This window comes from Nodularia spumigena CCY9414, from assembly GCF_000340565.2.
Taxonomy (GTDB): Bacteria; Cyanobacteriota; Cyanobacteriia; order Cyanobacteriales; family Nostocaceae; genus Nodularia; species Nodularia spumigena.
The window spans coordinates 1,412,719-1,470,389 of record NZ_CP007203.1 but is presented as its reverse complement, the minus strand read 5'-3'; the positions used below and the strand labels follow the sequence as shown (position 1 = coordinate 1,470,389).

The window sequence follows — 57,671 nt, the reverse complement described above, 5'->3', positions numbered from 1 at the left end:
GGCCATTTCTGTACTCTCTCCAGATTCACAATTACCGCCTGCTGATTATCTTTGGTTAACACAAGAATTTGTGGTTGAAGATATATATACTCAACCAGTGGGGGATGTGATAGATAGCTATTCTTCTGAACAGCATTCGCAACCAATCTCAGATTTATCCCATACCCCACTTATGCAAGGGGTAATTGTTGAACCTTTGCCAATTCCTTTACTACACGTTCCAGATGGTGAACTAATCGGTGGGACTTCTGTCAGGGTGAGGGTAGAACTACCTGCGATATCCCCGCAAATAGTTGTCAAGTTATGGGTGGAAGATTGCCAAACTCGCTGGCTGCTAGATGGCCCCCATGTACTGACAGACTTGCTACCTAATTCCTTGGGGAGTTTATTCGTGATAACTCAATTAAATATTCCCTACGGTTGCTTGGAAATTCGTGTGGAGGCGATCGCTTTTAATCAGCTTACCCAGCAAGAAAGTCACAAAGTCACCGTGGTGCGGACTGTGATTCCTCCAGACTTGCCAAATTTGCAGCTAGATCAATTACTGGGTATTTGATTGACACTCCCCTGCCTAAAGGCGAGGGGATTCTGTAATCTACCTCGTCACTTGCTCTAATAGGCTTTCGCCTAAAAGAGTAGCGGCCACGAGTCCTACAGCGTTACTTTGGACGTGCCCCGTCCTAGCTTGTCCTGCAAGATTCAAAATGTTAATTGCTGCATTTTCATCCCTATGCAAACTACATCCACAATTACAAACATGGGTGCGCGTTGATAGGGATTTTTTAACGATAGCATCACAGTTTGAACATTTTTGTGATGTGTAATGTGGTGCTACAGCAATGGCTAATTTACCAAATTTACCAGCAAAATACTCAATCCATTGCCGAAACAAATACCAGCTAGCGTCAGCAATTGACTTAGCTAAACAATGATTTTTGAGTAAATTACGCACTCGTAAGTCTTCATAGGCTACTAAGTCGTTAGACTTGCACACGTTACGCGCTATTCTCTTAGCGTGTTCATTCCGTTGCCTACTTATTCTCAAATGCTTTCTGGCAAATATAGCTCTAGCTTTTTTACGTCCTGACGAACCTTTTTTCTTTTTGTAAATGCGTCTTTGAGCGTGTTTGATTTTTGACTCAGCCTTTCTCAAAAACTTGGGATTAGCCTCTTGATGTCCGTTTGAGTCTGTGTAAAAGCTCTGAATTCCAACGTCTAAACCAATTTCATTACCTGCCAATGGTTGAATGTCTAAAACCTCAACATCAATACAAAATTGACAGTAATAGCCATCAGCACGGCGTACCAATCTAACACGCTTAATTGATTTAACCGGGTAAGTTTCAATATCCCACTTACCCAGCAATTTCAACTCACCAATACCTTTTTTGTCAGTAATGGTAATACGGCGTTGAGTTTGGTTTAGCTTCCAACCTGATGTTTTATACTCAACCGAGCGATTATCATGCTGAAATCTTGGATACCCTTTTTTACCTGATACTTTCTTTTTACAATTTTCGTAAAACCTTGATATTGCTAACCATGCTCTTTCGGCTGATGATTGCACTGCCATTGAATTTAAGTTAGCCACAAATTTAAATTCGTTGCGTAGTTCCGTTGAATACTTATTGAGCGCAAATCTATCAATTTTCAACTCTCTTGGTGCATCCATCCAATACCTCAAACACTTATTTCTAATGAATTGAGTTGTTTTGATGGCTTCCTCAATAGCTAAGTATTGTAGTTTTTTGGCTTTGACTTTATACTCTAGAACTAGCAACTTGACTCACCCCCTTGCTTTGCTTATATTATATTTAGTATAAGTGAATGTTCTGATTATGTCAACAGGAAAAGGTAAGAAAAGGGTAAAAAATACACCTGTTTTATACAATGAAATAAAGAAGAAAAGAGGCGTTATGCTCACAGATACCGCTTGGTATTCTGTGCAAGAATTAGCCGCAAAAAATGACGTAAGCGCTAGTGAATATTTAGAGGCGATGATTAGAAAATATTGCACCACAGAGGCGTAAACGCCTCCAGGCAGCTTTCATCCCTTGCCTAAAGTACGGAATACGGTGCTACGCACCTGTTCCTCAAGGGTTTTCAGCCTGCCTTCCTTATAAATCACACAGGCGTTGTGTTAATAATTTTGAGAATTTCAAAAATCCGGCGAATTTTGCAGTAAGCTCGGTTTAGAGGATTGTCTAAATTATTAGGAAAGTTAACTATGGCAGCTTCATTTTTGCCTTCTATCTTGGTTCCTCTGACTGGTCTAGTTTTTCCAGCAGTGACAATGGCGTTTTTGCTGTTATACATCGAACGCGACGATATCAGCTAATTAGTTGATAATTTCCCACGTCTTCCAGGCGTGGGATTCGCGTTTAAATTATTTAGTATAAAAGCGCACTTATTATATTCCAACTCATTCCTAGTAGACAAAGGATTCCCACTGCATACGTAATGGTTCGCCAAGGCTGCAAACCGAGAAGATACATCAAGGTATGTAGTATCCGCGCACCTGTAAAAGCAGAAAACAACCAAATTGCAGCCCCAGGCGATGCTTCGGTTAACACATACGCTATTCCCAGACCAATAAATATGGGAATGTTCTCCAAGTCATTCAGCCAAGCTTTAGCCGCTCGTTGGACTTGTGGTAAATCCTCCTTAGCAGGTGGCTGATTGAATACTGCGGAGTCTTCTGGGTTGACAAACTCACGTCTGCTGATCCGATAAAATCCTTGATAAGCTGAAAGCGCAAACATTTTCAGAAATAGTGCTACAACGCACAACGAATACCAGTGAAGAGGGGTTCCCATAGTTCCAAGCATAGAGATTACCTGTTATCTGCTAGTAACAGACTACCTTGCTTGAATGTAGTTACAGACAGACATTGTGCTAATTGTAACTTAGATATCTATTAGCTTAGTACCTGATCACTCAAATTACAAACCGCCTGTCTCTAGGAAACAAGCGGTTTGTTAATGCTAATTTTTAAACAACTGCCCGAAAATCCAGACTAAATTGTTTTCTGATCAAGCTATTCTTACATTGAAGAACCGACTCCAGAATAGGCTCCGTAAAAGAAAATACCTACAACTGTAATTACACCTAAACCTGCGATTGTAGCGACAACCCACAGGGGAATTCTTCCACTTCCAGCAGACACAGCTTTTCTCCTCCCTTAATAACAAATCAACACTGATTTCATGAACAAAGATTTACAACACTTGCTCTGTGTTAGTTAAAGAAGTAACTAGAGAACAGAATTCCTAGAACAAAGACTAAAAGTAGTCCCAGGTATAGTGAAGTCCGGTTTAGTTCAACCGGTTGATTATTCGGATTAGGCGATCTATCCATAATTTTCTCCTAGCGTTGAATAAACTGCATGGCGGCGATCGCGCCTAAAAAGAAGACCGAAGGTACACCCAAAGTATGAATTGCCAGCCATCTCACTGTAAAAATGGGATAGGTAACTGGTTGATTTATGTCATTTCCGCTAGTCATAATCTCAAACTACTTACCGATAAATTGTTCAACTTGCTGTTTAGCGCCAAAACGATCCTTCACAATGGGCAATTCCTGCCGTGTTTGTGTGTAGTATTCGTTAGGACGGGGAGTGCCGAAAGCATCATAAGCCAATCCGGTTTGGACAAAGAGCCACCCAGCAATAAATAATGCGGGAATGGTGATGCTGTGAATTACCCAGTAACGAACGCTGGTAATAATGTCCGAAAACGGACGTTCTCCAGTGGTACCTGACATTTAGATTCCTACCTTCACAAAGATTGTTATTGTCTATTATCCTACAAAGTTTAGAAAGAGTTACAAGTTGCAACGACCTTCTCAGAAATCAGACCGAATACTGAAGCCTATCATCCCACTAACCTGCCTCTGGTGAGGAAGTTTTGGCAATGTTTGGTTGGTATTTTAGCAAAACGCCGCGATCGCCTATCACAAATCCCTGATCAGAGTTGAAGAAAACAACTTTATACAAATTAGCCGCTACTCCTTCCACATCACGGTCTTTTTCCCAAGTTTGACCACCATCAGCGCTTGACAGTAAATTACCGCTACCGCCGCCTATCCAAAGTTCATCAGGAGTGCGATAAGCCAAATCCAATAAACCCCAGCTAGTAGCCAACTCAGGATTTTGTGCTTCTTGCCATTCTTCGGGATTATTAGGCTCGCTAAACTGCACCTGACCCCCACGGGCCAGCAGCCACAACTGCCCATTCTCCGCAAAACCCATATTTTCTAAGCGGCGAGAATTATTGCGGTTATGGGGTTCCCAGCTAGTTTGTCCTGGTTCCCAAGTAGAGTAGAAACTACCTTTAGCCGAAACAGCAACATATTTACCATCAGGCGATCGCTCAATATTACGCACCACACCAACGGCTCCCTCAACCTGGGCTTTCCAGTTGATACCACCGTCTTGAGTTCTATATATCGCTCCCACATCGGTAGCCATTTCCGCCGTATTTTCTCCCAGAGCATAAATAGCAATGGGACTACCGGGTAGTTTTTCGCTTAAAGCAATGCGTGACCAAGAACTACCTTCATCAGTGGTATGCAACAGTAGCGAAGGTTCACCCAAAATCCAGCCTTCTTTGCCAGCAAAACTTACTGAGTCAAAGCGAGACTTCGGATCATCCAATTCCAGTGTTAGCGGTTTCCAAGTATCACCACCATCATTTGTTTCCAAAAGAGTAGCATCGCCACCCACGAGAAAACCATGCTGAGAGTTATCAGTAAAGGCGATATCCAGCAGCTTCGAGTCTGTTGGTACAGAAATTATCGCCCAAGGGTTAGAGACGGTAGAGGGGACTTTGCTACAACCTATACACAAGAAAACTACTATCAACAAGGCAAATATTCTTTGCCAATTTTTCATAATACCCATTGAATGCATCAGTATTTTTTACTTTTTTCTAAATTTTTGATCTTAGTGGCGATCGCAGCCCTCTAAAACTTGCTAAAAAAGATAACGGGTCTTATTGTAAGCCGTAGAGACTGATAAAAAACAAGAAACCAAGAGCCAAAGCCCCAAAAATCAGCAGATTTTTTTGCCCTGGTGTCATTCTGTTAACACCCAACCCATAACCCAGATTTTCTTTAAAACCCGACACAGTACCAACAGGGCCAATATTGGCAAAAGCAATCTTCTTCGCAGTACATACTGGACAACGCCAAGTTATGGGCAGTTCAGCAAACAGAGTACCTGGTTCAATATTATGGCTATCGTCTCCCTTTTCAGGTTCGTAAACATAACCACAGGCACGGCATTCATAACGGTCTAATGCCGGAGTTTCAACAGCTTGTTCCTTAGCTTGTTCGCTCATGGCTAAATCCTCACAGAGGAGAAATATTAAATATACGTTACAAATTATGACATAACTTTGACACTCTTCCATCATCTGCAAAAACGATCAATACCTCATATCGTTCTGTTTCACAGATTTCATCAAAAGCAACCAGATATAATGTAAAAGAAAGTAACAGCCTTATTTACACCATTAGCGGTAGATATTCATTGTGTTTGTCCTTAGCGGTTACGAGTACCTTCTAGGCTTCTTCATCATCTGTAGCCTAGTTCCAGCCCTTGCACTTTCAGCCTCCAAGCTCCTGCGACCCAGTGGTAACAGCCTAGAACGGCGCACTACATACGAATCCGGCATGGAACCCATTGGCGGAGCCTGGATTCAGTTCAATATTCGCTACTATATGTTTGCCCTCGTCTTCGTCGTCTTTGACGTAGAAACCGTATTCTTGTACCCTTGGGCGGTTGCCTTCCACCGTTTGGGGCTTTTGGCATTCATTGAAGCCTTAGTTTTTATTTCAATTCTTGTAGTTGCCCTAGTCTACGCCTGGCGTAAAGGAGCGTTGGAATGGTCTTGAACTCAAAATTAACAAGCCCAGACAAAGAGCAAATCATCAACCCGATTGAACGTCCCGCAATCACACAGGACTTGTCAGAAAACGTCATCCTGACCACAGTTGATGACCTATATAACTGGGCAAGGCTTTCGAGTCTGTGGCCTTTGCTGTTTGGTACAGCTTGCTGCTTCATTGAATTTGCCGCTTTAATCGGCTCCCGGTTTGACTTTGACCGTTTCGGACTCATTCCCCGTTCCAGCCCCCGCCAAGCCGATTTAATTATTACAGCAGGCACAATTACGATGAAGATGGCACCCCAATTGGTGCGTCTTTATGAACAAATGCCCGAACCCAAGTATGTCATCGCTATGGGTGCTTGTACAATTACTGGCGGGATGTTCAGCATGGATTCTCCCACAGCTGTCCGTGGAGTTGATAAACTGATTCCTGTAGATGTTTACTTGCCTGGTTGTCCCCCCCGTCCAGAAGCGATTATTGACGCAATTATTAAATTGCGGAAAAAAATAGCTAACGATTCCATGCAGGAACGAGGACAACTGAAGCAAACCCACCGTTTCTACAGCACAACTCACAATCTCAAGCCCACTGAACAGATTTTAACTGGTAAATATTTGCAGTCAGAAACTCGCTACACACCACCCAAGGAATTGACAGAAGCTATTGGTTTGCCAGTTCCACCCGCACTGCTGACAGCAAAGACTCAAGAGAAGGAGCAAAACCGCCGTGGCTGAAGAAGATTCCAAACCAGTACCAGCAGCAGAAGAGTCTCTAGTTAAAGCCGGTCAAATTTCCCAATGGTTAACGGAAAATGGTTTTGATCATGAGTCTTTGGAACCTGATAAGCTTGGGATAGAAATAATTAAAGTAGAAGCAGATTTTCTGCTGCCTATTTCTACAGCCCTTTATGCTTACGGGTTTAATTACCTTCAGTTTCAATCTGGTATTGACCTTGGACCTGGTGAAGATTTAGTCAGTGTCTATCACTTGATTAAAGTCGGTGATAATGCTGTTAAACCTGAAGAAATACGGGTAAAAGTGTTCTTACCTCGTGAAAATCCCAGCGTGCCTTCAGTTTACTGGATCTGGAAAACCGCAGACTGGCAAGAGCGCGAAACTTATGATATGTTCGGCATTGTCTATGAAGGTCATCCGAATCTGAAGCGGATTTTGATGCCGGAAGATTGGGTGGGTTGGCCTTTGCGGAAGGATTATATCTCGCCTGATTTCTACGAGTTGCAAGATGCTTATTAGCTAGCGCTGAGTTTCAGCAGTGAGAATTTTGTTTAACTCACTTTAGCCCCTTTCCGGTCGCGGAGAGGGGTTATGTTTTTTTAACGCAAAGGGGCGCGGAGGTTCGCGCAAAGGTTCGCGGAGATTGAGAGTTTACTGTTTCGGTGGATGTAAGCATCTTAAGGCTTTTTCAAGCTATTAAGCCCCAAGTAAATCTTTATATTTCTGTTGAAACGTTGTATAACCCAAGATGTTCCACAAATGGTAAAAAATCTTTGTCACTGAATAGAAGTGAGTTTTGGGTTTCGATACAGAAAGTTGCGATAATAACATCAGCCGTCTTCCGAATGGTGATACCACGCTTTCTGAGAAATCTATAGTTATCAACACTTTTGAGAGCAAAATTAACACCCAACATTTCAAAAATTGTCAGAAAAGTTAACAATTTATTTGCTGTTCTATAATCGCTATCTGAGCGAAATCCTTGTAAAACTTCAGTTAAAATAAGATCACCAATTGCAAGCGGTTCTACTCCCAGAAGACCATCTAGTTTATTTGTTTCTGGGGTTTCCCTGCCATTGGAATAGTCTATCCAGACGCTTGAATCTACAAGAATCATTGATTTGTTCTTATTTCTTCAAGGTCGCCTTCCCATTTTAGATTGCCTCTATAAGTTTTAATTTTTTCTTGTTCTTTTAGTTTAATCAGTGTTTTTAACCCAAGTTCTATAACTTCTCGTTGAGTTTTAATTCCAGTTGCTTTAATAGCATCATCTATAAGTTTTTCATCAATAACAATATTGTTAATCATGACAGGGTTACATGGATACTCTGGATAGGATATTTTGATAATCAATTAAACTTGAATTGAGGCGATTTGCAAATGTCAATTAGCTTTTAATTGAATGTTAAAGCGTATTTATTGAGGTTGTCAACTAAATTATTAAAACATTTGTACTCATTTCGGTATGAAGTGTGAGTATTAATTTAGTATTTATGTTCTATGTTAGTTGCAATTACAGCGTTAGCCAGCTAAAAACTTGCTCAACAGTTAGGGATAAATCAATATTGCTGAGAACGGGTAACGAGTCTGCACCTGTGAGCATTTCAACTCGTTGATTTGGGAATATAGTTAAAATGCTGGCTTCTTCTGGAAAAATTAACCAGCATAATTCTGTGCCATTTTGGGAACAGTGTAGCAGGTTACGGAGAACTTTGGCTTGACTTTGGTCTGGGGAAAGGATTTCTATTGCCCAGTCGGGATGAGTTTGAAAGCGGTTGGCTATTCTGCCAGATGCTTCACGGGGAATGCGTTCCCAACGAAATACGGCAATATCAGGAATTATGGCAGCACCGCCAAAAACACAACGCAGTTCGGGAAAAGCAAGGGCAGTTTTTGGAGGTTTGGCTGTCCTGTTAATTGCTTCACAAAGTTCTACCTGTAATAGGCTATGTTCTCCTTGGGGCATGGGTTTTTGGCTAATTTTTTCGTCTATATATTCGGAAGCGGGTTTAGTTTCAGGGAGTTCCAGAAATTCTTCTAAGCTGATTGATTTGACTAGCGTACTCATCGTTTTTCCTTGCCAAATTCTCTTACATTTATTTTACCGTCCTGACACCTGCCCAATATGTTAAAAAACCCCTACAAGAGTTAACTTAAAGGGGGTTTAGCTTAAGCGGGCGGCGGGAATCGAACCCGCATTATTAGCTTGGAAGGCTAAAGTTTTACCACTAAACTACGCCCGCAAAATCAGAGAATATTTAATTAATTTGATGTCTTAATATACAAACCAAACATAAAGTTAGATATATTTTTAGCTTGCACACAGACATAACTAACTATAGCATACAATAATTGTATTGCACAAGATAATTTTCAAACTATTTTAACTCCAGCATTTTTGCTAGTATTGAAAAATGACCAAAAAATCCGATGCTGACTGGCAATCAGGTGATTATGAGCAATTTACCGACCCGACTGATGGCAAAACTAAGTCGGGCGATAGCCCTTGGTCAAACCGTATTACTCATATCTGGAATAAAACTACAAACCGCTTAGTGAAGCTCGTACCTGTAGAGCAAGTAACACAGACCATAGTTCAATGGTTTAGTGTGAGTGAAACTGAGGTAGCAGAGATTTTAGCCACAGTTAGAGCCGAACTCCCAACCACAGAGGCCTTGCTGATTGGTAAGCCCCAAGCTGGCAAAAGTTCTATTGTCCGGGGCTTAACGGGAGTATCTGCGGAAATTGTGGGTCAGGGATTTCGCCCCCACACTCAACATACCCAGCGTTACGCCTATCCATCTAATGAACTACCGTTGCTGATTTTCACAGATACGGTGGGACTGGGAGACGTAAATCAGGATACTCAAGCGGTAATTCAGGATTTGATTAATGATTTACAAGAATCGAGTCGTCGGGCTAGAGTCCTGATTTTGACAGTCAAAATCAATGATTTCGCCACCGAGACATTGCGACAAATTGCGGAAAAACTCCGTCAGCAGTATCCAGAAATTCCCTGTCTACTGGCTGTTACTTGTTTACATGAAGTTTATCCCCCCAGTACAGATGACCATCCTGAGTATCCACCAGACTATGAGGAAGTCAAGCGAGCCTTTGCAGCCATTGAAGAAGCTTTTGCTGGATTATACGATCGCTCTGTCCTGATTGACTTCACTTTAGAAGAAGATGACTATCATCCTCTATTTTATGGCTTAGAAGTATTACGGGATTCCCTCGCAGAAATACTTCCAGAAGCAGAAGCCCGTGCAATTTATCAGTTATTAGACGATGCAGCCAGTAAGCAACTGGGCGATATTTACCGGGATGCTGGTCGGCGTTACATTCTACCATTTTCGATTATGGCAGCGGCCTTGGCGGCTGTGCCATTACCATTCGCTACCATGCCAGTTTTAACTTCCTTGCAAGTCTCAATGGTAGGTCTGCTAGGTAAATTATATGGGCAAACGGTAACGCCATCACAGGCAGGAGGTGTTGTTAGTGCGATCGCAGGTGGTTTTTTAGCCCAAGCTGTTGCACGAGAGTTAATCAAATTTGTGCCTGGTTTCGGTAGCGTCATTGCTGCTTCCTGGGCTGCTGCTTACACATGGGCGCTGGGAGAAGGCGCTTGTGTTTATTTTGGTGACTTGATGGGCGGTAAAAAACCCGACCCACAGAAAATTCAGGCGGTGATGAAAGAGGCTTTTCAGAAAGCACAGGAAATGTTTAAAGGTATTAAAACCTAAAAATCATTAAACAAACACAATTTTTACAACTCTTCCTCTGGTGCGACTCTGCGCCTGGTGCGTGATAAAAACTCATCTCTTGATTCAGCAACCAGCTTCTGTCATCAAAAAACCGCAGATTTATTTTCTGTTGCTTGAACAAACGCCTCAAATTGACCGTTGGGTGTCCATTGGATAGCGCCGTCATCTCTAGTAAAAAATAATTGTGTCTGGTTTTTACTCAATTCAGATAAAGTTTTGGCATCAAGGTTAGCATTATAAGCGATCGCCACCTGTGGTTGAAACATTTGTACTAAATCTCTCAAAGACTGAGGGCTACACCACAACACTTGCGGACGCAGCAAGCTTCCCGCCTTATATAGCTGTTCCACTTCTTGAGGCTTAACATTACCTACCAATAGCCAATTTTGCCCTTGAATTTGAAATTGTAAAACAGGTAACTGTTCATTAATTAACTGAGCCACTACCGAACCAGTATTTACAGTTTGACCAGGTGCTAAAGGCTGATAACTTCCTTGTTGCTTTTGGACTTCTTGTTGAATTGCCTGAATAGCAGTGGTACTTTTTAGATTTGGTGAATATTCATAAAAATTTTTAATCGGTAGAGTTTGCAGCACTTCCAACCAAGCATTGCTATCTTGATATTTAAAATTACTAGCGATCGCCCAATCTATTTGATTAACCCCCTGCTGTTGTAGAAATGGTAAAATTGTGAAACGTCCAGTCCCCTGATCACCACTATTAATCAATGTCACCTTTCCTCGGTCTTGAATGACTACAACTGGTTCCGTACCTGCTGCTAAAACCGTGATTCTAAATAATGTATTTGTATAATACCAAGATGGAATTAGCACCAAACTAATAACCATTAAACCTGCAAACCACCAGCGTTTCTGCCACCAACGTACCAGCCAAACCAAAATAATCAGTGCATATATCCCTAATAACTGCCATGTAGATATACTTCCCACTCTGAGATAATTACCCGGCAAATTACTAAATACTTCGACTAATTTAATCAGCCAATCAGTAGGAAAATATAATACACCAGCCAAAGCGCTGCCACCCGCAGGCCAAACTAATGCGGCGATCGCACTAATAATTCCACCTATACTAATGGTTGCAATCAAAGGAGTACTGATGATATTCAGTAGCACACCATAAGCAGGCATAACCCCAAATACATAAAGTTGCACAGGTAAAGTCCAAATTGTAGCAGCCAAAGGAACAGCAATTAAAGAGGCGATCGCCAGTGGTAGCCAATCTAAGCGTTTCACAAGTGCCGGAACTGTGACAATTAACCCTAGTGTGGCTAAAAAACTCAATTCAAAGCCTAAATCCCAAATCCATAACGGATTAATTAACAATAATATAGTTGCAGCTAATAACAGAGAACCAAATTGTTTAACCTTTCTGTTTAATAGCAAACCAACTAACGCCGCAAAACCCATAATTACGGCACGCAGTACCGAAGGCTGGAACCCGGTTAAACTCAGGAAAATAATTAACGCCAAACAGCCAAAAGTAAATTGTGTTCCCTTAGATGCCCGCCTTGTCAGCTGTAGAATTAAACCCAAGACCAAAGAAACGTGAAATCCTGAAGCAGCCAAAGTATGAGCCAAACCAGCTTTCACAAACAAATCACGGATATCGTAAGGTAAATCAACCGCCCTACTACCCAAAACCATTGCACTAACCAGGGGACCGGCTGGAACACCTAACCAACGAACTTGCGATCGCACAATGCGTTGCCTAACTTGCCACCATCCCCATTTACGTTCATCATACTGATCAAGAACATTAATCTGTCTGCCAGTCAAACCAGCAAATATTCCCTGTTGCTGGAGAAACTTCTGAAAATCGAAAGCACCAGGATTTGATGCAGTTCTCGGCTTGTATAAAACTCCAGTCACCGCAATTTGTTGACCAGGATATAACCCAGTAGCCTGAAGTATTGGTACTGTCACATATAATTTACCTGTCACACCCTTAGAAACATCTACCGGGCCAGTTTCATTTTTAACCTCATCCAGTTGAGTAGCTGCTAACACAAATTGGCCTCGTTGGCTGCGAGTCAAACGGGGATTACTCGCCACCTCCCCACGCACAATCACCAATTGTTGTTGATTACCGTTATTTTCTGAAGCAATAAACGTACTTATATCATTTTCATTTGGTTGTGGCGATCGCCATTGAAAATAGAAAGTTGCTAACAACCCCACCAACCCAGCAACCAGCCATATTCTAGGATGGGGAGCATTTTGCCAAATATTAGAAACACCCTCAGTTTTACCACCAGCATTTTCAGATTTTTGAGCAAATCGCCCTAATCTGCGTCTTCCAAACAAAACTGCTCCCACAACCCCAAAACCCAGAACCCAAAACCCACCCCCAGGAACACCCGTCAACAGCAATCCCAGAATAAACCCAAGACAGATAAACACACCACTTGTCTGAATCATAAGTCACTCATCAAAAAACTTACTTGTTCGTAGTAAGAACTTTAGCCCTTAAAACCCCGAATGCTAAACAATTAAGAGAACTCCACAAACTTCTATTGATGCTTAAGCGGACATAACTTACAGTTGATTGAGAGACTTCCAAATAAAAACAATATCCCCAAATCTCTTGTAGAGCGGGCATATTGCCCGCTAATAACTCATTTGTAGTTCTTCAAAAGTCGTTAAATTCTCCCCTCTCCTTACCAAGGAGAGGGGCTGGGGGTGAGGTTCCGTATTTTATTAAATCCACATTCCTCCTATACATGACCAAACTTAAACTGCTATCCCCTTCAGCAAAGGAAAACCCAACTTTTCCCGTTGCTCAACATATAGATGAGCCACCTTCCGAGCCAAATGACGAATCCTCGCAATGTAACGAGTTCTCTCAGTCACCGAAATCACACCCCTAGCATCCAGCAAATTAAACGTGTGCGAACACTTCATCACATAATCCAGACTCGGTACAACCAAACCACGCTCAGTCAATTGACTAGCTTCCTGCTCATATAAATTAAACAGTGTTAGCAGCAACTCAGGATTTGACCCTTCAAAATTGTAAGTACACTGCTCAATCTCACTTTGCAGAAAAACATCACCATAAGTAATAGTGTCCGTCCAATCAATCTTAGTAATAGCTTCCACCTGCTGGAGATACATCACCAGTCGCTCCAACCCGTAAGTAATTTCAATAGATACAGGACGACAATCAATTCCCCCACACTGTTGGAAATAGGTAAATTGAGTAATTTCCATCCCATCTAACCAGACTTCCCAACCAGTACCCCAAGCGCCCACCGTCGCATCTTCCCAGTTATCTTCCACAAACCGAACATCGTGATCTTCTGGACGAATGCCCAAAACCCTTAAAGAATCTAGATAAATATCTTGAATATTATCCGGTGACGGCTTAATCAGAACTTGGTACTGATAATAGTGTTGAAAACGATTCGGATTTTCGCCGTAACGGCCATCAGTAGGACGACGACATGGTTCAACATAAGCAACAGACCAAGGTTCGGGCCCCAACGCCCTTAAAAATGTATGAGGGTTTTTAGTACCCGCCCCCTTCTCAATATCGTAAGGCTGGGCAATTAAGCAACCACGTTCACCCCAAAACTGATGCAACAAACTAATGACAGACTGAAAATTCACGCTCTACCCTCCCATAAACAGCAAAGTGCATAAACCATTGTTGCCTACAACCTAGCACTGTGGGGAGTTTCAGACACATGAAAAAATAAATTCCAAATAAATTGAAAAAAGAGTTGACAAAGATAGGAGCGCTCGTTATATTAGATAAGTGCCTGAGAGACGAGCGCCAAAGAGCGGCGTTTTGAAGTCACACCGAACCTTGAAAATATTATAGTTTGAAAGCAATTATACAGCAAATATTGCGCGTCAAGTCAATAAAATAACGAGACTAAAGTTAAAAAACAGTAGTCAAGAAAGAGCTAAAACAAACAAACCAAAACGGAGAGTTTGATCCTGGCTCAGGATGAACGCTGGCGGTATGCTTAACACATGCAAGTCGAACGGTGTCTTCGGACATAGTGGCGGACGGGTGAGTAACGCGTGAGAATCTAGCTTCAGGTCGGGGACAACCACGGGAAACTGTGGCTAATACCGGATATGCCGAGAGGTGAAAGGCTTGCTGCCTGAAGATGAGCTCGCGTCTGATTAGCTAGTAGGTGTGGTAAAAGCGCACCTAGGCGACGATCAGTAGCTGGTCTGAGAGGATGATCAGCCACACTGGGACTGAGACACGGCCCAGACTCCTACGGGAGGCAGCAGTGGGGAATTTTCCGCAATGGGCGAAAGCCTGACGGAGCAATACCGCGTGAGGGAGGAAGGCTCTTGGGTTGTAAACCTCTTTTCTCAGGGAAGAAAAAAATGACGGTACCTGAGGAATAAGCATCGGCTAACTCCGTGCCAGCAGCCGCGGTAATACGGAGGATGCAAGCGTTATCCGGAATGATTGGGCGTAAAGGGTCCGCAGGTGGCTATGTAAGTCTGCTGTTAAAGAATCTAGCTCAACTAGATAAAAGCAGTGGAAACTACAAGGCTAGAGTGCGTTCGGGGTAGAGGGAATTCCTGGTGTAGCGGTGAAATGCGTAGATATCAGGAAGAACACCAGTGGCGAAGGCGCTCTACTAGGCCGCAACTGACACTGAGGGACGAAAGCTAGGGGAGCGAATGGGATTAGATACCCCAGTAGTCCTAGCCGTAAACGATGGATACTAGGCGTGGCTCGTATCGACCCGAGCCGTGCCGGAGCTAACGCGTTAAGTATCCCGCCTGGGGAGTACGCACGCAAGTGTGAAACTCAAAGGAATTGACGGGGGCCCGCACAAGCGGTGGAGTATGTGGTTTAATTCGATGCAACGCGAAGAACCTTACCAAGACTTGACATGTCGCGAATCTCTCTGAAAGGAGAGAGTGCCTTCGGGAGCGCGAACACAGGTGGTGCATGGCTGTCGTCAGCTCGTGTCGTGAGATGTTGGGTTAAGTCCCGCAACGAGCGCAACCCTCGTTTTTAGTTGCCAGCATTAAGTTGGGCACTCTAGAGAGACTGCCGGTGACAAACCGGAGGAAGGTGGGGATGACGTCAAGTCAGCATGCCCCTTACGTCTTGGGCTACACACGTACTACAATGCTACGGACAAAGGGCAGCTACACAGCAATGTGATGCAAATCTCACAAAACCGTAGCTCAGTTCAGATCGCAGGCTGCAACTCGCCTGCGTGAAGTCGGAATCGCTAGTAATTGCAGGTCAGCATACTGCAGTGAATTCGTTCCCGGGCCTTGTACACACCGCCCGTCACACCATGGAAGCTGGTCACGCCCGAAGTCGTTACCCCAACTGTTCGCAGAGGGGGATGCCGAAGGCAGGACTGGTGACTGGGGTGAAGTCGTAACAAGGTAGCCGTACCGGAAGGTGTGGCTGGATCACCTCCTTTTAGGGAGACCGAATCCACTCAAACATCGAAAGCAAATCGCAATTAGATACTGAGTTGGTCATTCCTAGGTCGGTCGCGAATATTTGTTGAAGCTCTCAAACTATAGATTTGGTTCGGATAATGGGCTATTAGCTCAGGTGGTTAGAGCGCACCCCTGATAAGGGTGAGGTCCCTGGTTCGAGTCCAGGATGGCCCACCTGAAATCAGTTAACAGTCAACAGTCAACAGTAGTCAGTAAAAAGCTGATAACTGGTAACTGATACCTGATAACTGACTGATGGGGGTTTAGCTCAGTTGGTAGAGCGCCTGCTTTGCAAGCAGGATGTCAGCGGTTCGAGTCCGCTAATCTCCACCTTGTGTAAAAATCGCAAAAAAATCATATCGTTGATTGTCAGATCAGACAAAAAATAGATATAATAACTCTTGTGGTCATTAGCACAGTGTGATAAAATAACAGATCGGAGAATATTCAGCAATTGATTGCTTCATACAATCGAACTGCTGGGTGATAATCCAGCCAGAACCTTGAAAACTGCATAGTAACGCGAAAAAAAGGCAGGCAGACGGATTAGAGTCCTGATTGCTTCTTGACTGAGTGCTGAGTGAAATCAGTGCCTAGAAGGAAGTAAACAGAACGAAAAAAAGTTTGCAGAAACACCAATGTAAATGTGGTCAAGCTAATAAGGGCTTACGGTGGATACCTAGGCACACAGAGGCGAAGAAGGACGTGGTTACCGACGATATACTCCGGGGAGTTGGAAGCAAACATTGAGCCGGAGGTTTCCGAATGGGGCAACCCTAAATACTACCTGTTGAATATATAGACAGGAAAGAGCCAACCCAGCGAACTGAAACATCTTAGTAGCTGGAGGAAGAGAAATCAAAAGAGATTCCCTGAGTAGTGGTGAGCGAAAGGGGAAAAGCCTAAACCAAAAGATTTATCCTTTGGGGTAGTGGGACAGCGATATCGAATCTGGCGGTTAGACGAAGCAGCTAAATACTGCACCAAAGAAGGTGAAAGTCCTGTAGTCGAAAACTCAAGGATAGTAGCTGAATCCCGAGTAGCATGGGGCACGAGGAATCCCATGTGAATCAGCGAGGACCATCTCGTAAGGCTAAATACTACTGTGTGACCGATAGTGAACCAGTACCGCGAGGGAAAGGTGAAAAGAACCCCGGAAGGGGAGTGAAATAGAACATGAAACCGTAAGCTTACAAGCAGTGGGAGGACGATTGAACGTCTGACCGCGTGCCTGTTGAAGAATGAGCCGGCGACTTATAGGCACTGGTAGGTTAAGGCGAGAATGCCGGAGCCAAAGGGAAACCGAGTCTGAAAAGGGCGCTCAATCAGTGTTTATAGACCCGAACCCTGGTGATCTAACCATGGCCAGGATGAAGCTTGGGTAACACCAAGTGGAGGTCCGAACCGACTGATGTTGAAAAATCAGCGGATGAGCTGTGGTTAGGGGTGAAATGCCAATCGAACCAGGAGCTAGCTGGTTCTCCCCGAAATGTGTTTAGGCGCAGCGGTAATGATTAAATCTGGGGGGTAAAGCACTGTTTCGGTGCGGGCTGGGAGACCGGTACCAAATCGAGACAAACTCAGAATACCCAGAGAACACATTGCCAGTGAGACAGTGGGGGATAAGCTTCATTGTCAAGAGGGAAACAGCCCAGACCACCAGCTAAGGTCCCCAAATCATCACTAAGTGATAAAGGAGGTGGGATTGCATAGACAACTAGGAGGTTTGCCTAGAAGCAGCCAACCTTAAAAGAGTGCGTAATAGCTCACTAGTCAAGCGATCCTGCGCCGAAAATGAACGGGGCTAAGTGATGTACCGAAGCTGTGGGATTAATCTAGTATTAATCGGTAGGGGAGCGTTCCGTAATAGGTAGAAGCAGTAGCGGCGAGCAGCTGTGGACGAAACGGAAGTGAGAATGTCGGCTTGAGTAGCGCAAACATTGGTGAGAATCCAATGCCCCGAAACCCTAAGGGTTCCTCCGCCAGGTTCGTCCACGGAGGGTTAGTCGGGTCCTAAGGCGAGGTCGAAGGGCGTAGTCGATGGACACAGGGTGAATAATCCCTGACTACTATGTGGGAGCATTGCGAGGGACGCATGAAAGATAGCCATACCCTGATTGGTTTGGGAGGAGTTTACGAACTCCGCGTGGTGAAGGATAGTGTCAAGAAAAGCTCGTAATGTGATGAAAACATAGTACCCGTACCCGAAACCGACACAGGTAGGGAGGTTGAGAATACCAAGGGGCGCGAGATAACTCTCTCTAAGGAACTCGGCAAAATGGCCCCGTAACTTCGGGAGAAGGGGTGCCCACCTCAGACGTGGGTCGCAGTGAAGAGATCCAGGCGACTGTTTACCAAAAACACAGGTCTCCGCCAACTCGAAAGAGGACGTATGGGGGCTGACGCCTGCCCAGTGCCGGAAGGTTAAGGAAGTTGGTCAGGGGTTCGCCTTGAAGCTGACGACCGAAGCCCCGGTGAACGGCGGCCGTAACTATAACGGTCCTAAGGTAGCGAAATTCCTTGTCGGGTAAGTTCCGACCCGCACGAAAGGCGTAACGATCTGGATGGTGTCTCAGAGAGAGACTCGGCGAAATAGGAATGTCTGTGAAGATACGGACTGCCTGCACCTGGACAGAAAGACCCTATGAAGCTTTACTGTAGCCTGGAATTGTGTTCGGGCTTCGCTTGCGCAGGATAGGTGGGAAGCGAAGAAGTATCCCTTGTGGGGGATATGGAGCTAACGGTGAGATACCACTCTGGCGAAGCTAGAATTCTAACCCATGACCGTAAGCCGGTCAGGGAACAGTTTCAGGTGGGCAGTTTGACTGGGGCGGTCGCCTCCTAAAAAGTAACGGAGGCGCGCAAAGGTTCTCTCAGCACGCTTGGAAACCGTGCGGCGAGTGTAAAGGCAAAAGAGAGCTTGACTGCGAGAGATACAACTCCTAAATCAGACCACATTTGATAAAAAGCACTCCATTCCACAAAATCTGCTTCATCTCCTAATTGACCTGTTTTAAATTGTTGATAAAAATCTGTAGATGATAATTGATACTGTTGTTCAAATGCTTGTAAATCATTTTCTAATTCTTTAATTTGCTGTTGAATATTTTCTCTTTCTTGATTGATAATCTTTCTGAGTGATGAAGCCAAGATATCACTATATCCTCCTTGTTGAGAAAGTGCTTCAAGAGCTTTTAATTGATTGATTATTTCTGCTTGAGTTGTCATTATTACTTCTTACTTTTAGATAATGTTTATATCTTAGGACTTACGCAATAACTCTCTGCAACCCTCTTTCCTTCGTGTCCTTCTCCCTTGGCGCTAGCCTCTCCCTTTGGGCCAAAGGGAGAGGCTAGCGCCAACGCGTTCTTCTCCCTTGGCGCTAGCCTCTCCCTTTGGGAGAAGGGGAGACGCTACGCGAATGTGGTTCGTTTTTTCATGATTTTGCGTAAGTCCTGTATCTAATTGAGGTGGAACTTTATTTTGCGACTCTCAACAAAGGAGAATTTAAAATTATTTTACCCAGAGTTCAGGGATAGTGAAAGTATATGAATATACTTTATAAGTGGCAGTCATGAGTATGGAGAGGACTAAAGTCCTCACTACGAGCCTTTGTGATGGTCTTCTGTGGTCTGTTTCCCAGAATCGGACAGATGCTGATCGCAGCAATTGTGTTTTACCTCTGGAACTGGATCATATCCACCAGGATGGAAGGGATGACAACGCAAAATCCGCCGAGTCGCCATCCAGCCACCGCGCCAGATGCCAAATCGCTCAATAGCTTCAATAGCATACATTGAACAAGTGGGTTGAAAGCGACAAGTCGGGGGAAACAGGGGCGAAATAAACATTCTGTAACCTTTAATCAACCAAATGAATAATAGTTTCATCGCGATCGCCTAAATCTTATAGATTAGTAATAAACGTAAAAAATTCCTATCTTGTAGTTTCTTTGTTATCTCCAGCTATCGATTTCACCTCTACTCCACCTTTGTGGCTACAAATTACCGTAGTTGCAGTTTGGGTGTCACTCATCCTCCTAATCGCTTGGGTGGTATATCGCTTTGCTAAGGGCGAACCAGAAATAGTCAGGAAAATAGTTCACATTGGCACTGGGAATGTAATCATGCTGGCTTGGTGGCTCGATGTTCCCGCCAGTTTAGGCATTACAGCCTCCATTGTCGCCAGTGCCATCACTTTATTATCATACCGATTTCCCCTGCTTCCCGGTATTAATAGCGTGGGTAGGCAAAGTTTAGGAACCTTCTTTTATGCTGTCAGCATGGGCATTTTAGTAGCTTGGTTTTGGCACATAGAACAGCCCCAATATGCAGCCATCGGCATCATGGTAATGGCTTGGGGCGATGGGTTAGCAGCATTGATTGGGCAACGCTTTGGTAAACACAAGTATCAAGTCTTGGGAGCGCAAAAAAGCTGGGAAGGCTCCTTGACAATGGCTTTAGTGAGTTTTATCATCAGTAGTGGAATTTTACTGAGTGTAGAAGGTAACGTCTGGCAAACTTGGGTAGTATCATTGGCGATCGCTTTAGCAGCTACGAGCTTAGAAGCCATTTCATTCTTAGGTATAGATAACTTAACAGTACCTTTAGGCAGTGCAAGCCTAGCATTTGTATTAATTGAAATCTTCTTGCACCATTCCCCATAACCCTAAACTAAGCATTTATCTGTGTTTATCTGTGGATGATTAAATCTTCGCTCAAAAGTCTGCACTTAGAAAATGATAAAAATAATTTGTACATTTCACCACATGAATTTTGAGCAATTACGGTGAAGGGATGGACTCAGCAGATAATTGAAAACTCGATTATTAGATGACCTAGCCGCAAAACCTGGAATATTGTCTAATTATTTTCTCAAAGTATGAGGTTTGCCAAAAAAAAGTTAGACTTTATATCTACTTTCAGGAGTAAATATACAAGATTGATTTCTACCTGTGGATTTATGAATTCCTCACAAACAGTGCTTATAGTTAAGTTCTTAGGTGGTAACAACCTATGTACGTAAGTGAGGCTAACAATCATGTCACATCAAATATTTGCATCAGAATTGCTTGTTACTTTATCTGATGATCAACAAGAGCTTTTAGCTGGCGGTCAAGACTTTGAACTGGCTGGTAGCAATTTTTATAACAGAGTTGCAAACTTACAAGGAACAAGTAATTCCGGTCCAGATGGCAGTAATGCCAACTCTACAGGTGACGTTACCGCCGTCAATACTGCGGCACAAGACTTAATGGGATTAGGTGCGACAGAAGTTCCTGACATTGAGGCTTTGGGTGCTGCACCAGTTCTTAACGGTGGAGGCGGTGCTGGCGGTGGTGGTGGTGCTGCTGAAGGTTAATCAACTCAACCAGCCAAACTGTTGAACCATCCCTACAGTTAACCCAGAAAGTTGATCTTTGACATTAAAGCGTTTCACCTATAGTAATCCGCTTTGATTTTTGATAGCTTGCGTGGCGTAGCCATACTTACTTGCGTAGGTGGTCCGTGGGGAGTTACTTCGACTGCGCTCAGTAACCGGGGGAGTGGTCCGTGGGAAACAGCTTTTTGAGTTGTAAGCGCAAAGCGCAGGCTACGCCAACAGAAATCAAATAGGAGTCCTATATCTCAATCGGAAATGGTGAATTGGGGAGATTAAAGAATCAGCAGTGCCATTGTGAATTCCTGACCCTACCCAAAATATGCAATTGTGATCTCCAATAACTCAACTATTGCAGAGATCACCCTTGGCGCTCTAATTAAGCACTCTGGGTTTCCTTTTCTCAGGCGTGGAAAGTAGGCTTTGATTCCAGATTTTCTTGCCAGTTGATTTTGGCACAATACATCACCAAAACTGCATCAACAAGTTAGTATCTGGAATCTTTTTTTGAAGAATTACGTAAATGAGGCTAACAATCATGACAGAGCATATTGTATCAGAATTGTGTGTTGCGTTATCCGACGAGCAACAAGAACTCGTAGCTGGCGGTGTTGACTTTGACCTAGCAGGGAGCAATTTCGCTAACAGACAGGCAAATTTAGCAGGAACAGTCAGTTCTGGCCCCAATGGTAGCACTGCCAACTCCACAGGTGATTTGACAGCGACTAACACTGCGGCACAAGATTTATTGGTATTTGGTGCGGAGCAAGTTCCTGACGTTGATGCTTTGGGCGCTGCGCCAGTTCTCAACGGCACAGCTGCTACTGAAGGATAACGAGATTGAGTAATTTGTCAAGTTGAAATTGATGGATAAGGGACTTGCAATTAATAAAATACCCAAAACTTTCTTGTGGTGCGGGCATCTTGCCCGCTAATCATGAAGGACGGGCAGTCCTTGCCTTCTCCCACAAAATTGGGTAATTTATTTTTTGGTGAACCCTAAGCAAACTATCAAAACTACTTTGACAAAGTGCTAGATAAATCTGCAATTGCTATCTTGAATAATTGATGATTGCACAGATAACTGTGTTTATTGTCTCCAGGTAGCACTGAGTATCTGGTTACTCAACACTTCCACAAAAATGGATTCCAGAGCTTTCTGTGTGTAATTAATGTTTGCACAACTGGATGATTTGGCTGAATACTCAGGATAAACTATCCACAAATCAGCTTCTGGAATCCTTTATTTAAGAATTATGTAAATAAGACTAACAATTATACCAAATCAGATTGGAGTTGATTGTGTCAGTGAGGCTAATAATTATGTCACATCAAATGATCACATCGGATTGGTTTGCAGAGTCAGAATTGTCCGATAGACAGCAAGAGTTCCTGGTTGGTGGTATTAACTATCAATTGCAAGATAACAATTTCGCTCAAGGATCTGCAACCAGGAGAAACACAAGTGACAATAGTCCAGAAGGAAACTCTTCTGCATCAAATACTCAGCAAGCTGATGTAAATTCTAACGCCACAAGTTTTTTATCTAGTGAACCTACAGAATTTCCGGCTCTTGCCAACTTTGAAGAACTGAATCAATTGAACACAGATTAGCAAATTTCACAACATCAAGATGTCAAGTTGATAACTTAGCCGTGATTGTCCTGGAATATAAAACTTTTCGGCGTTGTTTCCACGTAAACCTGCTAAATTATCCCAAGAAAAGGGGGAGAGGAGATAGTTATGACTCGCTCAACGTAAGTGAGGTCTTTGAGAGAGTTTGAGCATTCTCCTCTGTTGTTTCTACGCGTTATCCACGTGAGATACATAAGAAAGGTGATTGGCGTGCATAGCTTATTCCTTTCTTTATCCCCATTTCTAATTATACAACATCATAAACCATGATATTGGCTACCGTTAGCAGCATATGTTACAGTTTCACTTTTTTGCCTAATTATATTTAACAACTGTGAGTTTGATGGGCGTTACAAGAAGCCGCAGAAGCGTCTATATCGGACAGAAATCTATTATCCAAATCTAACCCAAGGTAGAGTACAGTGAGATCCTTTCCCCAAGAAGACAATCATTTTTGGAATAGGTTTAACGAACCGACTCCAGACGAACTCAATTTAGTTGAACCTCACGAGTTTCTTCCCCGCATCAGTAAATGGACAAATATCGGCGCAGGAGTGCTGCTAATTACTTTTATGGCGGCCGCTGGTCTCACCTCTGTGTTTAACTACAATATCACAGTCAAAGTTCCTGCAAGTATTCGACCAGAAGGGGAACTGGGAATAGTTCAATCTGCTGTTATGGGAACAGTGCAGAAAATAGATGTGCAAGAAAATCAAGTAGTCAAACAAGGAGAACCCATTGCTTACATTGATGATTCTCGCCTGCAAAATCAAAAAAGCCAACTAGAAAATAGTATTGAGCAGAGTCAATTACAACTGCGCCAAATTGATGCTCAAATTGCTGAAATTGCCACTCAGATTGCGGCTCAAACCACCTTACTTAACCGCACAATTATTGCCGCACAAGCCGAACTCAGTGCGAGTCAGCGCAACTATGAAGACCAGCAAAAGACAACGATGGCTGATTTAACAGAAGCCGAAGCTACTTGGAATTTAGCGAAAATACAACGCGATCGCCTACAACAGAATAACTTATTAACTGCCACAGTACAAGAAGCCGAACTAGCCTTAAATTTAGCAAAAAAGCAACGCGATCGCTTACAATCAGTAGTGGCATCAGGAGCAATTTCGCGCAATTTATTGGAAGAAAAACAACAGGAGGTAAAATCAGCCCAAGCCAAACTAGAACAAGCCAAAGCCAACGCTAAAGACTTGATGTCAGAAAAAGAACAAGCCTTAAAAATTGCCCAAATAAAACTAGAAAAAGCTCAAAACAGTATCAATCCTCATAATGCAGCTATAACCATAGCCTCTGAACGGATTAAACAAGAACAAGCCAGTGGTAAATCTACTTTATCCGCCTTGAACAGAGAAAGAGAAACCCTATTTCAACAGCGTCTAGAACTAGAAAAACAAACTATGCGGACGCGCAAAGAACTACAACAGGTAGAAACTGACCTGAATCAAACTGTAATTCGAGCGCCAATTGCAGGTACACTGTTGCAATTAAATCTGCGTAATCCTGGACAAGTAGTACAACCAAGTCAAGCTATTGCTCAAATTGCACCCGTCAATGCTCCCATCGTGATCAAAGCATTTGTCCCCCCTCAAGATATAGACAAAGTAGAACCTGGGCAAAAAGTGCAGATGCAGGTTTCAGCTTGTCCCTATCCCAACTACGGGACTCTCCACGGGACAGTGCGAAATGTTGCACCAGATGCCCTCCCAATGGGAAATAACAGCATGGAGCCAGGTCTTCAAGGGGCTACCCAGACAGTCGGCTATGAAACCACCATAGAAGCCGAAACCACTTATGTAGGTAGAGAGAATCATCAATGTCATCTCAAACCAGGAATGAAAGGTCGAGCTGATATTATTTCCCGACAGGAAACCGTACTTAATTTCATTCTCCGCAAAGCCAGATTAATCACAGATTTCTGAGAAATGTTGGGGGTTAAATTCTCTACAGGACTTACGCAAAATTATGGAAAAACGAACCACGTTCGCGAAGCGTCTCCCCTTGGGAGAAGGACACGAAGGACACGTTGGCGCTAGCCTCTCCCTTTGGGAGAAGTTAAGAAGGTTTCAGAGAGTTCTTGCGTAAGTCCTACTCTATATATAAATGCCATACACAAGGGCGGGCAAGATGCCCACCCCACAAAATTAAGAATATCAAGATGTCTACTGCATTCACTAGCAAACTTCTGTAATTACGAATTACAAATTACGAATTACAAATTACGAACTACGAACTACGAACTACGAATTACGAATTACGAACTACGAATTACGAATTAAATTATGTTTGGTTTAATTAAACTTCAGAAAAACTATCCGTGCGTTTCACAATTAAGCGAAGAAGATTGTGGAGCAGCTTGTCTGGCGACAATTAGCAAACATTACGGCCGATTTTTAAGCATTAATCGCAGTCGAGAATCAGTCGGAACTGGACAACTAGGAACAACTTTATTAGGTTTAAAACGTGGCTCTGAGAATTTAGGTTTTAATGCTAGAGCAGTTAAAGCCTCGCCAGAAATTATCGACAGAATCAAAGAAGTGCAATTACCAGCCATTATCCATTGGCAAGGACATCATTGGGTAGTTTTATATAACCAACAGGGCAAAAAGTATGTAATTGCTGATCCATCTGTGGGTATTCGTTATGTTGACCGAAAAGAGTTAACAGCTGCTTGGAATGGCGTGATGCTCTTACTAGAACCAGATCCAGACCGCTTTTTTGATCAGCCTCAAGACAAACCAATGGGTGGCTTTGGACGCTTTTTGAAGCGGATTTTGCCTTATCGTGGTTTGCTGACTCAGGTTTTAATGATGAATATTGCTTTGGGTGTACTGGCCTTGGGTTCTCCGGTACTTATCCAAATTCTCACAGATGATGTTTTAGTACGTGGAGATGTGCAACTACTAACTGTTGTCGTCGCCGCAGTTGTAGTTATGACTCTATTTAGCAGCACTTTACAATTATTGCAATCGACAATGATTGCTCACTTTGGTCAACGATTGCAATTAGGGCTAGTTTTGGAATTTGGGCGTAAGATGCTTCAGTTACCTTTGAATTATTACGAAGCCCGCCGGAGTGGTGAAATCACTAGCCGATTACGAGATATCAATCATATTAATCAGTTGGTATCACAGATAGTTGTGCTTTTACCGAGTAAGTTTTTTATTGCAGTGATTTCTTTGGGCTTAATGTTGTTTTATAGTTGGAAACTAACATTAGCAGTTATCCTAGTCGGTGCTTTAATGACTTTATCGACTCTGCCTTTTTTACCGATTCTCCAACAAAAAACTCGCAGTCTTTTAGTCTTGGGGGCGGAAAATCAAGGGGTGTTGGTAGAAACATTTAAGGGCGCACAGGTACTGAAAACTACGAACGCTGGTCCCCAATTTTGGGAAGAATTTCAAAGTCGTTTTGGTCGTCTAGCCAATCTGACTTTTAGTACTGTACAAATCGGAATTATTAACAGTACTCTTTCTCGACTCCTTTCGAGTATTGGTGCTGTAGCTTTATTGGGGTTAGGAAGTATCTTGGTGATTCAGGGAGAATTAAGTATCGGTCAAATGCTGGCTTTTAATGTGCTACAGGTGAATGTTCTGAGTTTAATTAATTCCTTAGTGGGTTTAGTAGATGAATATTTTCGCTCTCAAACAGCAGTTTCTCGGCTTTTAGAAGTCATTGATGCAACACCGGAGGTGGTGGGAGGTAGTCAAAAGCCTGTGGCGCAAATTTCCGGTAGTGCAGATATCCATTGTTCTCATCTGACATTTCACCACCCTGGTAGAGTTGATTTGTTAGAAGATTTTTCCTTAAAGTTACCTGGTGGACAAGCGATCGCTTTAATTGGTAAATCTGGTTGTGGTAAAAGTACCTTAGCAAAACTGTTAGCAGGTTTATATCAGCCCAATTCTGGTAATATCCGCATTGGCTCCTTTAACCTCGATGATATCGCCCTGGATTGTCTGCGACAGCAAATAGTTTATGTACCCCAAGAACCTCATTTTTGGAGTCGCTCGATTTTAGAGAATTTCCGTTTAGGAACGCCCTATATTTCTTTTGAGGAAATTGTCAAAGCTTGCGAGATTGCGGATGCAGATAGCTTTATCAGTCAACTTCCCAGTAAATATCAAACTGTGTTGGGTGAATTTGGGGCGAATCTCTCTGGTGGACAAAGACAAAGATTAGCGATCGCCAGAGGTATTCTGACTAATCCACCTGTCTTAATTTTAGATGAAGCCACCGCCGGACTCGACCCAGTGAGTGAAGCTAGCGTATTAGATGCAATTTTGGACTACCGAAAAGGCAAAACTACAGTTTTAATTACCCATCGCCCCAGCGTTGTCAAGCGAGCTGATTGGATTGTGATGTTAGAGACAGGTGAAGTGCAATTAGAAGGAACTCCAGAGACATTTCTAGCAGAAAAAGGAGAGCATCAAAAGTTTTTATCATTATGACAATTTCCTCTGGTGTGAGCAAGTACAATCATGTCTGAAAATAATACATCAAATAATTCATTTCTTTTCCGGTCTCTGTCTGAAGAAGAGCAAGAGAGCCTAGCTGGTGGGCAAGAAGAAGGTATACTAGGAACCAGTAATTTTTTCTTTCAGAAAACTGACATTGAAACTGAGGCAAATAATAATTTAAATCTTGCAGAAGATGAATCTGGTTCTCAAAGTACTAAATACACTTTCTCACAGATTACTATGGCATCATCTACAACGTTTAGATTACCGAGTTTTAGTGCTAATCGTAATAGTGTGAATAATTTCATAGCTAAAATTATCAGTGGATTGACTTCGTAAATAATCTCTTGGTTAATAACACATTTTGCCCAGGTTCCCTATTTTTATAATCAGTAGGGAAACTTGGCTTTTGAATTTTCGTGCATCATTTGCAGAAAAAAACAACCTCTATAATTGCAGGGGTCAAATTGATATGTAGACATGAATAATATACAAAAAATATAATCAAACAAAAATCAACTTATTTACATGAGTCCAAGGAAGTAAAATAACCTGATAAGTTTCTAACCTAAGAATAATTTAAATAATTCGCTAATAGTTAATAATAAAAACATAGGTGATTACACACCTTAAGTAAGTAAGTGAGGCACAAAATTATGTCAGCCCAAATCACAAAATCTGATTTGTTTGAAGAGTTATCCGCAGAGCAACAACAGCTTTTAGCTGGTGGACAAGGGCCAACCTTTCAAATGAGACCTGACGAACGCGGTTTTGATAGAGATGGTGGGGATTTTGGTAGATATGATCGCGATTTTGGTAGAGATGATCGTGATTTTGGTAGAGATGATCGCCGTTCTGAAGGTCGTGTTCGCCGTATTCCCATTCGCTTGACTGGTATTCTTGAAGTCATTAAATAAAGACTGAGTATTACCATGATTTCTACTTCGCGAATAGTCTTGTCTAATCAGCACATTTTTTACAGTACAACGTAAAATCTGAGCCGTAATTTTGCACCCACCCAGAAATATTTCTGGTATGGGTGCTACTTATAGCAAAAGTCAAAAGTGAAAAACTTGCTGTGACTTGGTTTGAGGCTTTTTCCATGTCCTAACAACTTGGCGGTTGTTATATCATCTATGTACTAAATTGAGGCAAAAAATTATGTCAGAAAAAATCATTCAACCTGATTTATTTGTGGAGTTATCCGCAGAGTCACAAGAACTTTTATCTGGGGGTCAAGCACGTCGTCCTGATATTATCGTTACTGGTAACCTCACTGATTCTCGCGGTCAAAGTTTCCCAGTTACAATTCTTGGCTTCATTACTGGACAACCTTCTGGCGGTCCTGGTGGTGGTTTTGGCGGTGGTTTCTAATAGCGCCGGCGAAAAAGACTTTTAGAGGATATTTGTAGAGATTCTAGTAAATATCAAAGTCCTCGAAACCTAATCCGATTTTGGATTTTAGATTTTAGACTATGGATTATGAATACCTTTGTATACCAGGGTTTTGTAAATCCATCTGTCGTGATTATTTTCAAAATTGGTATAACTGTCCTCTTCTCTACAAGAGAAGAGGAATATTTACAGACTTTCTTATCTAAGGAGAGAGATTTTGAATTATATTTTGTGCGATTAACATATATTTAAGCAATAAAAAATAGCTTATATCGTTATTTAATATGAGCATTTGTATAAAAAAATAACTTGATTTAAAACTGAATTTTACATGAACCAAAAGGTGTATTATTAGCCTATTTTTTTATGGCTTTGGGACAATTTAATTACTATAAACTTTATTTATAAATGAAAGCATAGGTACTACACTTCCATATTTTTTGTGCATAAGTGTGTACCAACTATGGACGAATTTGAGGTAAAAATTATGTCAGTTCAAGAACTCCAATCTGATTTGTTGATGGATTTATCCACAGAAGAACAGCAGGATGTTTCTGGTGGCTTCGGCTTTGGTGGCTACGGTGGCTATGGTCGTGGCGTTGGTCGTGGCTTTGGTGGCTACGGTGGCGTTGGTCGTGGCTTTGGTGGCTACGGTGGCGTTGGTCGTGGCTTTGGTGGCTACGGTGGCGTTGGTCGTGGCTGGGTAGCTCGTGGTTTCGCAGGTCGTGGCTTGTGGTTTTAAGTTGGCAAAGTCCACAAACTGGGTAATTCAATAGTTTACAGCAGTTTTTGGTTAATTAGAACACAGTAGAGACGTTCCATGAACGTCTCTACAAGGGTGTTGAATTCGGTCGATGTCTAATGATTTAATGATTAGAGGCGTAGCGATCGCCTATCCAATCGAGTAAAATCGGATTGACTAACTCCGGCGCTTCATCTTGGGGGCAATGTCCCACCCCTTCTAAGGGGATAAATTTTTGCACTTGTGGGTAGTTAGCTAATTCTCTACCTAAGTCTACTGGTTCCCAGGGGTCGGCTGTTCCCCAGAGAATAATCGCAGGACAAGATAGTAAAGGTAAAAGGTCTTCTGCTAGAGGGCCTGTAGAGTAAGAAGTAAAGGCGAGAAACACGGCTACAGCGCCTGGGTCTTTTGCTGGTGCTGTGAGAATATCAACCAACTCGTCTGTGACTATCTCTGCATTAGCGTAGGCTTGAAGTAAAATCTTCCGTACTGTCTTGGGTTTAGCAACTTGATTGAAGAAAAACTGACCAACTGGTTTGATAGATAATATTTTCTGGAGAATTGGCGCGCCGAAGCGACGCGACCAGGGTAGTGTTTCCCGTTTGCGATCGTGTAACAATCGTAAGGAACAGTTGAGTAACGCTACTCCTAAAGCCATATCCGGGTTGCTGACTGCTGCTTGTAACACCACAATACAGCCAATGGAATTTCCGACTAAAAAAGCAGGTTCACCCACGACTTCCCGACAAAAGTCTGCTAACTGCTCTCCCCATGTTTCGAGGGTGTAGTTAATTTCTTTCTGTGGTTGAGGTTTAGCTGAACCACCAAAGCCAATCAAATCAATGGCATAAACGCGACAATTTTCTGCTAACATTGGAATATTTTTCCGCCAGTGCCACCATGAGGCTCCAAAGCCATGCACGAGAACCACTGCGGGGCCATTAGTTCCTTGAGTTTGATAGGAGATAGGGAAACCCTGCCAAATCCAAGTTTTGTTTGAGGTAAATGTGTTTGTGGAAGTTGTCATCAGAAATTTAGGAATATATGAATACGAGTACCAAGAAAAAACCCTTTGTGGCTTTATTCAAAATTTATAATCTTCACAAATAGAAGATATAGCAATCTTAAATCATGAGATATCTAGTGAAAATTAAGTATGCTTGATCTGGAACCGTTGTAGAGACGTTGGGTGGAATGTTTCTAGATTATTTCCTGGAAAAGTCTAGTTGTGAAATCTCACTTAGGCGCTGTTAACGGTTTACAGTTACCACATACTTGATTTGTGTGATGCTTTTTTGGTGCTGTTGATATTACGACTATGATACTTCACATTTTGTAATCTTGCCGTTTCCTCGCCTGGATAGAACCAAATAGTTAAACCTGTGGTTTTTTCAGGAAAGTTGTTAGGATATGATTTTGTGTGATGTAATAGAATCACCATCCTTAGTAAATTTAAAACTTTCACGATTTACGGTAGTCACATTGGTCTATAAGATCATGGGATATCAAGGATGGGCTAAAAATTGGTTTGCACGCAAAAAAGTGACCGGAAATGTCACATAAACCTTTTTGTTATTAGTTCCTTGCGGCTATAGAAGATGAATATACTAGAAACAATTAACACACCTGTTGGAAGCTATGCACCAGATTTTGAGCTTCCAGGAATTGACAATCAAGTACACCATCTCAGCCGTTATTTAGAAAGGTTTCGTGCAGTTGGTGTGATTGCGATGTGCAACCACTGTCCTTATGTAAGCTTGTATCTAGACAGATTAAAAAATATTCAAGAGGAATTTGCTCAAGAGGGCTTTACACTAATTGGGATGAATGGTAGCAGTGCGACGGAACACCTGAGCGAAAGCTTTGACGACATGAAAGTTTTTGCCGAAGGTCACGAGTTAAATTTTCCTTACATATGGGATTCAACTCAAGATGTGACTCGTAGCTTTGGGGCGAGTAAAACGCCTATGGCTTTTCTGGTAGATAATCATGGTATAGTGCAGTACAAAGGACAAATTGACAATCATCCCCAAGACCCATCATGTCTGGGAGAAGATTATTTGAGAAATGCGATCGCCTCTCTGTTCAAAGGTCAAGCAATTAAGCTACCAAAAACCGAACCAGCAGGAACTTCATTGATTTGGCGGAACTAGACATATATCGTCGCTGTACTGCTATCTTAAATTGGAGGCAACTGCAACTTTTTTGATAAAGCGTAACTTGATGGGAACGAATTACCGACGGGTTTTACTCAAACTAAGCGGTGAAGCCTTAATGGGCAACATGGGCTACGGTATTGATCCCGAAGTGGTCAAAGAAATAGCCCAGGAAATAGCAGAGGTAGTAGCTACTGGCGTTCAAATTGCCATCGTTGTAGGCGGCGGGAACATTTTTCGCGGCGTGAAAGCAGCGTCGGCGGGGATGGACAGGGCAGCTGCTGACTACATAGGGATGATTGCCACGGTAATGAATGCCATGACGCTACAAGATTGCTTAGAGCGAATTGGGGTACAGACGCGGGTACAAACTGCGATCGCTATGCAAGAATTAGCGGAACCGTATATCCGTCGTCGCGCCATCCGCCACCTAGAAAAAGGGCGGGTGGTAATTTTTGGTGCTGGTTCAGGAAATCCCTTCTTTACCACCGACACCACTGCCGCCTTAAGAGCCGCAGAAATTGATGCCGAGGTGATTTTTAAAGCCACCAAGGTAGACGGAATCTACGATGCTGACCCCCATATTTATCCAGAGGCCAAGCGTTACACCAGTCTCACCTACGCGCACGTTTTAGCCAAAGATTTGCGCGTCATGGATAGTACAGCGATCGCCTTGTGTAAAGACAATAATATCCCAATACTGGTTTTTGATTTAACGGTGCGAGGTAACGTCCGCCGAGCCGTTTTGGGAGAAAATATCGGCACCCTTGTGGGAGGTTCATGTGAAATTATCTGAAGCTGAGAGTACAATGCAAAAGACCGTTGAAGCAACTCAACGAGCTTTTAACACCATTCGCACTGGTCGCGCCAATGCGAGTTTACTAGATAAGGTTTCGGTGGACTACTACGGTTCACCCACACCATTGAAATCACTGGCAAACATTAGCACGCCAGATGCTTCAACCATATTGATTCAGCCTTACGATAAAGGCAGCTTAAACGTAGTAGAGAAAGCAATTTCCCTGTCTGACGTAGGTTTAACACCCAGTAACGACGGTTCTGTGATTCGGCTAAATATACCACCATTAACAAGCGATCGCCGGAAAGAATTTGTCAAAATGGCTAGTAAGTATGCCGAAGAAGGTCGCGTAGCCATTCGCAACATCCGTCGTGATGTCCAAGACACCATTCGCAAAGAGGAAAAAGCTTCAGAAATCTCTGAAGATGAATCCAAAGACCAACAAGATCAACTGCAAAAACTCACAAACAAGTACACTGCTAGAATAGATGACTTGTTGGCAGAAAAAGAAAAAGACATTTCAACTGTCTAAGGCTGTATGCGTGGGCAGCTGCTCATAGATTAAAGTATTATCAACTATAAAGGCTGAGGAATGTTGTATAAATTCTTCAGCCTTTATCTATTGCATTCTACAACGCCCTGTATTTGCTACATTGCATCAATGCCGGGAAGATGTAAATTTATGTAAACAAATTCCCCTATTCCAACCGACACGCATACCTTTTATAGATTCCTGGATATATTTCCCCAAAACCTGATAGGAGAGATTGTGAGTAAACTTCAGGCGAATTATTCGCAAGAAGCAGCGATAAATCAGCAGTAGAGTCAAGCGGATAACCAAGACAGGAAACGGGACTTTATTAAAAGCGTGTTTCAAAGCAAAATAGGTAGTATTTTTCGCGAGTGAATACCAACAAGTCAGATGTTTTTGGTCTAAACGATTGTGACTGGCTTCAGGATAATGGTCTACAACTACATCACAATGGTGAATTTCATAGCCAGCTTGAATTAAGCGCAAACAAACATCAGTTTCATCTAAAAAATACTCAAAAAACTCATCATATCCGTTAATCTTTTCTAATAAATCTTTGCGGTAAGAGGAATTTGTACCCATCAAACCGTTATACCAAAAACCTTGCGGTTGATTATAATTTATTACCCCAGAACGACAAATAGGACTGGTATTACTAATAATATTTGTAATGCCACGATGATATTGTAAAGGATAACCAGGACTTGTCATATCACGCACAGTACCACCAACACCGGCACATTTATCACCATATAAAGAATATGTAGATAAAAGCTTTTCTATCCAGTCAGGGGGCGGAATTGCATCATCATCAATAAAAGCAATAATCTCACCTAATGCTAACTTTATACCCACATTGCGAGATACACTAATATTTTTTTCTTGCACAGTTGCTAATTTGAGGTTTCTATCGAAACTGCTGGACATGATACTTAACATTTCCATAGTTTCAGTATTAGATGAAGCATCAACTACAATAAATTCACAAAATGAATAAGTAATTTTGTTGAGTGCTATCAGTGTCCTCTCTAAAGAAATCCGACGGTCAGCCGTACAGATAATAATAGATATGAAGATTGTTTGACTTTGGTTTATTTGCGCTTCTAATAAACTACTGGAATGCATTATTTTTCTTTAAAACTCCTTTTATGTAAATCCTCATGGGTACAGGTAAAGATATTTTGTCTGCAAGACGTTTAGTAATTTTCCAAACAATTGCTAAGATTAAAACTTTTAGGTTGAAAACTGATAAATGTTTGAAATTATTTGCATATATTTTCCCTGGTTGTACATGAATCTCTTGTAGTCTTGTAAATAAAAAATAATTAGCAGTAACCTTTGATATTTGCGGTACTTTCACCAATTGATTGAATACATCAATATCAAAATCTAAAACTGGATTTGATGCAATTTGATTCAGCATTTCTGGATTTTGGACAATTTGAGTTAAAAGCGCAGTCAGTCCCTCTACAGAACCATCAAACTTATAACAATTAACTCCATGCTGAAAATGTTCTTTAAATGCTGGGATATCCGCTAAAACTAGGGGTACTCCTATCCAGTTAAGCTCATGGGCTGCTAGACAAAATGTTTCTACACGAGACGCAAAAATTGCCAAATGTGACTCTTGGGCTATTTTTAAATATTCCTCTGCTAAATATTGTCCAGAAAATGAGAAATATTTCAGGAATTTAGGAGAAATAAAACTTTTAACTTCATCTAGATAAGACCTATATTTTGAGTTTGTCGTCGCTAAATTATATCCAGCAAAAGTGACATGAATCTGCTCAGGAAAAGTTTGACAAATTTCTGCACAAGCACGAGCGATAATGTCCGTACCTTTCAAATGTACTATTCTTCCTGGACAGAGGATTTTTAAAGGTAATTGAGGATGATTAATCACACGGTGGCTATTTCTTTCTGCAAGCTTACGATAAGGTAGCGGAGAGATAAAAACTTGATTATGAATACCAAAATAGCTGGTGTACCAGTCTGCGACAGACTGAGAAGGACTTTTCCAAGCATCTGCTAATTCTAAGCAAAATCTTTCCGCATAATTAGATAATATATAGTCATTGCTAACATCCAAAGCTACAGGATAACGGTCTGTTAAATCCCAAATTTCTCTAGAACCATGTAAATGAACCCAGATGGGTATGTTTTTGAAGACTGAATCAGGATTAAAATGTTTGTCTCGCAGGGTATGAAATCCCATACCGCCATGTTCACACCATTCCACCCCAACTATATTTTTATCAGCCATGATTTTTTTTAAACCCTCTGCTAAAGCTAGGGAAGTTTTTTCGACATGATAAATATCTTCTGAATTTAGCTGAATATCAGCAAATTCATTAATATGATAGATTTCACATTTTAAGCTGGATGAATCAAAATATTCTCTGGCTTTGATAGCCGTAATTTCAGGAATACCATACAATAAAATTAACGGTGTATATTCTGAACTTTGTAAATAGTTAATAATTTGTGATATGTATTGTCCTATTCCTCCATTAATAAATGGGGCAATTTCTAGGGTGGGAAAAACTATGTACATAAATTTAGCTTTTAAACTCCTTTAAATATCCTCGTTGCCAAGATAATGAAGATAATTATGCCAAGATGTCCTTGTGAGTCGCTCAACTATATTAGGATATTTTGGTTGAAATTTATACTTATTTTCAAACTTGCGTTGATTGATGTGATTATTTCTGTTACCCAAAGAAGGTGGATGGGGAATATGTATAATATAAGACTCAAAACTACTAGCAAAAAAATAACCTGCTAACCAAGCTCTATAAGTAAAATCAGTATCATCAAAGCCATAATTACCATCGTAGATAGGATCAAAACCACCCAAATTGAGAATCGCTTGCTTACACATTCCCATATTGGAAACTAGGACTCCTGTCCAATCGGCTATGGGTTTATCAGCAGCAGGTTGCATCATACTGACTGGTTCATGTCCCCAAAGAAAATTTACAGCACCACTACAATCTGAATTTGCATATTCCAGTCGTGGTCCCGTAGACAGCACAGCATGAGGATGTAATAAGTGCAGTTTTACATGAGCTTCTATATGTGTCCGGGATGGTACATGGTCTGCATCTAGTATGATGACTAAACCATCAAGACAAGCGGAAACACCTTTGTTACGCAGCGTATTGAGTCGAAAGGCGTTTTTAATTGTTGGTTCTTGAATAATTTTGTAATTGAGATTGTATATACTGCACTGTTCAATAAATACTTGCAAGGAATTATCTGTTGAACCATCATCACATAAAACAATTAAATCTGGTTGCAGCGTATTTTTGGCGATCGCCGAAATAACAAAAGGTAATTCCTGAGATTTATTATAACAGATAATTACCAGAGAAATCGGCGTATTTTCTTGATATTTATATAAAATAATTGGTTGGGGAAATTGATAACTATGATGATGTTTTTGGCTGGTTACTAAAGTTTCAGCCGTTGGTTTGAGAGAATTAAATAAAAAGATATTTTTGAGCGATCGCAGATTAAATAAGTCTAGTAATAATCTGCCAACTTTGCGTAAAATAATATTTTTCTTAATTTTTGTCAGCACTAACCATGTGCGAGAGTTCTTAATATCGGAAATTTCAGCTAATAACTCATTATTAGATAAATTTAATTGCTCTATTTCTGCCATTAAAGATTGACATTGCTGGGCTAATTCGGATTTTTCGTTAATTAGAGTTTCATACTGTTGATTGTATAAAGTTTTATCCATAATCATACATCCTCATTTAAATTATATTATTATTTATAGGACTTACGCAAAAACTCTCTTAAACCCTCTTGACTCAGTGTACTCTGTGCCTGGAGTGGTTAGTTTTCCCATAAATTTGCATAAGTCCTAATTTAATCAAACTCTGAATTAATCATGGATAACTCTTGAGACCTTCACACTGTTGTAAATAAGAATTAATTGCTTTTTTAGTTTCACCAATAAACATAATTTTACCCTTATCTAACCACACTACACGATCACAAGACTGTTGCACAAAATCCAAATCGTGGGATACTACTAAAACTGTGGTTTTTTCATGCCAAAAAGATTCAATTCTCTGCTTACATTTATTTTTAAAACTTTCATCACCAACCGATAGAATTTCATCTAATATCAAGATATCTGGCTGGACATCCGTAGCAATGGCAAAACCTAAGCGTGCTACCATCCCAGAAGATAAACCCTTAACTGGTACTAATACATAGTCTTCTAATTCGGCAAATTCCAAAATAGACTGGGCGCGTTTTTTGATTTCTGCCCGTGAAAAACCCAATAGCACACCATAAAGTACAATATTATCTAGGACAGAAATATCTGGATCAAAACCTGCTCCTAGTTCAATCAAAGGAGCAATTTTACCCCTGACTCTGACTGTACCCGTGGTAGGTTGCAAAATCCCAGAAATTATCTTCAAAATAGTTGATTTACCAGAACCATTTGCGCCAATAATGCCAATTTTTTCACCTTGTTCAATCCCGAATTCAATCTGATCAAGTACCAGCCTTTTTGCGGGTTGACGATATTTACCTTCTAATAAAGAAAAGATGGTTTTCTTCATATCATAAGAAAATTCTTCTTGTGTTCGTCGCCATAGGGAAACTTGATTGAGGCGAATTACTTCCATACTTTTGAAAACATTCCTGTTCTGTTCGCAGTTGGTGGGTATTTTTGGTAAATTAAAGCAGCCTATAATAGCAGTTGTGGACTCAGTAAATTACTAATCCAGTTCTTTTGATAACCCCAATTTGTATTTAAGTTTAAACCACAGCTTGCGTAACTGCCAAAATTTAGATGATTCCATTGCTACAATTCTCTTTTTTAATTCATAGATTTCTTTACTATGACTTCCTGATATAGCAGTATTATCTTCTCTACTATGACTTCCTGATATAGCCGCCTCGCATTCTATTTCTTTATCTTTCCATAATTGGGTAAGATATTGCACCATCACATGAGAAAATAAAGCGACGGTTTTTTGGTGTTTACCCAACATATACTGAATTAATTGCGTCCGGCGAGGCTGTGCTACTGTCCATACCATTGAATCATAGTGGCGACGATAAAGAAATAATTCTATTGGTAAGATATCCCCGGCGCAGCCATTTTCATATAAGCTGATAAAATAATCCCAATCTTCGTAAGAAATTAATTCTTCATCGAAGTTTCCGGTTTTTTGCATGGCTTCTCTGCGATATACATTTGTACTGTTTACCACATTGGTATTCATGAAAAGCATTAGCTCAGGAATAAAGCCCACAGGCGCTTGAGTATATTCATAAGCTTCAAAATTGCGCGTATAGCAACCTATATAGCTGAGTTCCTGATTATTTATCAGGGCTATGATGGCTTTTTCCAGATATTCAGGATGAATTTTATCATCTGAGTCTAGAAGCATAATAAATTCACCTGAACTGACTTTTAGCCCTGCATTACGAGCAGAACTTAAGCCGCCATTGGGTTTAAATATTTTAATTACACCTGACAAATTTTGAAAGACTTCGTTGGTTTCAGATTCGTTAGAGCCATCATTTACTACGATAATTTCTACATTTTTATAAGTTGATTCTTTAATAGATTGAATCGTTTCTTCAATATACTTTCCTTGGTTGTAAAGAGGAATAATTACGGAAACTTTAGCTTCTTGATTAACTAGCCATTTTTTGGGAGAACTATCAATTTGATAAGATTCTTCCACTTTCACTGAGGCTAATTCCGGATCACACCATTGCTTAATACTTGATTGAGCATTTTCAGAAATTTGGTGTAAATAAGCAATATTCCTGTAATTATCTAAGATGGTATGGGCAATTTCTTCAGCATGGGATGGATTAATTAAAAAGCCTGACTCTCTGTGTTCAATCATTTCTGACATCCCACCTTGTTCGCTACCAATAACCACACAACCCAAAGACATTGCTTCTAGACAAACATTAGCCCAGTTCTCCCACCGGGAAGGAAATACGCAAAAACAAGTGTTTAACAAAATTTCTGGAATTTGTTCGTAGGGTGCGGCTCCTTTAAAAACAATTTTGTCTTTTAAATCATAGGGAATACGTTTTTTGAGATATTCTGTATAAGAAGCTTGAAAAGGAGCAGAGTATGTATCTCTACCATATATTTCAAAGACAAAGTTAGGTTCTTTAGCGAGAATTATTTTAGCTGCTTCTATAAAAATATCTACACCTTTTCTGACTTGGATGCTACCAAGAAATGTAATTTTTTGAATTTGTGATGTCAGAAATTGACGGGGATTATTAATGGTAGATAATAATAATGGATAGGGACTTCTACGAATAGAGTTTAAATTCAATCTTTCGGTAAAGTATTGAGCAAGAGATGCGGAAGGAGATGTGACTAAATCAGCATTTTTTACACAATAATCTTCTAAATAGATATCTATTGCTGTTTGAGTATTCGTATGTTTTTCTTCATCTATTTCTACTAAAAGAGAGCGTGGTGTATGTAATTTGACGACTATTTGAGTGTTAGTAAATTCATTTAAAAGTTTTTTGGCTCTAATGGTGGTGAATCCTTCGGCGTTATATTCAGCAAACTCAATGACATCAAAAGGACTCAGCAATTTGAGGGTTTGATAAACCCGATCTGAATAATTTTGGTTATATGTAAAAAAATGGCGATCGCTTATTGCAGGCTCTGTACGAATCAGTGTGACATTTGGGGGTAAATAATGTAGATTAGACTCAGAAAAGCAGTCAGTAATCAGATAGACATCATGGCCTCTTTTTGCCATATATTTGCTAATATTAGCAATATAAGTACCAATTCCTCCTCCTGTAATGGGACCAAACTCACGGGAAACATAAGCTATTTTCATTAGTAAAGCTCTTCTGTTTGAAAAAGTTTATTTTGACTTTGCCGTAATTGCAATGAAATAAAGGATACAATAAAGTCCGGTGAATAATCAACCATACACACAAAATTTTTATCAATCTATTCGAGAAGGTTCACGACTTTCTGCTCAAGAAGTTGTCCCCTTAGTCATGGAACTCACTCAAGCAAACAGCCTAGTAGATGTTGGTTGTGGTTTGGGAACTTGGCTCTCAGTATTTCAGAGATTTGGTATAGATGACTATCTAGGAATAGATGGAGAATACGTAGATGTGAAGATGCTGGAAATTGAACCGAGCAAATTTCTCTGCTTTGATTTAAAGCAACCTCTAGAAGTTGAGAGAAAGTTTGATTTGGTTGTGTCTTTGGAAGTTGCGGAACATCTTCCTAGGGAGTCGGCGGAAATCTTTATTCATTCATTAACTAACTTAGGAAATATCGTGCTGTTTTCCGCAGCGATTCCGTTTCAAGGTGGTCTTAATCATCTGAATGAACAGTGGCTGGAATATTGGGCAGAAATTTTCGCCAAGTATGGCTATGTGGCGATTGATTGCTTACGCCGGAAAATATGGAATAATGAAAAAGTAGAAGCTTGGTATGCTCAGAATCTCTTAATTTTTGTTAAGGAAACTTGCCTTGGTGAATATCCCTTATTAGAAAAGGAATTTCATCAAGGTGAGCATAATTTAGGGATGGTTCATCCTAAAATTTATCTGAGTGCGATCGCCGCCGTCAAATGGCAAATGCATCTAGAGTTAGAGAAATTAAAATCTCAGCTAGAAACTTAAGCCATACCAGCAATTTCCCAACCATCAGGGGTAGTGGGTAAGCTAGCAAAACCTGTATAATTAGTCCCATCCATTAACCAAATGGAATTCCATCCTTGAGTGGGATTATTCATAATAATGTCAGGCTTACCATCGCTATTAAAGTCTCCGGTTCCTAAAGATTGCCAACCCGGTGAACTGGGTAAATTCTCATAACCAATGTAATCTGTGCCATCTAAAAACCAGACAGAGTTCCATCCTTCGGTGGGATTATTCAAAAGAAGATCCGCTTTACCATCGCCGTTAAAGTCAGCAACACCAGTAATATCCCAACCTTCAGCCACAGGTAAATTACCATAACCTGTGTAAGTAGCACCATTATCACCGCCTAAAAACCAGACTGTATTCCAATTGTTGGCAGTATTATTCAGCAGAATATCAACATTACCATCACCGTTGAAGTCTGCGGCTCCTTTAATTTCCCAACCTGCTGCTATTGGTAAACCCACACCGCCAACATAATTCATCCCATCGAGAAACCAAACCAAGTTCCATCCATTGTTGGGATTGCTCACCAGTAAATCTGTGTTACCGTCTTTGTTAAAGTCAGGTGTTGCGACTGGTCGATAAGCAGCTAAACCAGGAAGATTCATCTCTCCTACATAGTTAGTCCCATCCATTAACCATGCTTTATTTAATCCTTCACTGGGCTTAGTTAAGAGAATATCCGTTTGATTATCTTGATTGAAATCTTTTGCGGCTTTGGGAGTGGAAATTGTTAAGTTTGATAAAGTTAAAGAATAGTTAGAATTGGTATTAGCGCTATCCTGTTCAACTGCGATCAAGTAATTACCAGCAGCCAAGTTAGCATTAATTGTCCCATTGCTATTCACCTGAGCCGTGTCAGTGTAACGGCTTTCGCCGCTATCAATTAAGCCATTATTATTTGCGTCGGAAATAATACTAGTTTTCAGAGCATTTTCAGTTAATTCACTCAACAGCAAACTAATTTCACTGGTATCTGCAAGGGAAAATTTATAGTAATCCACTGGATCTACAACACCGACAAACTCCTTGAAAGTCCTAGTACCATTGAAATTTCCAATATTATAGGCGCTATTGAGTGTATTTCCAGGATCTGAAAGAATAGAAGCAGGAGTAGGTGTACCTGATAGCTGTACAGAATAGCCAGAATAATTATTATTATTAGGTGAATTAAAGCGTTGAATTTCAACTAAATAATTACCAGCACCCAAGGTAGGATTAATCGTTCCATTAATATCGACGAAAGCAGTCTGACTGTAAAGCCGTTCTCCGCTATCCAGCAATCTATTATTATTTCTGTCGTAAATAATACTAGCTTGAGCAGAATTTTGAGTTATTCCACTCAACACCAAACTAATTCTACTTGTATCGAAAACCGAAAATTCATAGTAATTGACTGGTTCTACAGCACCAGGAATTTGATTGAAAGTGTTAGTAGCTGTTAGATTCCCAATCAAGGGGCTAGTTGTATTGCCTAACATATTTTTTAGTTAATTGCTAATTTGATACTGTGTTTACTACGTGATATGCAAATATCTAAGTTCGATTATACAAGTAATTATTGTAAACAGGTAATTTTAGCTACGGTGCTATTACAATTATGTATCAAAAAGATATTAACATATTTTAGTAAAAAAACGTCTATCTTAGGGACTGACAAATAAAACAACATGACAAATTTTCTTGTGGGATAGGTGTCCCCACCCGTCCCCTAATCAGGGCGGACATCTTTGCCCAAACCCACAATATGGATAATTTATTTCTGGGAAATCCCTGATGCTGGCGCAGATAGCTTCACAATATTCCCATTAAGCCATACCAGCAATTTCCCAACCAGCAGGAGTATTAGGCAAGTTAGCCAAACCTGTATAATTAGTCCCATCCATCAACCAAATTGCATTGGAATTAGAAGTGAGATTATTCATAATAATGTCAGGTTTACCATCGCCATTAAAGTCTCCGGTTCCCAAAGATTGCAAACCCGGTGCGCTGGGTAAATTGGCATAACCACTGTAGTTTGTGCCATCTAAGAACCACACTGCATTCCATCCTTCGGTGGGATTATTCAAGAGAATATCCGGTTTACCATCGGCATTAAAGTCAGCCACACCAGTAATATCCCAGCCATTAGCTACAGGCAAGTTACCATAACCTGTGTAACTAGCACCATTATCACCACCTAAAAACCAGACTGTGTTCCAATTGGTGGTAGTATTATTGAGCAGAATATCAACATTGCCATCACCGTTGAAGTCTGCGGCTCCTTTAATCTCCCAACCTGCTGCTATGGGTAAACCTACACCATCTAAGTAGTTAGGGCCATCCATAAACCAGACAGCATTAAAATTATTCGTAGGATTGCTGACAATTAAATCAGTTTTGCCATCTTTGTTAAAGTCAGCCGTGGCTACTGGTTGATAACCAGCAGAACCAAAGAGATTACTAAATCCTACATAGTTTGTGCCATTCATTAACCATGCTGTATTCCATCCCTGACTGGGATTGGTTAAGAGAATATCTGTTTCACCATCGCCATTAAAATCTGGTTGATGATTTGAGCTAGTGAAAATAGATAGAACGTAATCGCCTTGGCTACCGTTTGCCGCACCAGCACCTGTGAGAGGATTATAATTCCTCGCTTGCGGACTTGCACCATTGACACCAATTAAATATTGAGTACCTGCGGTGACATCTATCTGAATCCCGCTACCCCTAGTTAAAGCATTTTCATCATCATTGAAAGCGATTTCTGTACCATTAGCGTTGAAGACTCGTAAAAAAGTATCAGCATTGAAAGCTTCATTGGCACTGGCACGAATTGTCACTCTAGCAGTGGTAGTGGGAGTAAAGCGATAGATATCAATATCACTAGCACCTACAAAGAAACCATTATCATCGCCGATATTGCCAAAGATAATTGAGCCAACGGAGACATTTTCCACTGTACCACTAGTAGAAGTGTTATTACTTAAAGCAGTTATTTGTGACAGTGGTAACAGTCTGCTATTAAATTTATATTCTCCTGTATCTCCTGATGAGCCACTACCTAGTTGAAAAGGATTGAAAGAATCATTCCCATAACCAGTTACAGCTACAAAGTAATCTGTATTCGCGGTAATTTGATAGCGTAAAAGTGGATCTAAAGATGTATCTCTATCGTCGTTTAAAGCTAAAAGATTGCCTTCTCTGTCGTAGATAAAGACAACGGCATCAACTTCGTCAATAATTGTAGGATCACCATAGGATTTGATATCAATTTCTAAAATCCCGGCGTTAGGAGAATTGATTTTGAAAAAATCGACATCGCGATCGCCTACTTCAATGAATTCTCCCGTCTCCAAATTACTATCCCCACCAATTATACCAGGGAGGTTTGTGACATTTATTGGTATATAATTATTTTTTAATGCCTGTGTAATACTACCATTTTGGTCATTACTGAAAAACTGTACAGTCAGGTCAAACAAACCACCTGTACCAGTACCAGAACGCCCATCGAGACTGTTAGGATTATAAGTTTGGTTGTCATAATCTGAAACAGCAATGTAATAAGTTTGACCTCTGTCCACTCTTAAGCCAATAAAGCTATCAGTGGTATGTCCTTCGTAATAACTGCGATCAACCGAGTCGGGAAAAACTAGACTGGGGTATTCATTATCAGTGAATTCTGTATACACTAACGAGCTATTAAAAGCTAGATCATCATCACTAAAAAATAACTCATTGCCATCTTCATCAAAGACTCTCAGAAATGAATCAACATAGTTATCGTAAGGAGTGTCAATATCTATTAATAAAATGCCATTATCTGGTGCTACCAGTTTGAAAATATCTACATCTGCTGGCCCAATAGTAATCCGTTCATCGGAGTTGGCAATAGGGTCAGAATCCACAATACCCTGAAAATATAAAGGTTCTGAATCTGTACCCAAATTGACAGGAATTGCACCACTGATAATTCCATTGGGATCAGGATTTCTGAGTTGGAAGTTGAGGGAATAATTGCCTGTTGCGGCAGATACACCACTAGCGGCGACATTGGGATTATAGTTGCGATTGTTATAGCCACTGATTCCCGCATAATAAACACCAGACGCAAGGGAGATGTTAATTGCAGAGAAGGTGTCAACGCCTGAGTCGTCATCAAAAGCAATTTCTTCACCTGAAGTGTTAAACAGGCGTAAAAGACTATCAAAATCCGCCGGGTTGTCAGGATGAGAACTAACTTCAATTGTAATTATTCCAGGCGATCGCATTTCAAACCTGATGATATCAACATCTTTATCACCCACTTGCACTGAACCACCATCAATACCAATACTACCCAAAATGGAATTAATCGTAGTAGTACCATCTAAAATTGGCCCAATGTAAGCACCTTGAATAGTGCCATTGGGGTCTCCATTAGGGGCAATGTCCTGAAATAGGCGTTGAACTTCCTGTACAGCATTATAAATATTTAAACGAGGATAATTAGTTGATGTATTTTCAACATTATCATCTTCATCATCACCATCAAAAATGATGTCTGCGGTGGAGCGCATAATCTGCACAACTTCTGATGAAGTCAAAAAACGCCCCCCAAATTGCATCGCTGCTTCCTGCATCAGAGCTACTGCTCCCGCCACCACAGGAGATGCCATACTTGTTCCACCCATAGCATCCAGACGGTTTCCCGGTACAGTACTAGTAATCATTGCCCCAGGGGCAAATATTTTGTTGGGTGCATCTAGGCGTTGGGAAAAACTAGTTACGCGATCGGCTCCTGTTGTATAGTCAATTCCTCCCGAACGCCAACGAAAGTCTCGATTAATTCCATCTTGCCAGACAGCGCCCACAGCTAACGTGCTGAAAATTGCTGGCGCTGCCAGATTCTGATACTCATTATTTTTAAATGAATTCCCAGTAGCTGAGACAACAACAACGCCTAATTCTTCCAGTCTTCTCACCTCATCAATTCTAATATCACCCGCAGCCTCAGAAACAGAAGTAAAAAATCCCCCCGCCAGTGACATATTGACAGCCACAATGTTGTAACGCTCTTTATTGTCAATCACCCACTGTAAAGCAGCTTCAATATCGGAATTACTTGCTCCACCTCCATCATTACCAAACACCTTCAAGCCAATTAACTTCACATCAGGTGCAACTCCATATCTAGGATCTGCCGCTCCAACTGTACCTGCTACGTGAGTACCGTGTCCGTCAATATCTTCAGGGTTATTATCTCCATACACAAAGTCCCGGCCAGCGACATAATTGTTATTCAGTAGAGAATGAGTCCAATCCAAACCACTATCAATGACTGCAACTGCCATCCCACTACCATCAATCCCTGCAAAGCGGGAGTCATTACGTAGTTGGGTCAAACCAATCAAATTAAAAGCAGGATTACTCATAACTAAGTAACTCGGTATTTACTGAATGAGTTTAATGCCTATTTAAATATTTGTGCCTAAAGAAAATACATATTTACACAAAAAAACAATAGTATTTTCTCGGCGTTGCTGAATCAGAGTATGAAATGCCAAAATTCCCTTTCTTTTTCTTTGTACCTTTGCGCCTTTGCGCCTTTGCGCCTAACGCACTTCGTGCTAGAGCCTACGGCACGCTCCGCGAACGCTTCGCTGATGCTGGCGCAGATAGATAGCTTCACAATATTCCCATTAAGCCATACCAGCAATTTCCCAACCAGCAGGAGTATTAGGCAAGTTAGCAAAACCTGTATAATTGGTTCCATCCATCAACCAAATAGTATTGGAATTAGAAGTGAGATTATTCATAATAATATCAGGTTTAGCATCGCTATTAAAGTCTCCGGTTCCCAAAGATTGCCAACCCGGTGCGCTAGGTAAATTAGCATAGCCAATGTAATCTGTGCCATCTAAGAACCAGACTGTGTTCCATCCTTCGGTGGGATTATTCAAAAGAAGATCCGCTTTACCATCGCCGTTAAAGTCAGCCACACCAGTAATATCCCAACCTTCAGCCACAGGCAAATTACCATAACCTGTGTAACTAGCACCATTAGCACCACCTAAAAACCAGACTGTATTCCAATTGTTGGCAGTATTATTCAGCAGAATATCAACATTACCATCACCGTTGAAGTCTGCGGCTCCTTTAATTTCCCAACCTGCTGCTATGGGTAAACCGACACCATCTAAGTAGTTAGGGCCATCCATAAACCAGACAGCATTAAAATTATTAGTGGAATTGCTGACAATTATATCGGTTGTGCCATATTTGTTAAATTCAGCCGTTGCTACTGGTCGATAACCCGGAGAACCAAACAGATTACTAAATCCTGCATAGTTTGTCCCATCCATTAACAATGCTTGATTCAATCCTTGACTAGGATTAGTTAAGAGGATATCAGTTTGACCATCGCCATTAAAATCTGGTATTTGCGACAGTGGTAACAGTCTGCTATTAAATTTATACTCTCCTGTATCCCCTGATGACCCGCTACCTAGTTGAAAAGGATTGAAATAATCATTATTAACATTATAACCAGCTACAGCTACAAAGTAATCTGTATTTGCGGTAATTTGATAGTATAAAAGTGGGTCTAGATCAAAAAGTGTCTCCCTATCGTCGTTGAAAGCTAAAAGATTGCCTTCTCTGTCGTAGATAAAGACAACGGCATCAACTGTGTCAATAATAGTAGGATCACTAAAGGATTTGATATCAATTTCTAAATTCCCGGCGATAGGAGAATTGATTTTGAAAAAATCGACATCGCGATCGCCTACATCAAAGAATTCTCCAGTCTGAGGATGATTGTCAGCACCAATTACCCCTGGGATGTTTGTTGCGGGTAAGGCTACAAAATCGTTTAATACCTGTGAAATAGTACCATTTAGGTCAGAAGAACTCATAAATAAGTAACACTGGATTTACTGAATATGATTTTAAGGCATTTTAATTATTTTTTTTCAAAGAAATAATTTCCCCGACAAAAAACAGCATTTTTATCTGAAAATCAAAACATATATTTCGTAAAACCCGCTTGCTGGCAACCGCCATAAAACTTTACAATTTTTATCACTTCTTCAATTTTTTCCTAGAATCTAGAAACAGACAATTCAAAGCTTTAACCGATGAAACCGAAGTTTTTGGTTAATTTTAACCAGATTTGTCTTAATTGCCAAAACTTGCTAGATTGTATGGTATTAATTGTATTTTTAGATAATTCAACCTCAGACTCCAGATTTTTAATCTGCAATCTCAAATTAGATAACTCTTCGCTTAATTGAGATATGAGATGAGACTCAGAATCTGTTGATGGAGCATCTAATTCATCAGAATTGATTTCAGGAGAATCAATATTATTGTGTGAAGCTTCTAAATAGGGAATACCTTGTTGAAATCCATAGATAAATTTGCCATTTTCAGACACCAAAGAATTATCTTGCAGATGCAATGGTTGCTTAGTGATGGGACAAGCGAGAAGTGGAAAAAACCAATCTTGCTCATTCTTGTGTCTCAAAGCTTGGATATAGTGAGGTTTAATATTGATATCCCCAGGCTTCCGCACCACAATATAATGAGTATTGTGAGTATTGGGACTATCACCTTTAAGCAAATTTCCTAACGAAAGTTGACGAATCAGATTTTGCCAAAAAAACCAAGTAAATTTTTTCGGTGGATGAAACTGTAAATATTCCCATAACAACCATGCTAAAGTTTGACCAAAATGATGGGTATAACTGGTTTCAATGACTTCAAAACCTGCATATTTAACAATTTCAATTAAGCCATTTTCAGTAAACCGAATATAATCTCCAGGAAAGTCATGTTGTGGTTGTAGAAAGGGAACAGCAATAATTCCATATCCCATTGGTCTGAGGACGCGATAAAATTCCTCAGCAATTTGCCAAGGATATCGAGTATGTTCTAGAACAGCAATAGAAACTATAGTATCCACCGATTCATCTAGCAAAGGAATATGATGTAAATCTGCCAGAATATCTGGTTTATTCCACTCAGTAATATCAATATTTAAATCTTTTTCACCTAATTGAATGCTTCTTTGTCCAGAACCAGCATTGAGAACAATACCATAGCAGTATTTGCGAAAACGACTTATCTCTTCAGACAAAGGCATCCAGACTAATGGATTAGGAAAAATAGTCATATATATTATATGTGATATAGCAAGAGAAATTTATAGCGTTTCTAGTCTAGTGAGGTAGGGATTCATCCATATTCATCCATATTCATCCATATTCATCCATATTCATCCATATTCATCTGTGTTCATCTGTGTTCATCTGTGGTCGAATAATTCTTGTAGTACCTATTGAGAAGGGAATCGCTATATTTAGGAAAAATCTTCAGTAATAGAGGGTGAGCAAAAATTTACAGCAAATCCATAAATTGATCTCGCCAGAGATGAAAACAAGCCCAACCCAGAGACAAAATGATCATACCACTGAGTAAAGCACCCCAAATTAAACCCAAATCTGCTGATGTTCCTGATAAAGTAATCTGACGCAAACTTTCAATAATCGGTGATAAAGGATTCAACACCAAAAATTGCTTGATGTGTGGGGGAACAATAGCGGCTGGGTAAAATATAGGACTACTAAGCCAAATCACAAATACAACTAACTCATAAAAGTAAGGTAAGTCTCTAAAAAATACATATAATCCACTAACAAGAAATCCCACCCCTGTAGAAACTAACACTAAAGCTAAAAACGGGAAGAACAGCGCCAGCACATTGACTAAACTCTGGGAATAAATGAAAGTAATCACTGCCAACACAGGCAGTACTCCTACTGAAAATTGAAAGACATTTGAGGTAATTATAGATACAGGAAATACACTTGATGGCAGAGAAATTTTATTCAAAAGTGAGCCATTATTGACTATACTACTTAATGCCTGAGAAGTGGAAGCCGAGAAAAAATTGATCACCACCAGTCCGGTAAAGGCTGCCAATATATAGTTGAGGATTGAATCGTCGTAATAGGATGCAAACGCTGTGCCAAAAATAGCCGAGTACAAACCTGTCATCAGTAATGGATTCAATAGCGACCAATAAACCCCAAAAAACGAGCCTCGATAACGGACTTTTAAATTCCGCGATACCAAAACGTTCAGCAATTCCCAATAGCGGCGCAGTAGCAACCCAGTAAAATTAGTTTTAAGTGAGATTTTCATTCTTAAAAAATACCATACACGCTTGATTTTTTTTAATGAATTTATTCTTTGTTAGTCCTCAAAGGCGGACATCCCTGTGGTTCGCGGTACACAAGGGCGGGCATCTTTGCCCAGAAATTCCTTTGGGAATCACATTACACGAATATTGATCAAAATTAGCGTCAAGTCTGGAACGAAAAAGATATCGAGAGGCTCAGATCCCCGACTTCTTCAAGAAGTCGGGGATCTATCTGATCTATATGGCTTAGATTAAGCGCCTACGGATTCTTTGGCTGCATAAAGCACTTCGGCGTTAATCTCTTTGAAGCCTCTCTCACGGGCAAATTTCTCGGTGTTGCGTTTGACTTTACCTCGCACAAATCCGGGAATTTTGTTGAGTTCGGCTTGTCCATCTTTCGACCAACTCAGGTCTGAGTCGGCTGATATTCCTTTGGTGATTACTTCTTTGGTGTCGTGTCCACCGAAGATTTCTAAGAGGTGATCTTCCATTCCCAAGGTGAAGGAGTTGTATATCAAGTCTGTGATCTGATTTGTTCCTTCGTAACCTAAAAATGGTTTGTATCCTATGGGGAAGTTCTGGACGTGTATGGGTGAAGCTATGACTCCACAAGGAATGTCTAAGCGTTTTCCTACGTGGCGTTCCATTTGTGTACCGAATATGGCTGAGGGTTCGACGCGGGCGATCGCATCTCCAATTTCTCCGTGATCGTCGGTAATCAGCACTTCGTCACAATATTCGCTCACCTGTTCGCGGAACCAGTCTGCATCATATTTACAGTAGGTTCCCGCCCAAACTACGTGTATCCCCATTTCTCTAGCCAAAATCTTGGTCATCGCCGCAGCGTGGGTATTATCCCCAAAGACTACGGCTTTTTTACCAGTCAAGTTTTGACAGTCGATGGAACGGGAGAACCACACAGCTTGAGACACGTTCAGGGTTTGTTCGTTGATGAATGCTTCGTAATCAGCTTCAGCGCCTTGGGCGTTAATTACCTGCTGAATTTTACGGATACATCTGGCAGTTTCTACTACACCCATTGGGGTAATATCTACACAAGGTATACCGAATTGTTCTTCTAAGTAAGCCGCAGTGGCTAAACCTAGTTCTCGGTAAGGAACCAGGTTAAACCAAGCTTGGGGTAATTTCTTCAAGTCATGAACCGAAGCACCTTCAGGAATGATTGTATTGATTTCAATTCCTAAGTCAGCCATGAGGCGCTTGAGTTCGGTGCAGTCGTGGTTGTTATGAAAACCAAGGGTAGAATTACCTATAATGTTAACAGAAGGTTTGGCGGTTTTACCTTCTGGTAATTCGCCCCGCTTCCGGGCTTTTTCAATGTAGTATTGCACGATTTGGTGCAGTGTGCGGTCTGCGGCTTGCAATTCGTTAAAGCGGTAGTGGTTGACATCCGCTAACATGACATCGCCTTTGGCTTCTAGCTGCGCCCGTTCGACAAAGTTGTGTAAGTCTTCTTGCAGAATGCTAGATGTACAGGTGGGAGTTAACACAATTAAATCTGGGTGTTCTTCTGCATCTTTGCGGGTAATATTATCTACTACCTTTTCTTGAGAACCCCTAGCTAAAACGTTGCGGTCAACTACACTGGTGGTTACTGGGGTGAAGTTTTTCTCCCGTGATAACATGGAGCGCATGACGTTGAAGTAGTCATCGCCTAGTGGGGCGTGCATAATCGCATGGACGTTTTTAAATGAACTCGCGACTCGCAGTGTGCCGATGTGGGCTGGCCCTGCATACATCCAGTAAGCTAATTTCATGAATGTGTTCTCCCTTTGCAACTGAAATAACTATAAGTGCTTGATTATGAAATCGCTTCTGATTGTCTCAAATGTTGGAGTCAGGATGAAAGGGGAGTTTTTGCTGATTGAGTTGGTAATTAATGGCTGAAACTGAGTCACTGATTGGGGTTTAGCTTTTGTTTTTAACAATATTCATGTTGTTTAATTAAATAACTCTTAATGATTGGACAAGTATTTTTATCATTTTTTGTTGATTGTTAAATTAATGCTAAGAATATTTTGCACCTAGTACAGCATGGCGTAAGTAAACCAACCATTCCCAGTTGATGAAAAGCCAACCTCGAGAATAAACTTTTTGACTTTTGACTTTTGACTTTTGACTTCCGCCCTGCGGTTATACTGGGGTGGGATTGCAGACTACTTGTTTAATTAATCGTCCGTCTTCCATGTGAATTATCCGGTCTGCTATGTCTAAGATGCGGTTGTCGTGTGTCACCATTAAAATGGCACAATTCTGTTCTCTGGCTAGTTGTTGCATGAGGTTGACTACATCACGCCCGGATTTACTGTCTAAGGCTGCGGTGGGTTCATCTGCTAGGACTAATTTTGGTTGACTAACTAACGCGCGGGCGATCGCTACCCGTTGCTTTTGTCCTCCTGAGAGATCCGATGGATAGTAATTTACTCTATCTTCCAATTTTACAGCGTTGAGCATAGCTTCTGCTTTCCGGTGTGCTTCTTTTGAGGAGATGTTTTTGTGTAACTCCAGTGACATTTGGACGTTTTGTCGGGCTGTTAAAAAATCTAATAAATTATGAGCTTGAAAAATATAGCCAATATGACGACGTACTTTTACTAATTCTTCATTGCTAGCTCCATAAAGTTCTTGTCCTAAAAATTTGAGACTTCCATCTTGAATAGAACGTAAACCACCAATTAAAGTCAGTAAAGTTGTTTTTCCTGAACCTGAAGGTCCCGTCATAATGACAATTTCTCCAGGTTGAATGGCTAAATTAATATCAAACAAAATCTGGAGTCTTAAGGCTTTCTTTCCCAAGTATTGGTTAAGATTCTCTATTTTTACAATATATTGTTTCTTAATCTGCCGAGATAGGAATTTATCTGCGTCCATCTGCGTTCATCCTCTTCTATGGGTGGTTAATGCTTTCGGGGATTAAACCTCACCCCAACCCTCTCCTTACTAAGGAGAGGGAGGAGGAATATATTTTAATTACAGGTATTTTCACCACGCGGTAGGGGCGCAAGGCCTTGCGCCCTGACCACAGACGTAGTTCAAATACATGAAAACTGATATAAGCAAGTTAAAAAATATCTGCGGGGTCTACATTTCGGAGCTTGTTTGTAGAGAAAAATCCAGATACTAAGCACATAATTATGGCTAGGGAAAATACAAAAATTGCTCTTTCTGAATTCATGGTTACAGGTAAATTAGTAGCATTTTTGGCTATATCATATAAACCTAAAGATATGGCAAAACCTGGAACATACCCTAATGATGCTAAAATTATAGCTTGTTGGAAAACTATACTCAAAAGATATTTATTTTTAAACCCCATAGCTTTGAGTGTGGCATATTCAGCTAAGTGATTAGAAATATTACTATAGAGAATTTGATAGACAACAATCACACCGACAACAAAACCCATAGTCACCATGAAGTTAAACACAAAACCAATAGGTGTTCTCAGCGCCCAATAGTCTTTTTCTAATTTGATAAAATCCTCACGAGAAATTACTGTTACATCTTTAGGTAAGTTGGCGGTTAAATTTGCTAAAACTTTTTCAGGATTAGCGCCTGGTTTAAGCTTAATTAAACCTATATCTATATCTTGTACAGAACGCTCTTGAAATATCCGCAGAAAAGTGGAGATGCTCACTATTAAATTTCCATCTACTCCAAAGGAGGGACCTAAGCTAAATAAGCCGCCAATTTTAACTTTGTAACCAACTAAGCCAATATAGCTAAATATTTCAGCTTGTACAGGGTTTCCTTGCTGAAAATTTTCAGCAAGGGGTCCAAATTCTGGGCGAGATGCGCCGTCAAATAAAACCTGATCAGGAAGTTGTAGTAAATGCAGGTTTTGCTGAATGTTTGGCAAGTTGATAATTGATTCTACTGGATTAAAACCCAACACATATATTGGGTATTTAAAACCAGTTGTTGGATTCTTGAGTTTAGCAAACTGGATATATAAAGGGCTAACTGACTCCACATCTTCAAATCCTAAAAGCTGGTATAAACGCTGACGAGGAAAGTGTTGATTGGATGTTAGAGATTGATATTGAATACTAATTAAAAATAGGTTTCCATCTAGATTTTTATGCAACTGTGTAGCACTTGCATAGAGAGCATCCTGAAAACCAATTTGCAGAAACATCAGCACGGAGACAAAAGCAATTCCAGCTAAAGCGACAATAAAGCGCAGTTTTTGTTTGACTAATTGTAGCCATGCTACAGGTATATTGAGAATCATTTAGCGAACCTCAAATGTAAAATTCTTAATTTGCTTTGTCTAAAAACCTTTCCTTTGCTATATGTCAATTAGGACTTGCACTTGTAAGTCGGTTAAAGTCGTAACTGCTTGGTTTTCAGGTAGCTGATCGAGCCGGATTTTCACATTAACTACTTTGTTATCTGTATTCACTTGTGGATTGAGGTCAAAAATATTTTGTCTACTAACTTGCAAACCAATATCTGTGACTTTTCCGCGTAATTCTCCGGTAAAAGCATTGCTAGTAATCATGGCTGACTGTCCTAGACGCACTTTTTGAATGTCAGTTTCATAGACTTCTGCAACCACATACATTTGTTGTGTGCGTCCTAATTCTGCTATACCGGCGTTGCTAATAATTTCTCCTGGACGAGTATTAATTTTCAGCACTTGGCCGTCGATAGGCGATCGCACTGAAGTTAAATCCCAATCGGCTTGGGCTTGTCTGACTGAGGCGATCGCACTCTCAACATCAGTTTGTGCTGCTTGGATATCAGTAGGACGGACTTCCGCAATACTTTCGAGTCTAGCTTCAGCTTCCTTTAACTGCTTTTGCAGAGTTTCTACAGTCCGCTTGAAAGCAGCCTCAGCTTCATTGAGCTGCTGTCTGACAGTATCAACTCGCAACTGCTTAGTCTCAAAACTTGAAGCTGAAATTGCACCTTCTTGATATAACTGTTGATATCGTTGATTTTCACTCTCTGCATTCCGTAACTCAGCTTCTAAACGAGCGATTGTGGCTTGTTGTGCCGAAGTTTCTCCCCTCAACTGAGCTTCTAGACGAGCAATTGTCGCTTCTTGTGCAGAGATGTCTCCGGCTTTGGCTCCGGCTTTTACCTGATTCACAACAGCTTCAGCAACTAGAACCTGTTTTTGAGCTTTTTCTAAGGCTGCAAGCCGAGTGTAATAACTGTCAAGAATTGCCACCACTTGCCCTTGAGACACCCAATCCCCTTGATTAACCAAGAGTTTTGCCACCCGAACCCCAGCTTGGGAATTAGCAGCAGATAAACGAATGACTTCGCCTTGAGGCTCTAAACGCCCTAAAGCAGCAACAGCAGCTTTAGTAGGGGAACTGCTGGGTGTAATTGGAACTTCCAATGTCGAAGTTGAACGATTTCGTGAAAAGCTGTAGAAAGAAATTGTCCCAGTAGCTACAGCTAAAGAAATTGCCAAAATTATCGACAACTGATTTACAGGTTTGGTGAATAACTGCCTTTCTTTGGGTATCATAATTACTTTTTTCTAAGTTAGAGATATCTAGCTACAAGTAACTCCCGAAATTTTGGATATATACTTCTTGGGGTTTGCTGAAAAAGTGATTTGTCAGGACAGGGAACAGAATTTATATTTGTGAAAATATAGCAGAGGAGCAAAAAAGTAGTTATCAATCCGCTATGCGGAGTCATTAGTCATGAGTTTTTCCCCCCAGGAGGGATATGATTTGAACAGAATCCTTAATCATTATCAGGGTATGCATCCCCAACAACGAATGACTAATGACTAATGACTAATAACTACTTACTTGTTTAGCACTGCCTCTTGTTGATTTTTCAAAATTGCCAAGTATTCACTACGTGTTCCATCTATTCGGTAATGGTCGCAAATTTGGCAAAGTTTCAAAATATCCAATCGGCTGAATAGTTTTTGATGCTCAATTTTGTTATCAGTCCTCCACCGCCAAAAAGTTGTCCGATCAATGCGGCGATTACTCTCAGGCCATCTTCGTCGGGATAAGAAATCTACTATTTCTTGTTCATAAAACGAGTAGCCTTTTGGCAACTTTAGAAGTTCTTCTCTTAACTCAATTAGCGGTATGAGTGGATCTAACTCAGATAGTCTCATGCCAGCAATCCCTTATAGTTTCGTGTCAGTCTAATTATGTAGAATGCTTGATACAGCACGGTTTGATTATATGCAATTGCATTGTCATCCTGCGTAAATATCCATAGAAAATTAGAGCATTCAGTAAGCTTATGTCTCTGTATTAATCTACTTAGAAATTTCACAGGATTTAATTTATTTTTATATCATATAGAATAAACTTCTTGATACTCAATTGCAACCCATACGCAACATATTTGATGATAAATAATCGGCAAACTGGCATAGACAAACTCTATAAATAAGTTATGACGGGCAACCATTTTTTCTTCATTTATTTGGGGATTAATTTGATACATAATTAATTAGTTATATTTTTGAATCCTGGCTATATAGCTATTAGTAACTAAAATTACATTTCCACACAAAAAAACATTAATAATTAGCTTAAGCTAATTTAATATACAACATTTACAGCAATTTTAATGTAAATAAACTCTAACTTTAGATGCACAGCAATATTCCCTATAACAGATGTAGTTCAAATAAATGAAAACTGTTGTATCGGCTGCTATATTGTCAGACTAATGCTCCTTAGCTAGAAGGTTTGTAGACATTTTCTCACAAAGTCTTAATGTCTATATAAGCCTTATGATCTTTTTGACAATAGCCCCTATTTTTGCAATTCGGCTTTAAAATAGAATCAATCTTTAGGCAGATGGAAAAACTAGTACCGCAAGGCGTTCGTCAAAAGTCAAAAGTCAAAAAGCTTTTACGTTGGGCTTTTGAACCTTTTGAAAGGGTATCCATATTTACGCCGCAGTGTACTATAGGACTCCTATTTGATTTCTGTTGGCGTAGCCTGCGCTTTGCGCTTACAACTCAAAAAGCTGTTTCCCACGGACCACTCCCCCGGTTACTGAGCGCAGTCGAAGTAACTCCCCACGGACCACCTACGCAAGTAAGTATGGCTACGCCACGCAAGCTATCAAAAATCAAAGCGGATTACTATAGTTAGATCAATCTATTGATCAAAGGTTGATATTTTTGATACGTATATTTGTAATGATGTGCAACTATAAAACTTGGTAAATCAACTAAAAAAAATCTTATCAAAAAATACGAAAAAGAAAATATGTGCAATTTATATGCAATTCATTGAAATATAATTTAACTGTATGACATACTAGGAATTCATACTTGAAATAACTATTGAACTAATAGTTATCGTCCTCTCAAAGAGCATAGATAAAATGAGATTACAGCGATTCATGCTCTCGTTACCAAGTTTTGATAATCAGAGATTAATTTTTCATGCCGCTCGCCAGACTCTTCGGAAAGCGGAGATGGCACGCCTGGCGGTGCATGAATGGCTCAATCAGCATGATTTTGAGCTAGAAGAATGGAAAAATAAAACCGCCTCTGAACTTGGTATTACTATTAGTGAGCTAGAGCAAAAATTATTAGTTGCTACTCAAAGACAGGCAACGAATCGAAAAAAACATGACCATGCTGATTCAGAAACTAATTCTTGATCCAGTTAGCGATGCCGATGCATAACCGTATTAATATACCCCAGCAATCCCCGTTGATCAGCATTTCCTCTAGGTAATGCATATCGAGTTGCATATAAGTTGCAATCGAGAATCAACCAGTCTAATATATTTGCAATTGGCAAATTAATAGGATGATATGCATTAGGAACAGTTTCCGACATCAAACTATTCCTCAGCCAGTTGTGAAATAACTT

The 57,671-nt window shown here is 40.7% G+C and carries 55 protein-coding genes, 3 tRNA genes, 1 rRNA gene and 2 other annotated features (1 of these 61 running past the window's edge); of the genes, 26 read left to right on the top strand and 33 right to left on the bottom strand.

Annotated elements, in window-relative coordinates; genetic code table 11:
- On the top strand, positions 1 to 556 hold the 3' end of the coding sequence (locus NSP_RS06420; protein ID WP_006197403.1) for a hypothetical protein. Its footprint begins 1,958 nt before the window's first position; the window shows 556 of its 2,514 coding nt (coding positions 1,959-2,514); the start codon falls outside the window, past its left edge; the stop codon is at positions 554 to 556.
- 39 nt (positions 557 to 595) lie between these two features.
- Here NSP_RS06420 and NSP_RS06415 read toward each other — a convergent pair whose 3' ends face one another.
- On the bottom strand, positions 596 to 1,780 hold the full coding sequence (locus NSP_RS06415; protein WP_006197405.1) for an RNA-guided endonuclease InsQ/TnpB family protein: 1,185 nt from the start codon (positions 1,778 to 1,780) through the stop codon (positions 596 to 598).
- A gap of 58 nt (positions 1,781 to 1,838) precedes the next feature.
- Here NSP_RS06415 and NSP_RS06410 point away from each other — a divergent pair, with 58 nt between their 5' ends.
- Complete coding sequence (locus NSP_RS06410; protein WP_006197406.1) at positions 1,839 to 2,030, top strand: hypothetical protein; 192 nt, start codon at positions 1,839 to 1,841, stop codon at positions 2,028 to 2,030.
- Between the two features lie 197 nt (positions 2,031 to 2,227).
- On the top strand, positions 2,228 to 2,338 hold the full coding sequence (gene psaI / locus NSP_RS23935) for a photosystem I reaction center subunit VIII (protein WP_071839278.1): 111 nt from the start codon (positions 2,228 to 2,230) through the stop codon (positions 2,336 to 2,338).
- 52 nt (positions 2,339 to 2,390) lie between these two features.
- On the opposite strand, the gene NSP_RS06400 is transcribed toward psaI, so the two are convergent.
- From NSP_RS06400 to NSP_RS06375, 7 genes are all read right to left on the bottom strand, one after another.
- Positions 2,391 to 2,816, bottom strand: a complete 426-nt coding sequence (locus tag NSP_RS06400; protein ID WP_173403265.1) for an MAPEG family protein — start codon at positions 2,814 to 2,816, stop codon at positions 2,391 to 2,393.
- Positions 2,817 to 3,043: 227 nt separating this feature from the next.
- Positions 3,044 to 3,166 carry a photosystem II reaction center protein J gene (locus NSP_RS06395; RefSeq protein ID WP_006197409.1) on the bottom strand — a complete coding sequence of 41 codons (123 nt, stop codon included), beginning with the start codon at positions 3,164 to 3,166 and terminating at the stop codon, positions 3,044 to 3,046.
- A 71-nt stretch (positions 3,167 to 3,237) separates the two neighbouring features.
- Positions 3,238 to 3,357 carry a photosystem II reaction center protein PsbL gene (locus NSP_RS23930; RefSeq protein WP_172644234.1) on the bottom strand — a complete coding sequence of 40 codons (120 nt, stop codon included), beginning with the start codon at positions 3,355 to 3,357 and terminating at the stop codon, positions 3,238 to 3,240.
- Positions 3,358 to 3,366: 9 nt separating this feature from the next.
- Positions 3,367 to 3,504 carry a cytochrome b559 subunit beta gene (psbF, locus tag NSP_RS06390; protein ID WP_017803907.1) on the bottom strand — a complete coding sequence of 46 codons (138 nt, stop codon included), beginning with the start codon at positions 3,502 to 3,504 and terminating at the stop codon, positions 3,367 to 3,369.
- 9 nt (positions 3,505 to 3,513) lie between these two features.
- A complete protein-coding gene (gene psbE, locus NSP_RS06385; RefSeq protein WP_006197411.1) occupies positions 3,514 to 3,762 on the bottom strand; it encodes a cytochrome b559 subunit alpha in 249 nt (82 codons plus the stop codon).
- Between the two features lie 118 nt (positions 3,763 to 3,880).
- Positions 3,881 to 4,900: a photosynthesis system II assembly factor Ycf48 gene (locus tag NSP_RS06380; protein ID WP_006197412.1), complete on the bottom strand. Its 1,020-nt coding sequence runs from the start codon at positions 4,898 to 4,900 to the stop codon at positions 3,881 to 3,883.
- A gap of 91 nt (positions 4,901 to 4,991) precedes the next feature.
- The gene (locus tag NSP_RS06375) at positions 4,992 to 5,339 is read right to left on the bottom strand and encodes a rubredoxin (RefSeq protein WP_006197414.1); all 348 of its coding nucleotides are present in this window, start codon (positions 5,337 to 5,339) and stop codon (positions 4,992 to 4,994) included.
- Positions 5,340 to 5,532: 193 nt separating this feature from the next.
- On the opposite strand from NSP_RS06375, the gene ndhC reads away from it, so the two are divergent.
- The 3 genes from ndhC to NSP_RS06360 are packed head-to-tail and all read left to right on the top strand — an operon-like array spanning position 5,533 to position 7,146.
- A complete protein-coding gene (gene ndhC / locus NSP_RS06370) occupies positions 5,533 to 5,895 on the top strand; it encodes a photosynthetic/respiratory NAD(P)H-quinone oxidoreductase subunit C (RefSeq protein ID WP_006197415.1) in 363 nt (120 codons plus the stop codon).
- Positions 5,886 to 6,626, top strand: a complete 741-nt coding sequence (locus tag NSP_RS06365) for an NADH dehydrogenase subunit K (RefSeq protein WP_006197416.1) — start codon at positions 5,886 to 5,888, stop codon at positions 6,624 to 6,626. The genes ndhC and NSP_RS06365 overlap by 10 nt, the downstream gene beginning before the upstream one ends.
- Positions 6,619 to 7,146, top strand: a complete 528-nt coding sequence (locus NSP_RS06360) for an NAD(P)H-quinone oxidoreductase subunit J (protein WP_006197417.1) — start codon at positions 6,619 to 6,621, stop codon at positions 7,144 to 7,146. The genes NSP_RS06365 and NSP_RS06360 overlap by 8 nt, the downstream gene beginning before the upstream one ends.
- A gap of 196 nt (positions 7,147 to 7,342) precedes the next feature.
- Here NSP_RS06360 and vapC read toward each other — a convergent pair whose 3' ends face one another.
- The 4 genes from vapC to NSP_RS06340 form a co-directional block, all read right to left on the bottom strand.
- Positions 7,343 to 7,744, bottom strand: a complete 402-nt coding sequence (gene vapC, locus NSP_RS06355) for a type II toxin-antitoxin system VapC family toxin (protein ID WP_006197418.1) — start codon at positions 7,742 to 7,744, stop codon at positions 7,343 to 7,345.
- On the bottom strand, positions 7,741 to 7,935 hold the full coding sequence (locus NSP_RS06350) for a type II toxin-antitoxin system VapB family antitoxin (protein WP_006197419.1): 195 nt from the start codon (positions 7,933 to 7,935) through the stop codon (positions 7,741 to 7,743). Before NSP_RS06350 ends, vapC begins: the two co-directional genes overlap by 4 nt.
- Positions 7,936 to 8,140: 205 nt before the next feature.
- Complete coding sequence (locus NSP_RS06345; RefSeq protein ID WP_006197420.1) at positions 8,141 to 8,695, bottom strand: Uma2 family endonuclease; 555 nt, start codon at positions 8,693 to 8,695, stop codon at positions 8,141 to 8,143.
- Positions 8,696 to 8,799: 104 nt separating this feature from the next.
- Positions 8,800 to 8,870 (bottom strand) — tRNA-Gly (locus tag NSP_RS06340).
- Positions 8,871 to 9,041: 171 nt separating this feature from the next.
- Here NSP_RS06340 and NSP_RS06335 point away from each other — a divergent pair.
- Positions 9,042 to 10,370, top strand: coding sequence for a YcjF family protein (locus tag NSP_RS06335; RefSeq protein WP_006197422.1), 1,329 nt, complete (start codon positions 9,042 to 9,044; stop codon positions 10,368 to 10,370).
- Positions 10,371 to 10,474: 104 nt separating this feature from the next.
- Here the strand turns inward: NSP_RS06335 and NSP_RS06330 are convergent, their stop codons facing one another.
- Together NSP_RS06330 and glyQ are read right to left on the bottom strand one after the other, a co-directional pair.
- On the bottom strand, positions 10,475 to 12,832 hold the full coding sequence (locus NSP_RS06330) for a ComEC/Rec2 family competence protein (protein WP_006197423.1): 2,358 nt from the start codon (positions 12,830 to 12,832) through the stop codon (positions 10,475 to 10,477).
- 312 nt (positions 12,833 to 13,144) lie between these two features.
- A complete protein-coding gene (gene glyQ / locus NSP_RS06325) occupies positions 13,145 to 14,023 on the bottom strand; it encodes a glycine--tRNA ligase subunit alpha (protein ID WP_006197424.1) in 879 nt (292 codons plus the stop codon).
- Positions 14,024 to 14,338: 315 nt separating this feature from the next.
- Here glyQ and NSP_RS06320 point away from each other — a divergent pair.
- The 3 genes from NSP_RS06320 (at position 14,339) to NSP_RS06310 (ending at position 16,180) form a co-directional block, all read left to right on the top strand.
- Positions 14,339 to 15,828: ribosomal RNA gene (locus NSP_RS06320) — 16S ribosomal RNA — on the top strand.
- A 122-nt stretch (positions 15,829 to 15,950) separates the two neighbouring features.
- Positions 15,951 to 16,024 (top strand) — tRNA-Ile (locus NSP_RS06315).
- An 83-nt stretch (positions 16,025 to 16,107) separates the two neighbouring features.
- A tRNA-Ala gene (locus NSP_RS06310) sits at positions 16,108 to 16,180 on the top strand.
- 332 nt (positions 16,181 to 16,512) lie between these two features.
- Positions 16,513 to 18,446: a sequence feature (23S ribosomal RNA rRNA prediction is too short), on the top strand.
- A 49-nt stretch (positions 18,447 to 18,495) separates the two neighbouring features.
- Positions 18,496 to 18,843, top strand: a sequence feature (23S ribosomal RNA rRNA prediction is too short).
- A 609-nt stretch (positions 18,844 to 19,452) separates the two neighbouring features.
- On the opposite strand, the gene yidD is transcribed toward NSP_RS06310, so the two are convergent.
- Complete coding sequence (gene yidD, locus NSP_RS06300) at positions 19,453 to 19,740, bottom strand: membrane protein insertion efficiency factor YidD (protein ID WP_006198428.1); 288 nt, start codon at positions 19,738 to 19,740, stop codon at positions 19,453 to 19,455.
- Positions 19,741 to 19,802: 62 nt separating this feature from the next.
- Here yidD and NSP_RS06295 point away from each other — a divergent pair, with 62 nt between their 5' ends.
- The 10 genes from NSP_RS06295 to NSP_RS06250 all read left to right on the top strand — a co-directional run bounded on the left by NSP_RS06295 (position 19,803) and on the right by NSP_RS06250 (position 29,479).
- Positions 19,803 to 20,516, top strand: a complete 714-nt coding sequence (locus tag NSP_RS06295; RefSeq protein ID WP_006198427.1) for a diacylglycerol/polyprenol kinase family protein — start codon at positions 19,803 to 19,805, stop codon at positions 20,514 to 20,516.
- A gap of 374 nt (positions 20,517 to 20,890) precedes the next feature.
- Positions 20,891 to 21,211 carry a CTB family bacteriocin gene (locus NSP_RS06290; RefSeq protein ID WP_006198426.1) on the top strand — a complete coding sequence of 107 codons (321 nt, stop codon included), beginning with the start codon at positions 20,891 to 20,893 and terminating at the stop codon, positions 21,209 to 21,211.
- Between the two features lie 556 nt (positions 21,212 to 21,767).
- Entirely contained in the window at positions 21,768 to 22,064 is a 297-nt protein-coding gene (locus NSP_RS06285) for a CTB family bacteriocin (RefSeq protein ID WP_006198424.1), read from the top strand.
- 488 nt (positions 22,065 to 22,552) lie between these two features.
- On the top strand, positions 22,553 to 22,843 hold the full coding sequence (locus NSP_RS06280) for a CTB family bacteriocin (protein WP_006198423.1): 291 nt from the start codon (positions 22,553 to 22,555) through the stop codon (positions 22,841 to 22,843).
- Between the two features lie 443 nt (positions 22,844 to 23,286).
- Positions 23,287 to 24,804, top strand: a complete 1,518-nt coding sequence (locus tag NSP_RS06275) for an HlyD family secretion protein (RefSeq protein WP_006198421.1) — start codon at positions 23,287 to 23,289, stop codon at positions 24,802 to 24,804.
- 360 nt (positions 24,805 to 25,164) lie between these two features.
- Complete coding sequence (locus tag NSP_RS06270) at positions 25,165 to 27,333, top strand: peptidase domain-containing ABC transporter (RefSeq protein ID WP_006198420.1); 2,169 nt, start codon at positions 25,165 to 25,167, stop codon at positions 27,331 to 27,333.
- 30 nt (positions 27,334 to 27,363) lie between these two features.
- Positions 27,364 to 27,681: a hypothetical protein gene (locus NSP_RS06265; RefSeq protein WP_006198419.1), complete on the top strand. Its 318-nt coding sequence runs from the start codon at positions 27,364 to 27,366 to the stop codon at positions 27,679 to 27,681.
- A 317-nt stretch (positions 27,682 to 27,998) separates the two neighbouring features.
- Positions 27,999 to 28,259, top strand: a complete 261-nt coding sequence (locus NSP_RS06260; RefSeq protein WP_017803904.1) for a hypothetical protein — start codon at positions 27,999 to 28,001, stop codon at positions 28,257 to 28,259.
- 244 nt (positions 28,260 to 28,503) lie between these two features.
- Positions 28,504 to 28,716: a hypothetical protein gene (locus tag NSP_RS06255; RefSeq protein ID WP_006199057.1), complete on the top strand. Its 213-nt coding sequence runs from the start codon at positions 28,504 to 28,506 to the stop codon at positions 28,714 to 28,716.
- Between the two features lie 508 nt (positions 28,717 to 29,224).
- Positions 29,225 to 29,479 (top strand): hypothetical protein, encoded by a 255-nt coding sequence (locus tag NSP_RS06250; protein WP_006199055.1) that lies wholly within the window; start codon positions 29,225 to 29,227, stop codon positions 29,477 to 29,479.
- Between the two features lie 124 nt (positions 29,480 to 29,603).
- On the opposite strand, the gene NSP_RS06245 is transcribed toward NSP_RS06250, so the two are convergent.
- The gene (locus NSP_RS06245) at positions 29,604 to 30,506 is read right to left on the bottom strand and encodes an alpha/beta fold hydrolase (RefSeq protein ID WP_006199054.1); all 903 of its coding nucleotides are present in this window, start codon (positions 30,504 to 30,506) and stop codon (positions 29,604 to 29,606) included.
- A 571-nt stretch (positions 30,507 to 31,077) separates the two neighbouring features.
- Between NSP_RS06245 and NSP_RS06240 the strand changes: the two genes are divergently transcribed.
- From NSP_RS06240 to frr, 3 genes are all read left to right on the top strand, one after another.
- Complete coding sequence (locus NSP_RS06240; protein WP_006199053.1) at positions 31,078 to 31,632, top strand: thioredoxin family protein; 555 nt, start codon at positions 31,078 to 31,080, stop codon at positions 31,630 to 31,632.
- Between the two features lie 70 nt (positions 31,633 to 31,702).
- Entirely contained in the window at positions 31,703 to 32,431 is a 729-nt protein-coding gene (gene pyrH, locus NSP_RS06235) for a UMP kinase (protein ID WP_006199051.1), read from the top strand.
- Positions 32,418 to 32,966 carry a ribosome recycling factor gene (frr, locus tag NSP_RS06230; RefSeq protein WP_006199050.1) on the top strand — a complete coding sequence of 183 codons (549 nt, stop codon included), beginning with the start codon at positions 32,418 to 32,420 and terminating at the stop codon, positions 32,964 to 32,966. Before pyrH ends, frr begins: the two co-directional genes overlap by 14 nt.
- 126 nt (positions 32,967 to 33,092) lie before the next feature.
- Here frr and NSP_RS06225 read toward each other — a convergent pair whose 3' ends face one another.
- The 5 genes from NSP_RS06225 to NSP_RS06205 form a co-directional block, all read right to left on the bottom strand.
- Entirely contained in the window at positions 33,093 to 34,091 is a 999-nt protein-coding gene (locus NSP_RS06225) for a glycosyltransferase family 2 protein (protein ID WP_006199049.1), read from the bottom strand.
- Positions 34,078 to 35,520, bottom strand: a complete 1,443-nt coding sequence (locus NSP_RS06220) for a glycosyltransferase (RefSeq protein WP_006199048.1) — start codon at positions 35,518 to 35,520, stop codon at positions 34,078 to 34,080. Before NSP_RS06220 ends, NSP_RS06225 begins: the two co-directional genes overlap by 14 nt.
- Before the next feature lie 21 nt (positions 35,521 to 35,541).
- On the bottom strand, positions 35,542 to 36,714 hold the full coding sequence (locus tag NSP_RS06215) for a glycosyltransferase family 2 protein (RefSeq protein WP_017803902.1): 1,173 nt from the start codon (positions 36,712 to 36,714) through the stop codon (positions 35,542 to 35,544).
- A 151-nt stretch (positions 36,715 to 36,865) separates the two neighbouring features.
- The gene (locus tag NSP_RS06210; protein WP_017803901.1) at positions 36,866 to 37,618 is read right to left on the bottom strand and encodes an ABC transporter ATP-binding protein; all 753 of its coding nucleotides are present in this window, start codon (positions 37,616 to 37,618) and stop codon (positions 36,866 to 36,868) included.
- Between the two features lie 93 nt (positions 37,619 to 37,711).
- Positions 37,712 to 39,829 (bottom strand): glycosyltransferase, encoded by a 2,118-nt coding sequence (locus tag NSP_RS06205; protein WP_006195133.1) that lies wholly within the window; start codon positions 39,827 to 39,829, stop codon positions 37,712 to 37,714.
- Positions 39,830 to 39,908: 79 nt separating this feature from the next.
- Here NSP_RS06205 and NSP_RS06200 point away from each other — a divergent pair, with 79 nt between their 5' ends.
- Complete coding sequence (locus tag NSP_RS06200) at positions 39,909 to 40,631, top strand: methyltransferase domain-containing protein (protein WP_006195132.1); 723 nt, start codon at positions 39,909 to 39,911, stop codon at positions 40,629 to 40,631.
- On the opposite strand, the gene NSP_RS06195 is transcribed toward NSP_RS06200, so the two are convergent.
- Both NSP_RS06195 and NSP_RS06190 read right to left on the bottom strand, forming a co-directional pair.
- Complete coding sequence (locus NSP_RS06195; protein ID WP_006195131.1) at positions 40,628 to 42,136, bottom strand: FG-GAP repeat domain-containing protein; 1,509 nt, start codon at positions 42,134 to 42,136, stop codon at positions 40,628 to 40,630. The two genes, NSP_RS06200 and NSP_RS06195, sit on opposite strands and share 4 nt — an antisense overlap.
- Before the next feature lie 327 nt (positions 42,137 to 42,463).
- Entirely contained in the window at positions 42,464 to 46,054 is a 3,591-nt protein-coding gene (locus tag NSP_RS06190; protein ID WP_006195130.1) for a DVUA0089 family protein, read from the bottom strand.
- Between the two features lie 125 nt (positions 46,055 to 46,179).
- On the opposite strand from NSP_RS06190, the gene NSP_RS27165 reads away from it, so the two are divergent.
- Entirely contained in the window at positions 46,180 to 46,305 is a 126-nt protein-coding gene (locus NSP_RS27165) for a hypothetical protein (RefSeq protein ID WP_269454112.1), read from the top strand.
- Between the two features lie 16 nt (positions 46,306 to 46,321).
- On the opposite strand, the gene NSP_RS06185 is transcribed toward NSP_RS27165, so the two are convergent.
- The 9 genes from NSP_RS06185 to NSP_RS26715 form a co-directional block, all read right to left on the bottom strand.
- The gene (locus NSP_RS06185) at positions 46,322 to 47,536 is read right to left on the bottom strand and encodes an FG-GAP repeat domain-containing protein (RefSeq protein WP_006195129.1); all 1,215 of its coding nucleotides are present in this window, start codon (positions 47,534 to 47,536) and stop codon (positions 46,322 to 46,324) included.
- 215 nt (positions 47,537 to 47,751) lie between these two features.
- The gene (locus NSP_RS06180; protein ID WP_006195128.1) at positions 47,752 to 48,795 is read right to left on the bottom strand and encodes a methyltransferase domain-containing protein; all 1,044 of its coding nucleotides are present in this window, start codon (positions 48,793 to 48,795) and stop codon (positions 47,752 to 47,754) included.
- Positions 48,796 to 49,019: 224 nt separating this feature from the next.
- On the bottom strand, positions 49,020 to 49,826 hold the full coding sequence (locus NSP_RS06175; protein ID WP_017803900.1) for an ABC transporter permease: 807 nt from the start codon (positions 49,824 to 49,826) through the stop codon (positions 49,020 to 49,022).
- 249 nt (positions 49,827 to 50,075) lie between these two features.
- Entirely contained in the window at positions 50,076 to 51,602 is a 1,527-nt protein-coding gene (bchB, locus tag NSP_RS06170) for a ferredoxin:protochlorophyllide reductase (ATP-dependent) subunit B (RefSeq protein WP_006195126.1), read from the bottom strand.
- A gap of 376 nt (positions 51,603 to 51,978) precedes the next feature.
- Positions 51,979 to 52,716: a DevA family ABC transporter ATP-binding protein gene (locus NSP_RS06165; RefSeq protein ID WP_006195124.1), complete on the bottom strand. Its 738-nt coding sequence runs from the start codon at positions 52,714 to 52,716 to the stop codon at positions 51,979 to 51,981.
- Between the two features lie 190 nt (positions 52,717 to 52,906).
- A complete protein-coding gene (devC, locus tag NSP_RS06160) occupies positions 52,907 to 54,079 on the bottom strand; it encodes an ABC transporter permease DevC (RefSeq protein ID WP_006195122.1) in 1,173 nt (390 codons plus the stop codon).
- A gap of 57 nt (positions 54,080 to 54,136) precedes the next feature.
- Entirely contained in the window at positions 54,137 to 55,330 is a 1,194-nt protein-coding gene (locus tag NSP_RS06155; RefSeq protein WP_006195121.1) for an ABC exporter membrane fusion protein, read from the bottom strand.
- Between the two features lie 288 nt (positions 55,331 to 55,618).
- Entirely contained in the window at positions 55,619 to 55,942 is a 324-nt protein-coding gene (locus tag NSP_RS23920) for a hypothetical protein (protein ID WP_006195119.1), read from the bottom strand.
- A gap of 185 nt (positions 55,943 to 56,127) precedes the next feature.
- Positions 56,128 to 56,280: a hypothetical protein gene (locus NSP_RS26715; protein ID WP_017803899.1), complete on the bottom strand. Its 153-nt coding sequence runs from the start codon at positions 56,278 to 56,280 to the stop codon at positions 56,128 to 56,130.
- Positions 56,281 to 57,192: 912 nt separating this feature from the next.
- Here NSP_RS26715 and NSP_RS06145 point away from each other — a divergent pair.
- A complete protein-coding gene (locus NSP_RS06145; protein WP_017803897.1) occupies positions 57,193 to 57,456 on the top strand; it encodes a hypothetical protein in 264 nt (87 codons plus the stop codon).
- A 5-nt stretch (positions 57,457 to 57,461) separates the two neighbouring features.
- Here the strand turns inward: NSP_RS06145 and NSP_RS26710 are convergent, their stop codons facing one another.
- Positions 57,462 to 57,638, bottom strand: coding sequence for a hypothetical protein (locus tag NSP_RS26710; RefSeq protein ID WP_006195115.1), 177 nt, complete (start codon positions 57,636 to 57,638; stop codon positions 57,462 to 57,464).
- Between the last annotated feature and the right edge of the window lie 33 nt (positions 57,639 to 57,671).

Excerpts from the sequence above, each read along its gene's own strand:
- NSP_RS06410 (WP_006197406.1), top strand. The coding sequence starts at position 1,839 with ATGTCAACAGGAAAAGGTAAGAAAAGGGTAAAAAATACACCTGTTTTA.
- psaI (WP_071839278.1), top strand. The coding sequence starts at position 2,228 with ATGGCAGCTTCATTTTTGCCTTCTATCTTGGTTCCTCTGACTGGTCTA.
- NSP_RS06400 (WP_173403265.1), bottom strand. The coding sequence starts at position 2,816 with ATGGGAACCCCTCTTCACTGGTATTCGTTGTGCGTTGTAGCACTATTT.
- NSP_RS23930 (WP_172644234.1), bottom strand. The coding sequence starts at position 3,357 with ATGGATAGATCGCCTAATCCGAATAATCAACCGGTTGAACTAAACCGG.
- psbF (WP_017803907.1), bottom strand. The coding sequence starts at position 3,504 with ATGACTAGCGGAAATGACATAAATCAACCAGTTACCTATCCCATTTTT.
- psbE (WP_006197411.1), bottom strand. The coding sequence starts at position 3,762 with ATGTCAGGTACCACTGGAGAACGTCCGTTTTCGGACATTATTACCAGC.
- NSP_RS06380 (WP_006197412.1), bottom strand. The coding sequence starts at position 4,900 with ATGGGTATTATGAAAAATTGGCAAAGAATATTTGCCTTGTTGATAGTA.
- NSP_RS06375 (WP_006197414.1), bottom strand. The coding sequence starts at position 5,339 with ATGAGCGAACAAGCTAAGGAACAAGCTGTTGAAACTCCGGCATTAGAC.
- NSP_RS06365 (WP_006197416.1), top strand. The coding sequence starts at position 5,886 with ATGGTCTTGAACTCAAAATTAACAAGCCCAGACAAAGAGCAAATCATC.
- vapC (WP_006197418.1), bottom strand. The coding sequence starts at position 7,744 with ATGATTCTTGTAGATTCAAGCGTCTGGATAGACTATTCCAATGGCAGG.
- NSP_RS06350 (WP_006197419.1), bottom strand. The coding sequence starts at position 7,935 with ATGATTAACAATATTGTTATTGATGAAAAACTTATAGATGATGCTATT.
- NSP_RS06345 (WP_006197420.1), bottom strand. The coding sequence starts at position 8,695 with ATGAGTACGCTAGTCAAATCAATCAGCTTAGAAGAATTTCTGGAACTC.
- NSP_RS06335 (WP_006197422.1), top strand. The coding sequence starts at position 9,042 with ATGACCAAAAAATCCGATGCTGACTGGCAATCAGGTGATTATGAGCAA.
- NSP_RS06330 (WP_006197423.1), bottom strand. The coding sequence starts at position 12,832 with ATGATTCAGACAAGTGGTGTGTTTATCTGTCTTGGGTTTATTCTGGGA.
- yidD (WP_006198428.1), bottom strand. The coding sequence starts at position 19,740 with ATGAAACTATTATTCATTTGGTTGATTAAAGGTTACAGAATGTTTATT.
- NSP_RS06290 (WP_006198426.1), top strand. The coding sequence starts at position 20,891 with ATGTCACATCAAATATTTGCATCAGAATTGCTTGTTACTTTATCTGAT.
- NSP_RS06285 (WP_006198424.1), top strand. The coding sequence starts at position 21,768 with ATGACAGAGCATATTGTATCAGAATTGTGTGTTGCGTTATCCGACGAG.
- NSP_RS06280 (WP_006198423.1), top strand. The coding sequence starts at position 22,553 with ATGTCACATCAAATGATCACATCGGATTGGTTTGCAGAGTCAGAATTG.
- NSP_RS06270 (WP_006198420.1), top strand. The coding sequence starts at position 25,165 with ATGTTTGGTTTAATTAAACTTCAGAAAAACTATCCGTGCGTTTCACAA.
- NSP_RS06265 (WP_006198419.1), top strand. The coding sequence starts at position 27,364 with ATGTCTGAAAATAATACATCAAATAATTCATTTCTTTTCCGGTCTCTG.
- NSP_RS06260 (WP_017803904.1), top strand. The coding sequence starts at position 27,999 with ATGTCAGCCCAAATCACAAAATCTGATTTGTTTGAAGAGTTATCCGCA.
- NSP_RS06255 (WP_006199057.1), top strand. The coding sequence starts at position 28,504 with ATGTCAGAAAAAATCATTCAACCTGATTTATTTGTGGAGTTATCCGCA.
- NSP_RS06250 (WP_006199055.1), top strand. The coding sequence starts at position 29,225 with ATGTCAGTTCAAGAACTCCAATCTGATTTGTTGATGGATTTATCCACA.
- NSP_RS06245 (WP_006199054.1), bottom strand. The coding sequence starts at position 30,506 with ATGACAACTTCCACAAACACATTTACCTCAAACAAAACTTGGATTTGG.
- NSP_RS06240 (WP_006199053.1), top strand. The coding sequence starts at position 31,078 with ATGAATATACTAGAAACAATTAACACACCTGTTGGAAGCTATGCACCA.
- pyrH (WP_006199051.1), top strand. The coding sequence starts at position 31,703 with ATGGGAACGAATTACCGACGGGTTTTACTCAAACTAAGCGGTGAAGCC.
- NSP_RS06225 (WP_006199049.1), bottom strand. The coding sequence starts at position 34,091 with ATGCATTCCAGTAGTTTATTAGAAGCGCAAATAAACCAAAGTCAAACA.
- NSP_RS06220 (WP_006199048.1), bottom strand. The coding sequence starts at position 35,520 with ATGTACATAGTTTTTCCCACCCTAGAAATTGCCCCATTTATTAATGGA.
- NSP_RS06215 (WP_017803902.1), bottom strand. The coding sequence starts at position 36,714 with ATGGATAAAACTTTATACAATCAACAGTATGAAACTCTAATTAACGAA.
- NSP_RS06210 (WP_017803901.1), bottom strand. The coding sequence starts at position 37,618 with ATGGAAGTAATTCGCCTCAATCAAGTTTCCCTATGGCGACGAACACAA.
- NSP_RS06205 (WP_006195133.1), bottom strand. The coding sequence starts at position 39,829 with ATGAAAATAGCTTATGTTTCCCGTGAGTTTGGTCCCATTACAGGAGGA.
- NSP_RS06195 (WP_006195131.1), bottom strand. The coding sequence starts at position 42,136 with ATGTTAGGCAATACAACTAGCCCCTTGATTGGGAATCTAACAGCTACT.
- NSP_RS06190 (WP_006195130.1), bottom strand. The coding sequence starts at position 46,054 with ATGAGTAATCCTGCTTTTAATTTGATTGGTTTGACCCAACTACGTAAT.
- NSP_RS27165 (WP_269454112.1), top strand. The coding sequence starts at position 46,180 with ATGCCAAAATTCCCTTTCTTTTTCTTTGTACCTTTGCGCCTTTGCGCC.
- NSP_RS06185 (WP_006195129.1), bottom strand. The coding sequence starts at position 47,536 with ATGAGTTCTTCTGACCTAAATGGTACTATTTCACAGGTATTAAACGAT.
- NSP_RS06180 (WP_006195128.1), bottom strand. The coding sequence starts at position 48,795 with ATGACTATTTTTCCTAATCCATTAGTCTGGATGCCTTTGTCTGAAGAG.
- NSP_RS06175 (WP_017803900.1), bottom strand. The coding sequence starts at position 49,826 with ATGAAAATCTCACTTAAAACTAATTTTACTGGGTTGCTACTGCGCCGC.
- bchB (WP_006195126.1), bottom strand. The coding sequence starts at position 51,602 with ATGAAATTAGCTTACTGGATGTATGCAGGGCCAGCCCACATCGGCACA.
- NSP_RS06165 (WP_006195124.1), bottom strand. The coding sequence starts at position 52,716 with ATGGACGCAGATAAATTCCTATCTCGGCAGATTAAGAAACAATATATT.
- devC (WP_006195122.1), bottom strand. The coding sequence starts at position 54,079 with ATGATTCTCAATATACCTGTAGCATGGCTACAATTAGTCAAACAAAAA.
- NSP_RS06155 (WP_006195121.1), bottom strand. The coding sequence starts at position 55,330 with ATGATACCCAAAGAAAGGCAGTTATTCACCAAACCTGTAAATCAGTTG.
- NSP_RS23920 (WP_006195119.1), bottom strand. The coding sequence starts at position 55,942 with ATGAGACTATCTGAGTTAGATCCACTCATACCGCTAATTGAGTTAAGA.
- NSP_RS26715 (WP_017803899.1), bottom strand. The coding sequence starts at position 56,280 with ATGTATCAAATTAATCCCCAAATAAATGAAGAAAAAATGGTTGCCCGT.
- NSP_RS06145 (WP_017803897.1), top strand. The coding sequence starts at position 57,193 with ATGCTCTCGTTACCAAGTTTTGATAATCAGAGATTAATTTTTCATGCC.
- NSP_RS26710 (WP_006195115.1), bottom strand. The coding sequence starts at position 57,638 with ATGTCGGAAACTGTTCCTAATGCATATCATCCTATTAATTTGCCAATT.